Origin of the sequence: Butyrivibrio sp. MC2013 (assembly GCF_000424585.1) — a bacterium.
Lineage (GTDB): Bacteria > Bacillota > Clostridia > Lachnospirales > Lachnospiraceae > Butyrivibrio.
The window spans coordinates 57,672-109,691 of record NZ_AUKE01000015.1 but is presented as its reverse complement, the minus strand read 5'-3'; the positions used below and the strand labels follow the sequence as shown (position 1 = coordinate 109,691).

Genomic DNA, 52,020 nt, shown 5'->3' with positions numbered 1-52,020 from the left:
GGGTCCATCTCGTACCGATAAATCTTTTCACACTGTTTCATGCGAAACCGTGCGCTTATGCGGTATTATCAGTCGTTTCCAACTGCTATCCCCCAGTACGAGGCAGGTTACCCACGCGTTACTCACCCGTCCGCCACTAAGTTACTCAAGATTCTGCCGAAGCTTCATCAGCGAGCAACTCCGTTCGACTTGCATGTGTTAGGCACGCCGCCAGCGTTCATCCTGAGCCAGGATCGAACTCTCACTTTAAAATTCGATTCGGTTCAGAATTACACTAGCTGTAATTCTGCTTTCCGTTTACTTTTGGTTTGGTTCTCTGAAAATAACTTTGCTTCTTATTAGAAGCTTGGAATCTTCAGGGTTGCATTGCTGTTCAGTTGTCAAAGTTCATTCTGTTAAGCTTTGTCTTGGCTCTTGTTTCTCGTGAGCCGCAACGTATTTTATCTTAACTCATTTCGTTCTTGTTGTCAAGAACTTTTTTAATCATTTTTTGTTCTTTTTTGAAGAACAATCGCTCTGAAATCCAGCACGGATGCGGCCTCAAAGGGTCCTGCGTCGTTGCCGTTTCATCAGCAGCGAAAATGATTATATCTCGGTGTGAACTTCATGTCAACACCTTTTTTAAATTTTTTCGATCTCCCTGTTTTATCGGGATAAAAAAGAGAATCTTGTATTCTCAAGATTCCCTTTCCAGCTATACGCCATGATCGAAAAACGGAGAAAGCGGGATTTGAACCCGCGCGCCGGTTGCCCGGCCTACACCCTTAGCAGGGGCGCCTCTTCAGCCACTTGAGTATTTCTCCATGCCTGAATAACCACTACCAAACGGTATATTCATTTATAACCATACGCTACGATCAAGTGCTCATCACTTGTCCGTGACGCAAAAATTATTATACAGAAGCCTCTCCCGCTTTGTCAATCCATTTTCTGCATATTATTAAGATATTAACTGTTTTTACAAGTTTTCCCTCAGAACTTTAGTCTTGCACACAGGTTCCTGAGCTGTTCATCATCCGGTTCTGTAGGTTTCCAGAGAATCCTCTGATCATCACTCTCATATCTGGGGATCACATGAAGATGGAAATGCATAACTGTCTGACCTGCAACGCTTCCATTATTCTGGACCAGATTAAGACCATCGCAGCCAAGCACATCTTTCATTCTCTGAGCCAGCTTCTTGGCCAGGGGGAGCACCTTTGCAGCCGTTTCATCAGGAAGATCCAAAAGGTTCCTGCTGTGATCCTTGGGCAGTATAAGTGCATGTCCTGCTGTGGCAGGTCCATTATCAAGTATAACCTTAAAGTCATCATCTTCATAGATTGCATTGGTAGGAATATCTCCCCCGGCCAGCTTACAGAAAATACAATTTGCGTCTTTCATAACAGTATACATCCTCCTCGATCAATTAGATTCACCCTTAAATACAAAGATCTGATCAAGCCCTCTAAGAAGCTTGAAATCGCCCTTCATTTTCATATTACCTGCCATAAAGGCTCTCTGAAAGGTCATCCTGCCGGATACTATATCATCAAGCGTGTCTCTTGTCATCTGCATCGCAACATCCAGCTCAGCATCCCCTGCCGCTGCTTGTATGCCAAGAGCGGTTCCTGCTGCTTTTATTATTATGGTTTTCATACCGGGTCTGTCGCTTACGGTAATACCATAGCTGCCATGTACATCCTTGTTTGGACTGAAGGCTTCCTTAAACAGATTTATATAGTTTTCTTCCTTGCCCAGATTCTCATCTTCCTTGAGCTTGTCCCTGAAAATAGACGACAGCTCCCTGATATCCGCTTTCTGCGTCTCTACATATTTCTCATCAGATACATAATGCGAAAGCTGTTCGGATTCCTGAGGAGTAAGGTCCTGACTCCTTGTGAGGGATACCTTCTGCTTGACAACCTGATTACTTGTAGGAAGGCCGGGCATCTTCTGGGATATTGTCCTATAGAAGTTTTCAGCCTTCTTTTCAAGCAGGCGCTTGTACTCCGCATTCTTATCAAATATAGACGTATCTGCTATATATCCGCATATCCCATCGCACAAAAGACCTCCAAGGATCTCCCAGGCAGTTTCAAGAGAAGTGACTCCATCTCGCTCACCATAGGTAGTGGACATGACAACAGGCATCATATAGAGGCTTGCTATCTTAGCCTTGTCCGTATACAGCCAGCACGCATCCAGAAACTGCATCATATATCCGCCTATACCATACCACTCAACTGTTGAAGCCAGTATGATACCGTCGGCATCCTTTATAGTATTGGAAAGCGTGGTGATATTCTGCTCGAAAAGCTTGTATGTTGTTACCTGAACATTCAGTTCTTTAAGAACCTCTGCCATCCTGTCTACAACATAGAGAGACGGATCGTCTACTATCCCGCGACCGCCATAATATATGTTTATCTTCATGAGCTGCTCCCCCGGATCATTCCCATAACTCACGAGTAACCGTCTTCACCAATCTCATAGATAGACATTGATCCTATAAAACGCATAGATCCTGTCCACTAATATCATATCATATTTTATGCCATACTCGAAAGATATGTTAGCTATGCTTCCCGTCCGCTCCAAAAGATAATTCTGTCACATTCCCTGTCCCTATCAAAATACTTGTATGCCATGCTTTATCCCAGTTCAAATGCAATATCAGCTATGCGTATCTCGTCACCGGGTACAATACGCGCGGCCTCCTGCACCTGCAGCCTCTTGCCATTCCTATAGCTGCCATTTGTAGAGCCAAGGTCAGTGATATTCAGCTCCCCTTTGGAATCCCTGCTGATCCTGGCATGGATCCTGCTCACCTGGCCAAAAGGCAGGCAATAATCCACTCCCCCTTCCATCTTGCCAATAGTAAGCGGCAATCTGTCCAAGTTTATTCGGATACAGCGGTCAAGCCCCTTGCTATATAGGCAGCCCTGTTGTACAGGAGCAATATTCAAGCAGGTAGTAGCAGCATCCTCTTCTTCAACAGAGCCGGCAGGCCGCCCTGTATCCATAGCAGGCTGCAGATCCATAGAGGTCATACGCACGGCTGCAGGGTGACTAGCAATGTGATCTGCAGAAGCCGCCTGCATTGCAGGCACATTTACCGGAGAAAGAGACGGTTGAGGTCCTTTTCTCCTGATGCCTGCAGGGATCCTCTCCTTTTTGGCTTCAGGATCTTTACCGGAAACTGCTGCCCTTATACCCATAGCCAGCATCAAAGCAGAAGCTATGGCTGTAGCCCCCATAACCACCAGAGACAAAATGTTTTCCCTCTGAGATAAAATATAATTTGTTCTTATATAAAAGCCTGCAGCGGATATGAGCAGGGCACAAAGAGAATATATAAACCAGCTTGTCGGCCTTAGGTCTCCCGTATCCTCCTCATCCATTTCATATATGGACCTTCGTGCAGCGGCATTATTGTCTTTTTTTGAGGCTGCCCTCAGCTGCTCATCTGCCGCTTCTCTGCCAGATAAACCAGGCTCTCTAAGGTGCGACGCTTCAGAAATATCTATTTTATCCAGCTGCGATCCTTTACCATTTAATGCTTTAGCGGGAGTTGCAGAAGGAAAAGCCCCACGCACAGGTTCAACCACCATGTCGGAAGGAGCTTCTTCCATACCCATTTGAAGCTTCTTTCTGATATGCTCTGCAAGAGCTGACAGCTGCCAGCCGCCCTCACACAAGAGCTGGTCAAATTCATAGAGCAGATTGACCAGTTCTCTATCCTCTCTGTCTGCAAGATCTATAAGGAGCTCGCCAAAAGAAGCCATATCAGCATCCTCATCAGCATCCGGGCAGCAAATAAATCTATATCTGCCATCCATAAGGCTTATAAGCACATTCTCCCTTGTAAGGATGAGCCAGTCTTCTTCCAGCAGGTACTGCCTCATATCTTTGCAGGTATCAGCCAGATCTCCCAAAAAGGCTATATAATCCTCCCTCTTCATCTTACCGGGATAATATCTGTCATAAATGCTCCTACAGGAATCTGCCTTGTAATAAAGATATGAAAGCCCATTTATCTGTCTGATACTGCAAGGCATAAGTCCGGGAGCGTTTTGTGCTTCCAGCATCCGGTACCTGTAGTCCGAAGCCTTTATATCTTCTTTTTCCAATACTATATAATTATGCGAAAGATCTTTTTCATAACGAATCTGCATTTGTAGCCTCCAATGCCATTCTGGCTATATCAACAATCCTGGTTGTCATACGTATGCGCCTTTTGGGATCAAGATATGAAGCTTCCCAGGAAGCAGATGATCCCCAGCTTCCAAAATATCCAACATCTCCGTGCCTGTACCAGCCATGAAAGGCAGATGTGGACAAGGTCACTCTCACTGTCTTTGCTGAGCTGTCCACTGTCACATCTTCCACAGATGGCTTTCTGTTTCCCATATACTGACTGCCAAACTGTTCGTCGGCCCGCTCTCTAGCATATGCACCGGGATCCTCCTCTGACAGGATGACTCCCCTGTATGCGAGAAGGTATGCATCCTGAGAGAGCAAAGCCCTTCCATAGAGCATAAAGGCAAAATGAGCGATCAAAGAGATAGTCACGAATATGATGGGCATAAGGAGGGACAGCTCCACTGTATAATAGGCTCCCAGCCTTCTGTCAGAAGATAGTAAAAACATAGATACCTCCCATTCCTGCTGCCAGAAAAGGCAAAAAAGGCAACCTGGTATTCCTGCCAGCCTTTCTAAGCAGCAGCAATACTGCAGAAAAGGCACCTGCCAGAAAAAAGCCTGCGCAGCTTCCCAGCGCAACATTCATAAGACCAAAGACAGGCCCGCAAAAGAGTATCATCCATCCGTCGCCATATCCTATTTTCTGTCCTGTGACAAAGGCCACAAACAAAATGGCAAGTCCCGGCAAGAGCTCAAAGAAGACCATGGGAAGGGGTAGTCCTGCCGCAATCCTTACAAGAGCCGATACAGCTGCTATCGCAGCTCCCATCCCAAGATACAGCCCTGTAACAGAGCGCTTTTTTATATCTATCACCGCTCCCGCAACAAGATAGACCAGCATGATCATCGATATGACCGTTATGGCATTTTGGATCGATATACTCATTTCATTACCTCCAGATAATTATTCATTGATTCATCCTCCGCATTTAGAGCAGGGGCCTCTCATAGACTCCATAGCCTGACTGATGGGTATAGCAGTAACATTTCTGTATAGAGCAGAGCATCTGACAGAGGAATGGTACCTGGTACCGTAGCTCGTATAATACACTACGCTCCCTCCGCCGCCGCACCTGTCACATGGATAGTATTTATGGCCATCTGCGCTTCTCATATTCTCTATCTGATCCTTGCTGCAGGAGGCCGTCTCATGGTATAGATGTGTGCAATACTTGTCCCCATGATATACATGCTCCTCATCCTCTCCGCATATGTAGACCATACGCTCTGCATCTTCTCTTCCATCAAGGCCGCTGTCCATATCAAAGCCGGTCCAGTCATGGCCCATATAGGGGATCTGATTATTGAAATGAAAGCTACCCCAGGATGGAGCAAAGTAGGGTCTTGTCCTATATGCGATCTTAAAAGAGATCAGCCCTCCCACAGCTGCATCCGAAGGATATACAATAAATCCGTTTTCCAAGAGAGGCGATTCCAATATCCCGGAGCCGCTAAGGTATTGTCTGATCATGCCATTTATGGCAGTGACAGACAATAGATTAGTAAAGTACTCTTCTGACGAGCCCTCACCAGCGGGGAGATCTATGCCTGTAATATCCGTGCCTTCATCTATAGCCAGCCCTGCTTCATATCTTAAAAGAGCGATCCTTTGCCCTTCCTGGTGCGCAGCTATCTCAAAAGCGTTCTGGATCCTGAGCATGTCGAATACCGACAATATAATGGCAAAAAATATCAGAAAGAAGGGAAGGACAAGAGCTGCTTCAAGAGTAATTGCCGCCTTGCATGATGATTGTCTTTTATCCATACAAACTTCCTACTCCTTAACAAAAGTAAAATCTCTTACCACCGTTGTATCCAAACCGGATCCCCCCGCAAAGACCACCTGCAGACCAAAGCTTTCTATACAGTCATCAAGTCTGAACTTCTCATAGCCTGCTTTCCTGATATCCAGCTCCATGATATCCATAGCCCTCTTTATAAGTGCACTGGTCCCAAGGGTCTGCCTGAGACTGATCATGACCCTTAGATAGCCCTTGTAATCAAGACCCGCAGCATTACTGCCCATGCTCCCTGATGCGATGGAGTCTATATCCGTTTTCCAGGATGATGGATCCTTGAGAACGGGCACCTTGCCGCCACTCATCAGTATGGACACATCATTTCTGGCTTCTATAAAGCCCCATATTATAGCAAGGACTCCTACTATTACTTCATACAAGGGAAGTGCCACGGGGAATATCCCGCATATGGATTCTGCGATACTGTTGACAACAGTGTTGGGCTCTGTGCCAACCTGCAGGACATATAGAAAATCTATGACCATCCTCATAGTGAGCAGCCACATTACAACCTTTGAGAGATTCTTAATATCCGAGTTTTTTTGCCCTATAAGATATTCAATCTCATAGGCCATATGAGAATTATCCTTCTCATCTCCATAGCAGCCCAGCTTCTCAAATATATATTCATTCAAAAGAAGCTTTTCTCCCCAGCTGACATTTATGGAAGGGTCCACTCCCAGGCCCTTTCTGTTGTCTCGTCCACTGTATACGGAAGACTCGTCAAAGCTGGCCCTGGACAAGGACGAGGTATCAGATACTACCATACTCAGTATGATCCCCGCCTTTTCTTCCTTGCTCTTGCCCTTTAAACCTTCAAGACTGCCCAGGCCATCGCCCGGGAGCTGATCTCTGACATCTCCTGCTCCCAGGCCGCCTGTATCTACATCGGAGTGGCTGTCAAACACTTCAGACACTCTTCCAAAATTATCTATGGCAAAATCCAATATGGGATTATCTTCGCTTGTAGCATCAAAACCATCTGCGACCTGACCTGCCAGAATCCCTTCAGCTTCTGCTGTCTGCGCTCCCATAGAAGAAACTGCCGCTTCCAAAGGCTCTGATTCCATATATTCCAGGATCTGCCTCTGCATGACTTGTGTATTGCAATCCGTTGCCAGAGTGTAATGAGTAAGAAGATTCTCTGTAACAGACAGCTCTGAATAATTAGTCATATTCAGGAGGCTCCCTGCCAGGTCAGAGCCGGTATTACCCTCTAAATAATAGGATATGCGGTCTTCCAGATTACCTGCTCCGCCATAACCCAGATTATAGGCAGTATCTACAAACAACAGCCCGTACTGCTTTCTCAGCTCTTTATTGTATTCACCAAGGACCGCATTACCTGCTATGTCAGTGACAAGCTCTGCCTTCATTCGTTCGGCATGAACCCTGGCGCCCCAAAAGAGCGCCAGTACAAAAGATAACAAAAGGGGCAATATCAGTGCCAGATATACGGTAAGGACCGCTTTTCGTCTGTTATTCATGCCACCCACCAAAAGATCATTCTACAGTGATCTTGTCAGCGCCGCTGGAGATGGTATTCATAACAGAGCTCAGGACAGCCTTGATACCGCTTCTGAAGATCACTACCAGTGAGATCAGGACCACGATGAGAAGCACCATCTCGATAGTTCCCATACCTGCGTTATCATCCTTTAAGTCTGCGCATCCGTTCATCCACAGAGCCAGCTTGTTTTCTGCTCCGATCCTGATTCCGTTCACTTTCTTTGCAACCTTGCTCATTGTGTTTCTCATTTTTTCTTCTCCTTTTTTGTGTAAAATATTGTTTTATTTGATAATCAGATACTGCTTTAGAAACTACTAAATGCAGGTATCATGATTATTACCATGATCAGTGCCAGCATCAGCATCATGGGCGGAAGGAGCCTTGTGGCCATCTTCTCACCTGCTTTTCTGGCTATACTCATTCTTTCTTCCTCTGCTTTGACGGATTCTGACCGCAAAAGAACCAGAAGACTACTGTTACCTTTTCTAAGATTCTGTGTTAAGAGGCTTACCAGCCTTGTATATGGAACGCATCTGCATCTGAGGCCGAACATATCATATGCAGCCTCCTCCGCCGATCCGGTTTTTATCTGATTGACCATTATCCTGATCTCATCCATGGCATAGGATTTTCTCCCGCCTTTCTTTAATGATTCATCATATTCAGCTGCCAGCTTTTCAAATATGGCTCTCACAGTCATCCCTGCCCCGAGGTAAAGGACCAGCTTGGATACTATCTGAGGGTAGGCAGCTATCATCTCCTCTTCCCTCTTTTTGACGCTCTCCTTAAGCTGCTCATCCTTGACATAATAGAGGCATATCCCAGCCATAAAGAGCAGTATAAATACTACTGGACTGTTATCTGTGACCTGCCTTTGCCAGCTGATCCTGCTGCCCTTGTAATAACGGGGAAGCTCCTGGTATTCATCAGTCCTGCTCTCATCCCCGGCCTGGCTTATAAGCTCCTTCATCTCCCTGTCTGTCAATTCAGCCTCAGAGAGCTCTGGTGATAGGACCATGACAGGGATCTCCTGCTCCCAGACCATATCCTGGGCAGAATATCTCGCTGTAAGGATCACGCTGCCTTGCATTCCCTCCATATCATCGTTGTGCACATGGCCGTCGCTATCAAGAAGCTCATAATCACTGCTGTTCCAACTTATGCTAAAGGGATATCCCTCTGCTCTTGTTATAAGCTTCAAATCCTGCCTGACCTTGTCAAGGCTCTCATTTGATCCCAGGATCAGTTCGCTTATCTCCCCGGCCAGCTTCTCCTGCATGCTGCCAAGCTCCTCATCGGTGTAGAGCCTGGCATCCACGGTGATTTCATAGCTTCCTATGATCCTTCCGTTTTCGTCACTGGCTTCAAGCTTCTCATGTCCGGAGCTCCCTCCATATCCACTTCTCATGATGCGGTCCTCTTCTTCAAGTCTCCCGGCACTCTGATTGGAAAATGATGCCAAGATGGCCAGGAATGCCGCAGCCATTATGACAATGAGGCTGACAGCAGTCTTTCTGATGTAGTACTCTGCTGCCTGCTCTTCGCCCCTGCCCTGAGGCCTTATGGTAGTCAGGTCATTTTGGATCCCTGCTATCTCAAGAGCCTTTCTCTTCCTGAGAACCTTTCTGTAGAAGAGGCCTCCAATCCTCCAAAAGAATCTCTCTATAGCAGAGCCCTCCATGCCTTCAGGCAAGACTTCCCTAACAGACACAAGGCCTGCTGCCAGGACCAGGATGAGGACTCCTGCATATATGTATATTCCTCTCATCTCTCCTCCCTTATATATCAAGCTGTATGATCTTCTCGATCCAGACATAGCCTGTTATGTACACTCCAAGGCAGGCAGTCATCACCGCGATGCCAAAGAGATTATGATACAGAGGATCAAAGAAACCCGGATTGGAGATACTGACGTAAAAGAGTATAGCCATGGGTATGACTTCCATGATCCTGGCCTCCATCTTGCCTGCAGATGTGATGATATCTATCTCCCTTTCCACTTCCGTCCTGTTACCGATCTGGCTGACCGTGGCTTCCAGCATGGCAGTCATATTGCCGCCGCTTTTCTTTGCAACTGCAAATACAGATGCAAATTCCTCGATATGCTTGTTCATGGTCCTCTCTCCCATATCAGCAAGGAGCTTTTCAATCACAATATTATTTCTAAGTCCCTTCTCTATCCTCCTAAGCTCCCTGCATATAGGAGACTGTTCACCGTAGAGCCTTGTCATGTCTCCATATGCTGATACAAAAGAATTTTCAATGGAATAGCCTGCTTTCTGGCTGGTAGATACGGATATAAGCGCATCTCTGAACTGCCTTCCTATCTCATGGTTCTCCCTTAAGATCCTCTCCCTGCGCATCTTTTCGTGAAAAGGGATGACAAGAGGTAATAGCAGGACAGCCACCATGACATTCCTGTAAAAGAGCCAGGACAAGGCAAGGACGATACCAAGTCCCAAAAATATATGGGGCAGATCTTCCCTTACAGGCATATGAAAATCAAAGTTTTTGAAGGATTTCCAAATGAATGATCCTTCTTTTTCTTTCTTCTTACTTTTAGCTTTCTCATGGGACAAGCCAGCCCCTGTTAGCCATTTACCTGTATTCATACAGTCTCCTCCGACGGAAGCCTAAGACCGGCAGCAATGAGCTTGTCCCTGCTAATAAGGCTCCCGGTCCTTCTCCAGCTTCCAATGACTCTTCCCTGCTCCTCACCTTCTTCCTCAAATCTGTATAGGGGATTGAGAATGATCTCCCCGCTATCCCGGTCTATATCCCCCGTAACTTCACATACTTCCAAAAGCTTCCTTGAGCGGTCTCTGAGTCTTCCAAGATGTACTATGAGGTCAATACCCGAAGACAGCTGTCTCCTGATAGCAGGCAGCGGCAGGTCCATAGCCATAAGGATCATGGTCTCAAGTCTGGAGAGCATATCCCTGGCGCTGTTTGCATGACCTGTGGACATGGAACCGTCATGTCCTGTATTCATAGCCTGTATCATATCGAGAGCCTCTCCCCCTCTGACTTCACCTACTACGATCCTGTCAGGCCTCATACGAAGAGATGACTTTATAAGATCTCTGATACTGATCTCATTGCAGCCCTCCACATTGGCATTTCTTGACTCCATTTTGACTATGTTGGGAATATGCAGGATCTGAAGCTCTGCATTGTCTTCGATGGTGATGACGCGCTCTGAACCCGGTATATAATCGGACAGCGCATTTAGAAAAGTAGTCTTCCCTGACCCGGTTCCCCCGCTTATAAAAATGTTGTAGCCTGCCTCCACCAGGGCCGCAAGGTCCCTGACTATCTCCTCCGGCACAGAACCAAAGCTCATAAGCTTTCGCATATTTATAGGTTCATCCGGAAAGCGTCTGATGGTCACTATGGGTCCATTAAGAGCAATAGGCGGAAGCACGATGTTAACTCTGGCTCCGTTTGCCAATCTGGCATCCACTATGGGAGATGCTTCATTTACTACCCTGTTGCAGCCTGCGCAGATCTTCTGGACTATATCCTGGAGCTTTGCCTCTGATTCAAACTTCATATCATACTTCATAAGGCGTCCTGCCCTTTCTATGAAGATATCATCCGGGCCGTTTATCATGATCTCCGTAACAGTTTTGTCATCCACCAGCTCCTGGAGTATGTCCAGCTTTCTCATAGAATGAAAGAGGTCCAGGCGGAGCTTTTGTCTGTCAGAAAGAGAATACACAGCATCCCTGTCAGAGATTATCTCATTGTCTATCATCTCAAGGATCTGTTCATCGCTGTAATCCACAGTAAGATCCATCTTCAGCATGAGCTTTTCTTTTATGCTTTTCTTCTTATCTTCAAGAGCTGAGTGCATCTTTGCTCATCCTTTCCCCGGACATATTCCAAACGGCTGCCGCAAAGGCTTCACCCCCTGCTGCCGGATCAGATAGGGGATACTCATATACCATAGTCTTGTCAATTACCTCTCCGTGTCCTGTCAGCCTCATGGCCCTGGTATATGCAGACATCTTGGCAGTCTGTACAGGGTCATCTATATTTGCTGTAAAGACATGGTCTGCTCTGTCCAGGATCAGGGTAAAAGCTTCTGTGATCTCAGACAGATCTATTATCAGGTTGTCATAATCCGTATCCTTGTCTATGGCTTCTATCAGCCTTATCCACTCCTCCGGGGCCACGCCCTTAACAGCCAGAAAAGATCTTGCAGGAAGCAGATAGTCATAGCTTCCCATGTGCTTTACAGCTCTCTGTAGATAGAGACCCAGCCTTCCGGGATCATTTTCAAAAAAATACAATATATCCTGCAGATCCCTGTCGGTATTATCTACTTCCAGATCCCCTGCAAATGTTTCAAGGCTCATGACCAGCGTCTTCTTCTCCCTTCCAAGATGAGCTGCAAGGCCGTGTACAAATGAGCTCTGTCCGCTCCTCTTCACCGGCGAATAAGCACATATGAGCTCCAGCCTTCCGTCCCTTGCAGCCCCGCCGCATATTGTATCTGTATGCTCAAGAGATATGGCCAGGATCTTTCTGACCAGGGCGTCCATGGACTGATACTTTCCAGTCCCTGTCATATACACACCTTCCGTGCATATATCATACTTTCCGCTGTCGTCTCCATCCTCCTCAAGGATCAGTATCCTGTCAAAAGGACATCTTGTGCAGTTTTTATAAGCAGACTCGCTTATTATCAAAAGCGCGGCATTATTTACCAGCTCATCCGGAGCCTCCTGCAAGTTGTCTGTATCTGTATAGTCACAGATAGTAAATGGGATAGTTAAATTATTCCTAAGGTACTCATCCAGACGAAAAATATATTTTTCATCCGTGTCGCAGAGAACCAGGGTGTTTCTTTGATCCATCACAAAACCTATTTGAATCCTTTCATTGCAATCACGATCATTTTGCATCTTTATGCATAATAAAAGGGCATAAGGGCGCAAAAAATAAACTTATGTCATTCAATTAACTCACATTGGAATCAACTGGCAAAGAACTTTGTCAGTCCACACAACTGAAGGTTGTGCGTCGGTATCCTGCCGACGAAAAGAATCATATCAGACAATATGATATTTGGCAAGCACGAATATATGATTAATTACTAACGTTAATACGAAAATGTCTATTCATGCATAAAACTTGATATAATGCATATTTTCTGGAAGAGCTCATCTATTAACATCAAAAAGAGCTTCCCTAGACAAGTAATTGTCTCAGAAAGCTCTGTTATTTCGCATAATATCACAGCCTGGCACAATATTGTCTGACTATAATACATACATGCCGGCATTCCGGCCATGGTCCTGCGCAGATAGGCCAGGTTCTATGCGTTATAGCCCCTGCTCAGGTATGGATCCTGCACAGACTCATTAAGGCTCCCCGGCCCATAGGTAAGGCCCGCATATACTTCCTGGGCACCACTTACAAGAGGCGGCTCATCTGTCCTTTGCTCCAGTTCCCTGTAGCAGTCCCTCATCTTAAGGAATATGCCGCGGATAGAATCCAGGGATTCACGCTTGCCCCTGATATCAACCTTGATCAGTTCTCTTTTGGCAAAGATATAGAGCTGCAGGAAATTATCTGCTACCTCCACCTTTCTGTTAAGGGAACGCATCAGCTCATCAATGCATTTCTGGACTCTCTTAAGAGCCAGACTCAGTGCCTCTTTGTCATCTCTGTCAAGGGCATCTGACGCTTCATCCAAATAGCTCAGTGCTATGTCATATATGATAGTGATCATCTGTGTGGAATTCGCCATTGATATCCTGCGGGTGTATTCCTGCTTTTGTTCCCGTGTCATAGGTCGCCTCCTTTATCACTGTAACAGCTGCAATACCTCACTGGGTCTGTCATTTGCCTGCGCCAGCATCTGAATGCCTGCCTGGGACAGAACCTGCTGGGTAGAATATACAGTCATCTCTTCTGCCATATCTACATCCATGATACGTGAATAAGCAGAAGTCATATTCTCAATAGTCACATCAAGGCTCTTATTGGTATGCTCAAGGCGGTTCTGATAGGCGCCAAGACGTGCCCTGCTTTCAGAAATATAATTGATACCGCTCTTAAGTCTGGCCAAAGCCACTCTTGCCCCTTCTTCTGTGGAAACATCCACATTCTGTATACCGATACTGCTCAGATCAGTCTTGGGAATCCTGATATCCAGGTACTGGCCCTCATTGGCACCTATCTGTACAGCCATGGCGCCTTTGCCTGTAAGTTCCAGATTCACTGCTGCAAAAGCATCCAGATCGCTCTCAGGATAACGGATCTTGGTAATACCCTTATTGATATCTGATGGCAGGCTCTCTATTTTGAGCTTGATCTCCCTTCCGTCATTCCAGGAGCTCTTGAAGGTGAGTATATTGTCTATGGGCGGAAGCTCCAACTCATATATCCTGCCTTCGCTGTCCTTCATGGTACCTGTGGGAACATTACCGCCTGTCATATCACACTCTATGCTGTTGGTGGCTACGTCATATACACAGGAGAAATCCACCATGGAAATAGGCGACTTTGCAGTTGAAACAGGGACATCATCCGAGTAGGACAGCACTGATAGATGCTGATCTGTCTGGTACTTGCCCGTATTAGAATCAAGTACCGTCGCATATCCCTTGAGATCAAAGGTTCCATCCAAAAGAGTCTGACCGTTAAACTCTGTTGTCTGAGTCACCCTTTCAATCTCGTCCTTGAGCTGCTGAACTTCATCCTGCAAAGTTGCTCTGTCGTCATCTGTAAGAGTACCGGTAGCGGCTCTGGTTGCCAGCTCGCTCATTCTCTGGAGCATATCCTGGATCTCAGCCAGCACGCCGTCTGTAGTCTCCACTATGGAGATACCGTCTGCATCGGAATCATCAGCAGTACTTAGCGATTTGATCTGGGCGTCCATCCTTCTGGCCATGGCAAGTCCCGAGGGATTGTCCTTGGCATTGACTATTTTCAGACCACTGGATAGTCGTTCCAACGAGTCTGTAAGCTTGTTGTCTGTTGTGTGGAGCGCATTGTTGGCCACAAGCGCGGATACATTATAATTGATCTTCATTTCAAACCTCCATACTGACAAAAAGCATTTAAAACGCAGATGCGGCCGCTGTTATAAATCGTCTGGCAAGTTTTACCGCTTCTGAATTATATGCGCCGCTGTCAGCCCGCGACTCACTATATATATCGGCGCTTACTTTGGCGTCGTACAATATGGCCAGGGACATATTGTCCTTATCTTCCTCTCCGGACAAAAGTCTCTGCCTTATCTTCTCCATAAAATCCCTGACTTTGGAACTTGCAGAAAGACTTGTGGTGAGCATACCTTGGATGCTCCCTCGTGCAAGCTCTATATCTGCACCTATGGTGCCATAGTCTTCGCTCTCTAGCCTGGCCTTCAGGCCGGATGCTTCTCCTCCTGCATGCTTCAGGCTGATATGCATTGACACAGTTCCGCTTTCTGTCTCAACAGGTATCTCAAAGCTGCCCAGCTCAGCTCCCTTTAGCATTAGACCAAACTGCCTTCCCATAAGGGAAAGAGCTGTAACATCAAGATAAGAATCCCTGCTGTCTGCTGCCAAAAGAGCTTCCTCCCGGGCCATTTGAGCAGTCTCCTCATAGCTTTCGATATCGGAAAGACCCGCTGATATTTTCTCTGCAATGTCCATAGGAAGCTTTTCCTTCATCTCCTTCCAGATGGAATCAGCTTTTCTGCTGCTCTTTCTGGATCTGAGGATCCCTTCCATGGCTTCCATATCTGCTACGGTCATCTCCTGACGAAGCTCCTTCAAGACAGCTTTACTCTCAGCAGCATCCTCATTCTCCAGGATCTCTCTGACCCTTGCAGCTTCCATCCTGTTATAGGCAAGCTCCAGGTCATCCGAGCCACCTGCCTCTTCATAAGGCTTTTCCATAGCATCGGCAAAATCAGTAAGAAGGCTCTCTTCAATAGGTCCTTTTGCCTGTGCAAAAGCCTCCATCTTGGCAGGATCCATATGCCTGTAGGCGCTGTCTGCCCTGGAAGAATAATAGATAAATGCACTCTCTATCTGGGCATCTATCCTGATCCCTCTCTCTTCACCTTTCTCCAGGCCTCCAAAATCATCATCCACCTTGTAGTCCATCTTCCTGCCGGACCTCCTGAGGGTCCTGTCCGCAGTCAAAAGATTGGAGATAGTCATGGAGCCTCCGGACGAAAGGACTGCTCCAATGGCCGCATTATCATATTTCTTTAGATTTTCAAAGAGCCTGTATATACCGATAAAGGATTCTTTTTCCTCAGGGCTGATATCTCCCGATCTCTCCATCTTGTAGAGGAATCTTGCAAACTGATCCTTCTTTTGCTGATCTTCCCCTTTATGGTCATCAAGAAAATCTCCCAGCTCATCAAGGGTCATAGAGAGGGGATTCTTGCCCTCTCTTATCATTTCAAGGACAGCTCCGGGTTTTAATCTCTCCACTGTAGAGGTGAGCTTGCGGTCCCAGGCCTTTACCAGGTCCAGATTCTCTTTATTGACCTCAGTGTGACTGTAAGATAGTATCCTGACAGCTCTTCTGGCATCATCTGTGAGCTCATAGCCTTCTGCCTTTAAGATATCATCGATGCCTGCAAAAGCCTTTTTGATACTGTCTCCCAGATCCGCTCTGACAGTGGTTCCTACCGCTTCATAAGTGGCAAGAGCCTTGACAGCAGCACTATCTGCGACTTTAGTGCTAATATCAGCAATGACAGGCTCAGAATTTATCTCTTTTTCAAATTCCCGGCGCAGGATCGTGCCTCTTTGGTATATTGCATCCAAGGTGGCTACTTTAAACTCGTCCTTCATTGCGCCTATAAGAGCTGCAGGAGATTCCATAATCCCCACCGCCCTGACATTTGTCCTCTCAAGAAGTTCAAGTTTTTGATCAAAGCCGCTTATCATATCCGTAAGATCAATACTGACACCCCTTGTCAAAAGACGCAGATTGACCGTAGCAGACATTTCAAGCCTGGCAGCATTAATTGACAGCGATCCCTGAGATGCCTTAAGCCCCATGGCAATAGCCCTTGCGCCTGCCATAGCCATTTCTCGCTCAGCTACAGGTATCTGTACATCACGTATATCTGCTGCCCTTTGGATATTCTCTTCATCTATTCCAAGGCCGTTCTCCATCAGGGTATGGGCAAGCTTTATATTCTCTTTGTCCGTAGGGTCAAGTCCTGCCTTGTCCAGAGTCACCGATATCCTGTCTTTGACATATTCTTCTTTATAGAATTCTTCATCTCCGGAGGCACTTACTCCCAGGTAGCCGTCCTCTATCACCCATTTGCCGTGTCGCCTATCCCCATCTCCTACTGCATGCTCTGCCATATAAATGTTGTCCACAGAAGGGTCCATGCGGTTTTCAACCATATATACGAGAGTCTTGTCATCAATTTCTTCAAGCCCGGCAGCTTTTTGATAAGCTGCATTTATATCTTCCACATTGGAATCAGTCATGGGCAGATCATTGGCAGACAGGGCATCTGCGATCTCTCTGGCCATAGATGCGCTTCCTGTGATCTCTTCCAGCCTTCCCAGGTCCATATCATCATTAAAGCCCGCTGTAACATTGCCGGATGCAGCCACAGCCGCTTTGATATGATCAAGGATTGTGACCACATCTTCAGGCTCCAGCTCGCTCATATCATAGCCATCTTTTCTGGCCCTGATATAATCTTCGTCTGACAGAGTATGGCTCATGACTATATCAAAGTTTTCCGAGGCCTTTAAGCTGCCAGCGCTCTGAACCTTGCCACGATCCATGGCAGCAGCCCCTGACGGGATATCTGCCAGATCAAATCTGTCATCTCCAATGCTGGTCTTTGCTACAGGCAGGGTATCTATTAAATTATTATCTGAATATGGATTTACAAAGACTGATTCTTTTCCTCGTCCTGTTTTGGACGACTCCTCGGTCGAAGGGCCGATCAGATTTAAGGCTTGTATATTTGCCATAAAAAACCTCACAAAAGCTTATAAAACCATTTCCGCTTCCGTGCGGTCAAACTAGCTTAAAAATCTCCAAATAAAAACAAAATAAGAGTGTGTCTGCAGTTCCTTCTGCAGTCACACTCTATTTCGGCAATTCGTATCAAATTCTTTAATGCTTTTGTAATAAGCCGTCTATTGGCTGATTATTATCATTACTTTGTTTTCTTCTTTGAAGCAGTATTCTTGCCGGCAGAAGCCTTAGCAGCTGTTTGTGCCTTGCCACTTACACCGGTCTTTGCCGTAGGCTTTGTTTTGGAAGCGCTTTTTGCCGTTTCTTTTTTGGCTTCGGGCTTTTTGCCCAGAGCACCGCTCTCCCACAGGAATGCTACTGCGCCATAGCTTGGCAGGTCAAAGCTGATGGACTGATCCTTGTAATCACACAGTCCGGGGCTTGTCACAAGCTTATCCGGGATACCGGTTCCAAAGCCGCCATATTTGCTGTCAGCGCTGTCTATGAGCTTGGTATATGTTCCTTCCCAAGGCACTCCCAGCTTAAAGCCTTCCCTGTTCATAGGAGTAAAGTTGATCACAAATACAATTGCATTTTTGCCGTCCTCAGACATCCTGGCAAAGCTGTATATGCTCCTGTCGGAATCATCTGCATTGATCCAGGAAAAGCCTCCCCAGTTGTTGTCAATCTCATACAGGCAGGGATTATTCTGATAGATCTCATAAAGATCTGCCACATAATTCTTCATACCCATATGCAGAGGCTCCTGCAGAAGGTACCAGTCCAGTTCCCTCTTCTCGCTCCACTCTCTCTTTTGACCAAATTCCTGGCCCATAAAGAGAAGCTTCTTGCCTGAATGCCCCAGCATAAAGGTATATCCCGCGCGAAGATTGGCAAACTTGTCAACTTCATATCCGGGCATCTTCTCCAGCATTGAGCACTTAAGATGTACCACTTCGTCATGGGACAGGGGCAAAATATAATTCTCTGCCTCATTATAGCTCATGGCAAAGGTCAGCATATTATGGGCTCCCCTCCTGAAATAGGGGTCAAGCTTCATATATTCGCAGAAATCATGCATCCATCCCATATTCCACTTAAAAGTAAAGCCCAGGCCGCCATCATCCAGCTTGCCTGTGATCTTGGGCCATGCTGTAGATTCCTCGGCGATGATCATGACTCCGGGGAAATGAGATGCAGCTATGCTGTTGAGATGCTTGAAAAATTCAATAGCATCAAGATTTTCATTGCCGCCATGCACATTGGGAACCCACTGACCATCTTTTTTGCCGTAGTCCAGATAGAGCATGGAAGCCACTGCATCCACTCTTAGTCCGTCAACATGAAAGCGCCTTACCCAGAACAGAGCATTGGCAATGAGGAAGTTCCTGACTTCGTTTTTGGCCAGATTAAAAATCTTGGTACCCCAGTCAGGATGCTCGCCCTTTCTGGGATCGGGATCTTCATAGATGCATCTGCCGTCAAATCTGCCAAGACCATGAGCATCAGGACAGAAATGTGCAGGAACCCAGTCCAATATGACGCCGATGTCATTCTTATGCAGAAGGTCCACCAGATACATGAAATCCGAAGGCTCACCATAACGTGATGTGGGAGCATAATAGCCTGTCACCTGATATCCCCAGGAACCGTCAAAGGGATGCTCTGCGATACCTATGAGCTCTATGCAGTTAAAATGCATCTCCTTGAGATAAGGGACAATACGATCTGCAAACTGCCTGTAAGTATAAAAGCCGTCTTCTGTACCGTCAGGATGCTTCATCCATGAACCTATATGACATTCATATATTGCGAGGGGCTCTTTATTGGGATCCTTAGCCGCTCTTGCCTTCACCCACTTGTCATCGCCCCACTTGTAACCAGCAAGGTCTGCAGTCCTTGAAGCAGTCCCGGGACGCAGCTCAGCGCTGTTGGCATAGGGATCTGCCTTATAGAGCTTTTCTCCATCAGGTCCTGTTATAAGGTATTTATAGAGCTCACCCACTCCCACTCCGGGAATGAAGAGCTGCCAGATACCGCTGTTAGCCAGTCGCTGCATGGGATGTCTGTTCTCATCCCAGCCATTAAAAGTTCCTATCACATGAACGTCTACTGCATTTGGAGCCCATACTGCAAAAAAGATACCGTTTCTGCCATTTTCCTTAGAAGGATGTGCTCCCAGCTTGTCGTAAATCTCATAATGAGTACCAAGGCCAAAGAGATATTCATCCGCCTCGGATATGAAAACCTTTCCCTGCATAAAGCCGCCCTCGCTTTTTATTATTTTAGTCAGTTCTTTTGTTCAAAATCCTTCTCCGTAAGGATGACCATGTCCTCCTTGTCATATCTCTTTCTAAATACTACATCAAAGAAATGCCCTACAGTCTTCTTCCTGCTTCTGTCTATAGCTTCGTCCACAATATCCCTGACTTCGGAAATAGTCACATCATGATCGATGGTCTGCATGCCCTCGATCCTAGAGTGCAGTGACAAAAGGCCAAGATTATCAATGGCATATTCTTTTTCAAGTGCATACTGCTTGGCATATGCAACCAGTGAAGCGTCATCCAGAGCTTCAACATCCACTCTTACATTAAAGCAATGCGCCAGATCCTTTCTCCTCTTCAGGAGCCTGTTCATATCTGAGCGGTTATCTTCCATGACAACGATGAGACCTCTGTGCTCATCTTTAAGAGCAGCGCACAAAGAATCGATGGTATCGCTCTTCATATCTGCAGCTCTCTGGATGATCAAAGCTCCGCCGTCCAGCTTCTCGACAATGGCAGTGATGCTCTTTCTGTTCATAGCCTGAGCAGTGATCTTGGCAACCTTACCTGAGAAATCAGGGTGAGCCGCCTGCACAGACTTGATCAGTCCCTTGGCCAGGTTAATGGTACCTGTTCCCTCTTCGCCGGTCACAATTGCATTATTGGTACCGGGAGCAGTATTCAGGCTGTCGATAGCCTGTATGATCTGCTTTCTGGACTTGGTATGGTGGATATAGGGGCCAAAAAGCTCCTTTTCCTCAGGAGTCATCACGCGGACTCTGGTATCCAGTTCCCTGTCTTCCTTCTCAGGATCAGTCTCCTCCCCTGCTTCTTCTATTCCGTCTTCCGCTTCACCCTCAGCTTCATCTTCCGGTTCTTCTTCAATGGAAGCAGCATCAATAGGATCCTCGTCTGATGATCCTTCATCCTCCGCTTTTGAAAGCTCAGCTGTTGATCCGGCTTCTTTGTCATCAGAAAGCTCTTCTTTGGGAACTGCTTCTTCAGCTAGTGCTTCTTCAGAAAGCTCATCCTCGGTACTGTCCTTAGAAGCTGCTTTGACATCTGTCTTACCTGCAGCGTCCTCAATTATCGCAGCCTTATTGTCAAGACTGTCATTAACATCTCCTGTAGCTGCAGGGATATCGTTATCCGCTGCGCTATCTGTGATATCGGATACCTCTTCAACAGTCTCTGCAGCGATCTCCCTGATATTATTATCAGCGATAGTATCCTTCATCAGCTCCCGCGCTGCTTCTTTGTCTATAAAGCCACTGGCAAGCTCTATACCTGTCAGTTTGGCTGCAGAAGGCACAGGCGGCCTGGTCATGGCAGAGCGGTGTCTCTTCTTCCTTAGCTCCTCCTCATGACTTCTCTTTTTGGCCAGCTCTTTGGCCTTTTGCTCTACTGCTTCTCTTACTTCATCAGCTCTGATCCTGGCAGTCTCTTCCTCGTCCTCTGCCCTGCGGATACCCTCTTCGCCTGCGCGGATATATGGCACAGAGCTGGGATGGACTATACTGCCATGGCGTCTCTGATTGTCAGCTCCGGATCTGTCAAGGGAGGAAGACTGCTCCCTGTGGGATCTGATGATATCCCTCTTGACCTCTGTCTCCATCTCCTTTTGGAGATCGTACTGACGATCCTCTTCGTACTGGCTGAGCATATCGCTGATGCGATCCTTGACCATGCGGTCCACCTGCTGAGCCTGGCGCTGTTGCTGCTGAGCCTTGAGGCTGTTCATGATATCAGTGATACTGATCTGTCCTGTGATCTGCTCTTCATCAGCTTCTGCATCGGGTACCAGCATACTGATCTGACCATCTCTCTCCTCAGTGAGGATATCATCATAATGACTGGGAGCCACTCTTCTGGTGGGTCTGATAGTCACGCCTCTCTCTTCAGCCTGATTCTCTGATTCACCGGTGCTCTCCCAGAGCATTTTCCTGGGCCTGGTATCGGCCAGGTTATCTACGCGTCCCGTAAACTGCCTGGTGTCAGACATATTACCGGTACTTTGTCTGACTCTGTCTATACCTGTACTCACATTACGAGGCGGAGCCTCATGCGGCTGAGTCTCAGATCCCCAGATATTAGCTGCTGCACCGGCTTCCTCCTTAGTATCCTCGCTGTCCATGATCTGCTGCATGCCTTCTGCGATCACTCGCTGAAGATTGACAGTGTCATATCCCACAGGCTTTGGAGGAGTGACATACTGACTGCCCGCCGCCGGGTCTATCATCTCAAGATTCTCAAGGGTCCCGGGATCTGCCGAAGGAGTATAGCTATATCCCGGATACTGATTGTATCCGGCTTCGGAGCTGTAGGGATCATCCTGATTAAAGCCCGGATTCTCATAGCCATAAGCAGAAGGCTGGGAATAATATTCCTGCATCTCCTGCTCCGATGGCATACCAGCCCTTGCTGCTGCCATTTCTACAGCTGCTTTTTCTTCGCTGTTGTTATAAAAAGGCTTGGTAGGCTGCTTGCTGCTGGGAACAGCTGCCGGAATGGCTCCTGTATTTTCTCCCAGACTGTCATTTTCCTTATTTCTGATGGCATCAAGGTCAATGCTGCCGTCCAGCCCATTCTTATATGCGTCATAACGCCTCTGCTGCTCTTCGCTCAAAGGCTCATGAAGGGCCTTGAGCTCCAGGCCTTTCATCACATATTTGCCGTCAGCAAACATAATGAACATCTCGTCTACTTCTTCTACACACTCAGTGGCAAGACCCACCCTGTGGTATAGGAAAGCAAGCTCGTATGCCCACTTCTCTCTGTAATCGTGCTTCTTGAATTCCTCAAGGACTGCTATCCTCTCTTCAAGGCTCACTTCCTGAGCCTCATAGAGCCTGTACTGCAGGATATATCTGCCCGTATCCCTGGGAGCTACACGAACAAATTCCTTATAGTACTCCACAGCCTGAACGAATTCGCCGACCTTAATAGACAGCTCACACAACGAATATACGATTCTTCTGTTTCCCGGGTACCTGTTATATGCCAGGAGTAGAATCTCCTTGGCTTCATCAAAACGTCTGTTGATTTTATATAGATCACTTATGGTGCAGAGCATGGATATGTTTCTGACATGCTTCCAGTCTATGGTATCTGCGATCTTCACCGCTTCCGAATACCTTCCTGCAGATATCAGAGAATGTATCTCCTCCGCCCGTATTTTATATTCATACTTATCCAAGATTTCCGCCCTCTTTCGGATTAGTAATATCCCATAAAAGTTTAACATACTCTATAGCATGGGGTCAAAACCTGCATACTATAAAGCCAAAATTTTTTCAGCATAGTTAAACTCGCAAACGCTTCGCTTTTTGCTCGTTATAAAATCACTGCTGACGCAGTTCTACGGGTACGGGGCTTATAACCCCGCACCCGTAATCAAGATATTCCCACCACCTAAAGGTGGTGGGTTATCTTGATTATTTTATATATACGAACTATCATTTATAAAAACGGGTAATATCGATAGAATCATCAAAAAAAGTACCGCCCCCTGAGATATACCCAAGAAACAGTACTCGGCGTGCGCTGCCAGGGTCTCGAACCCTGGACAACCTGATTAAGAGTCAGGTGCTCTACCAACTGAGCTAGCAGCGCTTAGAAGCTGTATTCCAGCGCATTTCCTGCGCTGAAATATAATTTACTACAAGATTATCACCTTTGCAAGTCTTTTTTACAAAAGATTACAAAAATGTGAAAACTGACAAGAATTCCGCAGCTTCTTATGGTTTTCTTTGTTCAAGTGCACAAGAAAAATAGTCAGCCAAAGCAGCAAATTCCTTGACGGAGAGCTTCTCTCCTCTCTCAGTCCTTGATCTGCCTATGGCTTCAAGGCCTTCTCCCGCCAGTTCCTTGGATATTCCCAGGTCCTGAGCATTGGAGAGTGAATTGACCATAGTCTTGCGCCTTTGTGAAAAGCAGGCCTTCACTATGGCAAAGAACAAGGCTTCATCCCTGGCTACTACAGGCTTTGTACTATAAGGCGTCAGCTTGATCACCGTAGAGTCAACGCCGGGCTGAGGGATAAAGGATGAGGGAGGAGCTATACATATCACCTCGGGCTCTGCATAATACTGGACTGCCACAGACAAAGCACCATATTCCCTGGAGCCCTCTCTTTCCTGCATCCTGTCTGCCACTTCCTTTTGGACCATGACTGTAATGGAATCAATAGGCACGCCTGATTCCAGAAGCTTCATGACTATAGGCGTAGTGATGTAATAAGGAAGATTAGCCGCTATCTTGAGAGGCCTGCCCTCATTATACTTATCTGCCAGAGCCTTGATATCCTGATCTAGGATATCTCCTGATATCACTGTTACATTATCATATTCAGAAAGGGTATCTTCCAGAACCGGGATCAGCTTTCTGTCTATCTCAACAGCCAATACCCTCCCTGCAGCCTCGGCCAGGTACTGTGTAAGCGTACCTATTCCGGGTCCTATCTCCAGAACGCAGTCGTTTTTAGTTATAGCAGCAGCATCTACTATGCTATCCAGCACATTTGAATCTATAAGGAAATTCTGTCCGAATTTCTTCTGAGCACTAAGGTGATATTTATTTATGACCTCTTTGGTCCTGGCAGGATTTGCTAAATACGCCATATATTCCTCCGCCTACTTTTCTATCCTGTAAAAGTCACAGGCATTATCATATGTTACCCTTATCACTTCTTCTTTGTCTACTCCCTTTATTGCAGCTATCTCTTCTGCTACATAGGATAAGAGCTCCGAGCTGTTCCTACTGCCCCTAAAGGGTACAGGTGCCATATAAGGACAGTCAGTCTCCAGTAGTATCCTCTGCAAGGGAATCTGGCGGACCGTCTCCTTTAGCTTCTTGGAATTCTTAAAGGTCACTACTCCGCCCACTCCTATATAGAAGCCCATCTTGACATATTCAAGAGCCTGCTCGGGGCTATAGGAATAGCAATGAACATCGCAGATAAGTCCTTTTGTATATGCGTCCTTTAATATATCCATAGTATCGGCCGCTGCATCTCTTGAATGTATCACCACGGGCATATCCATTTCCAAGGCCAGATCAAGCTGAGCCCTGAAGCATTCCAGCTGTATATCTTTGGAAGGATTATCATCAAAATGGTAATCGAGGCCTATCTCGCCTATAGCCAGGACCTCCCTCTCTTTTGCCAGCTCTCTTAGGACATCTATGGAGCCTTTATCATATTCATCAGCATTCTCAGGATGTATTCCCACAGCTGCCCTGATAAAAGGATAGCGCCGGGCGAGCCCTATGCTCTCCTTTGACGAAGCTATATTGTAAGAGTTATTGACAAGCATTCCCACGCCTTTGTCTTTTAGGGCGGTCAAAAGCTCATCTCTGTCCTCGTCATACTGTTTATCATCATAATGAGTATGGGTATCAAATATCAATTCTCTTTCCTTCTTCCATATCATATAGCATTTTCCACTGTCATGATCAGTCCATGTTAAGGGTTATCTTGATTATTTTATATATGCTCAGGCTGCAAACTCATTGGCATATATACGTTTAAAGCCCCAAAAATAATATGCACCGAATAACACGCACAGCATCAGGTTATGGCCTATCATGCAGCCCCAGGCTTCCACAAGGCCGCCTCCCAGGGCTCTGGTAAAGACAAAGGTGCCAGCGATTCGGATCCCCCACATACAGCATATATTAAATACAAAAGGTATAGTAGTCCTGCCAAGGCCCTGCATCATGCCTTCTATTACTATTGGTATACCATAAAAAGGTTCTGACAAGGCAACCATTCTCAGCACTGTTACAGACAGACCGCCTACCACAGGATCCTTGGTAAAAATAGCTACAAGCCACGGCGCAAAAGCAAAGAGCATAGATCCCGAGATGATCATAAGACCGATCTCCAGAGGAATGATGGTACGTGACAGGCTCTCAAATCGCTTTTTGTCTCCAGCCCCATATGCATTGCCTGCCAGAGTGGCTGCAGCTGTCTGCATGCCAAAGCCCGGGATATAAAAAGCCGATTCCACAGTATTGGCTATGGTATGGGCCGCTGTGGCATCTTCGCCCAAGGCATTGATAAGGGATGCAAATACCACATATCCCAGGGACGTTCCAAATCTCTGCAGCATGTTGGGGAAAGCCACTCTCCCACATTCTGCCAGTATCTTAAGGTCCGGAGAGAGGCTCCTGCCCTTTGGAGATAAGACAGGATGTCTCCAGAGTGCTATGGTGATAGCCACTCCTCCAAATACAAAGGCTGCCGCGCTGGCAAGAGCCGCACCCTTAATGCCAAGGCCTGCCTTGTAGATCAGGATGTAATTCAGGCATACATTGATCAGGTTCATGACCAGGCTGATGCGCATAGGTGTCCTGGTATCTCCTGCGCTCCTGAGCACTGTTCCGAATATGATAAGGGCAGTGCGAAAGAGCATGGGACTATAGAGTATGAGAAAATACTCTGAAGCCATCCCTCTGATATTCTCATCCACCCTCATCCAGACAGGCACCCTGGAGCTTAATGCAACTGTGATGATAGTAGATAATATACCTACCACTATCACAGCCAGCACAGACTGGCTGGCAGCCCTTTTCGCATCCTCATTTCTCCCTGCTCCAAGAGCTCTTGCTATATAGGATAGAAAGCCTACCGCAAATGCTGAGATAGTAGAGCCTATCATCCAGTTGACCGTAGCGGTAGCTCCTACAGAGGCTGTGGCATCGGTACCAAGACTACCTACCATAGCGGTATCCACATACTGGACGGCAGTCTGAAGAAACTGTTCCAGCATAGTGGGCCAGGCCAGGGTAAATATGATCAGGAGCTGCTCGCGCCTGTTATGTCCCGATAAATTACTAAATCTATTACTATTATTCATATTGCTATATTCCATATGCGAAGCAAAGGCTGCGCATTAATAAAGCCGGGGGCAGCTACCCCCGACTCCTATTATACTGCATAAACTTTATAACGGCTCTTAGTCGTTATCTCCATTCAGCATCTTTTCCATAGTGTGCCAGCCAAGGACTGCGCACTTTACTCTTGCAGGCATATGAGCCACGTCCCTGAGAGCAGCAGCTTCATCCAGACTCTCTATTTCTTCTTCATCTGTGACTTCGCCTTTGATCATGCCCATAAAGGTTGATGCCATCTTTAGAGCTTCCTCTTTGGTCATACCCACTATCTGGCCTGCCATTATATCCACACTGGCCTGGGATATAGCACAGCCGGAGCCTTCAAACATAGCATCTTCGATGATGCCCTTATCAGATACCTTAAGTGAGAGTGTGATATCATCACCGCAGGAAGGGTTTACACCCCTGAGGACTATGGTAGGATCCTCCATCTTGCCCTTGTGCTCGGGATTTAGATTGTGCTCATTTACTATTTCGCGATATAACTGCTTAATATCCATAACCCATGACCTTTCTAACGCCATCAAGAGACTTTAAGAATCTCTCTACTTCTTCTTCCGTGTTGTAGAAATACACGCTGGCTCTGGCTGTAGAGCCAGCTCCTATGAACTGCATAAGGGGCTGTGCACAGTGATGACCCGCCCTGATGCAAATATGATCTTCGTTAAGTATAGATGCTGTATCATGAGGATGTACTCCGTCTATGACAAAAGTCACTATTCCGCAATGATCTGCAGGATCCTCAGGTCCATAGAGCTTTACATGACCATTTGCCTTCATACCTTCCATGATCCTGGAGGTCAGCGCTATCTCACGCTCTCTTATAAAGTCAAAGCCTACCTTCTCGAAATAATGGATAGCTTCTTCAAGTCCCACTGCATCCGCTGCATTGACTGTACCTGCCTCAAACTTGTGAGGAAGCTCAGCCCAGGTGGCACTGTCTCTTGTAACATACTCGATCATCTCGCCGCCTGTAAGGAAGGGATCCATCTTATCCAGAAGCTTCTCCTTGCCATAGAGCACGCCTATGCCCATGGGCCCCATAAGCTTGTGACCTGAGAATGCATAGAAATCCGCATCTATATCTCTGACATCTACCTTCATATGAGGCGCTGCCTGGGCTCCGTCCACAACCATCACAGCTCCTACCTTATGAGCCAGAGCTGCTATCTCTTTCACAGGATTGGTGACGCCCATCACATTGGACACGTGGCCCACTGATACGATCCTGGTCCTCTCTGTTATCTTGGATTCGTATTCCTCACGGCTGATATAGCCCTCTTCATCAGGCTCCATAAATACCAGCTTGGCACCTGTCTTATTGCATACACTCTGCCAGGGCAGGATATTGGAATGATGCTCCATGACCGTGATCACCACTTCATCCCCTGCTCTGAGATTGGCCATGCCGTAGCTGTATGCTACAAGGTTCATGGATTCTGTAGTATTACGGGTAAATACGATCTCAGTCTCTGATGCCGCTCCTATAAAGGATGCTACCACTTTCCTGGCATGCTCATACCTGTCTGTGGCATCCACGCTCCAGTCATAAAGTCCTCTTAAGGGATTGGCATTGGATCTCTTATAGAAATCACTTACAGCATCTATGACCTGCAAAGGCCTCTGGCTGGTTGCCGCATTATCAAAATACACATAATCATTTCCCTGAAAAATGGGAAAATCCTGTCTGAAGTCTTCTGCTGTCATCTAAAACTCCCTGCCTTTGTAATATCAAATGGCTTCATCTAAATATCTGCTCACATGGTTCCTGAGCTTACCCTCAGGGATCATACGGGCTATACTGTCAAGGCGGGCCCTGATCATGATCTTCCTGGCTTCTTCCTTGTCTATGCCCCTGGATTCCATATAAAAGAGCATGTCATCTGAGAGCTGGCCAATGCTGGCTCCGTGATGACCATCCACATCCTCTTCACCGCAAAGGATCAGAGGTATGGTCCTGTTAATAACTTCAGGAGAAAGGAGCAGTGTATCTTCCTGTTCATCTCCCACGCTCTTTTTGCTGCCTTTTCTAAAGTCCAGACTGCCTCTCCAGTTCTTGGTAGCCTTATCTGTGAGCACTCCACGGAAAACAGCCTCTGAATCTGTCTTCACGCCTCTTTGCTCTGCGATATAGTTAAAATCATAGAACTGCTTGCCTGAAGCCATATATCCTGTATTAACAAGACTGCTGGAGTGGTCTCCCATGAGATTTACGCAGATACCGCTGTAGCTCTTTGATGCTCCCAGCTCCATTTCCACCATCTCGAATCTTCCGCCGTCAAGCACCATGCCGCCCAGATCAGACAAATAGGTCACCTGCCTGCCAAGCATCTGGACCTTGACCAGCTTAAGAAAGGCATCCTTTTCAACCAGGAATCTGGTAGATACCGCTTCCAGCGCCTGATCTTCAGACTGGGAATACATATCCATGATCACTGTCATGGAAGCTCCCTTGGGCACTCTGATCAGCTGAGAGCTTACGCCGCTCCCGTCGCCTCCGCCTGAAAGTACCACAGGCTCAGCGATCTCGCAGCCTTCGCCGCAGCTGATATATGTAACGCCGCACTCTGAAGCCTCTATAAGCCTGTCCATATCAGAACCCATACCGGTCCTTACCAGCTGAGATTTGCCGGCATGATCATTATCTCCATTGGGAAGGGCTTCATCTGCATCCCTGCTCTCACAGATCTTGTGCAGATCCTCAAAGAACTCATCTGACTCTTCAAGGCTCATACCTTCAACAAGGGTCACGCCTGTGGGAATATTGCTCACTCTAAGGCTCGTCCTGTCAAAGCTTGCATCCTTGACAGCAACCTTCTCCCCATTTAATTTCAACCACCTGTAGGTTCTGGCAGGCAGCTTGTTAACTTGCATATCTATGTTCATAACAGTCCTTTTTAACCATTTCCGCTCATTTCAAGCTTGATAAGGTTGTTCATCTCTACTGCATACTCAAGAGGCAGCTCCTTGGATACGGGATCTGCAAAGCCCGATACGATCATGGCTCTGGCATCCTCTTCCTTGATACCTCTACTCATCAGATAGAATACAGCATCATCGCTGATCCTGCCGATCTTGGCCTCGTGTCCCACATCTGCATCATTGGTCCTGATGTCCATTCCGGGGATCGTATCAGACCTGGATATGGAATCCAGCATCAGGGAATCGCAGGAAATGGAAGACTTGGCATGCTGCGCCGAAGCATTGATGGTAACTGAGCTTCTGTATGTACCTATACCGCCGTCCTTACTGATGGACTTGGTATTGATGATGGATGATGTGTACTTGCCATTATGTACGACCTTGGCTCCGGTATCCAGATTCTGTCCGCCGCCGGCAAAGGTGATACCGGTATATTCCATCCTGGATCTGTCGCCCTGGAGGATAGTCATGGGATAGAGATATGAAGTATGGGAACCAAAGGAACCGGATACCCATTCCATCACACCGCCCTCTTCAACATATGCTCTCTTGGTATTGAGATTGTACATATTCTTGGACCAGTTCTCTATGGTGGAATAGCGCAGTCTGGCATTCTTTCTGACATAGAGCTCTACGCAGCCGGCATGGAGATTGGCCACATTGTACTTGGGGGCGGAGCAACCCTCTATGAAATGAAGATCAGCGCCTTCATCCACGATGATGAGTGTATGCTCAAACTGGCCTGCTCCTGCAGCGTTGAGTCTGAAGTATGACTGCAGGGGAATCTCCACCTTAACGCCCTTTGGTACATATACAAATGATCCGCCTGACCACACAGCTCCATGAAGAGCAGCATACTTGTGATCTGTGGGAGGCACCAGCTTCATGAAATGCTCCCTGACCATATCTGCATATTCACCTGTAACAGCGCTTTCAAAATCCGTATATACAACGCCCTGAGCTGCTACCTCATCCTTGACATTGTGATATACCAGCTCCGAATCATACTGAGCTCCCACACCTGCAAGAGATTCTCTCTCTGCCTGGGGAATACCCAGCTTCTCAAAAGTATTCTTGATATCTTCGGGCACTTCGTCCCATTTGCCCTTCATATCGGACTTGGATCTGACATAAGAAGAGATCAGGTCCATATCCAGGCCATCTGTATCAGGGCCCCAGTCAGGCATGTCCATCTTGTTATAAAGGTCCAGACACTTTAATCTGAACTCTCTCATCCAGTCGGGATCCTTCTTTTCCCTGGAGATATTCTCTATGATCTCCCTGGTAAAGCCTGCCTTCTCCCTATAAAAATCCTGTTCATTTTCTTCATCTTTAAAGTCGTACATGGACTGGTTGATGTCCGATACCGACTTCTTTAAATCCTCTGACATACACTAAGCCTTTCAGATCACTTCTGTATGTAATCTTAAATGATATTTCATAAACACGCATTTACTGCGTGTTTCGCGAGATCATTAGTGGATTTTCAATCCACTAATGTATATTTCTCAAAACCGTGCTCATTGATCTCATCTACAAGAGAACCGTCTCCGGAAGCCACAAGCCTTCCCTTCACGATGACATGAGTATGGTCTACGTGGAGAGACTCCAGGATCCTGGTAGAATGAGTGATGATGATAAGTGCACCGTTCTCTCTCTTCTGATATTCCTCTATACCTCTTGATACAGTACGTACTGCATCTACATCAAGGCCCGAATCTGTCTCATCCAGGATAGCCAGCTTGGGGCTGAGCATAAGGAGCTGCAGAATCTCTGCCTTCTTTTTCTCACCGCCGGAGAAGCCCACATTCAGATCTCTGTCTGCATAGGAAGGATCCATATTGAGGATCTCCATGGTGGACTCCAGTAGCTTCTTGTATGCAAGGAGCTTAATGGGCTTACCTGTCTGTGCATGGATAGCGCTCCTGATAAATGCGCTGAGGGATATGCCGGGCACTTCCAGAGGATTCTGGAAGGACATGAACATGCCTGCTGCCGCTCTCTTGTCGGTAGACAGTCCTGTGATATCCTGTCCGTCAAAGAGGATCCTTCCATCAGTGACCTTGTATCCGGGATTACCCATCAGTGTGTTGCCCAGCGTAGACTTGCCGGCACCGTTAGGTCCCATGAGAACATGGGTCTCTCCCTCCTTAACATTCAGATTCAGGCCCTTCAAGATCTGCATATCTTCAACAGATACGGACAGATTCTCAACCTGAAGTAAGCTTTCCATAGACATTGCAAGTAATCCTTTCTATATTACGCTATATTCCTGTTTTGCCATGTGGTGCTTGTACAGTTCCATCGCAGGCACGCTTTCGCTGCTCGATGCACGCAGCGGTACTAAATTCGCAGTAAACTGCTCATCAAGTACCGGCGGCATCAAAGCGCCTGCTTGTGGAATCTGTACAAGCTGCGCATGGCATTTCACTTTATCATTGAGTTTCTCAATTAGCTATTACTCTATATTCCCGAAAAAATTCAAGGAATGAATATAAAATAACCAAGTTTAGTTGAACAGAGTTTATTGTAAACAATTTATATTCAAAACGCAACTTATAATACCTTAATTGCAAGATTTATAAGGACAATGTAGCACTCAGCTAGGGGTTATCGAAATTTCGATGTATCAAAAGCCACAACTTGCGTGATCATGGGCGTATGGGGGGGATTACTGGTACAATGACATAGAAGTGCATCCCATAAAAAATAAGGAAAGGCATATTAATTATATGAAGAAAAAAAGGATCGCCGCAGCAGCCGTACTGGCAGCTATTCTGGCAGGAATAACACTGCTCGCCCATTACGAAGGGCAGAGCGAGAGCAAAAGCCCATCAACAGATAAAGTGCAGGAATATGAAGGAGCGATAAATACTGCCACGGAAATCATAGACAAGAATATATCCGGCTATATCCGTGATACAGGGTCAGATCTTAGCTTATCCTTTAGCAGCAAAGCTGCCGACCCGGATCGCCCCACTTTCCCCGGAGATATGGATATAGATTATTCAAGAAAAGGAGAAGCATCCAGGATAGAGCTAAGCTTTGGAAGCGGCCCGGCCTATGAATTTATCAGCTACGCTAAAGATAACGAGATCACGCTCTACAGTAATGACCATACAGGCACAGAAGGCAGCGAGAAAAAGTGTATATACAATGCAGAAGCCTTTAAAAATGCTCTATACGATTCACTGTCCCAGGGCATGGGAGTGCCAATGGGGACGTCTGATAATAGCGGCGGCAATGATATTACGGCACAAAGCAATATAGACCACGATAAATTAAACGCCGCAGTAGTGAGCAGGCTCTTTAACAGTTGTCTGGATAACAGAAACATTAATATAGAAAGAAATGTTCCCATATCCGGCTCCGACGAAGAGACCAAATACGGTGACAGCTATATATTCACTCCTGATAAAAAAGATATCAAAAGGCTCCTTAATGAGCTGTCTGAATATGCAGGCGAAAGCAAGGAAAATGCTGCACTCCTCAAAAACACTGTGTCTATGCTATCTCTCATCTCCCCCAGAGCTTCCAGTCTTTTGCATCCTCTCACCGGCGGAAGTGAAATGATAGCAGATTCCGCCGATACATTGTCTGCCAAAATCGCAAATGCATCTCCTTCAGTTACGGTCTCCATCAGCGAAGGAGAAGATAGCGCCATGATAGACATATCACTCAAGGGATCTGACGAGCTGCCATCTGCCTCCATCTCCATTTACAGCTCTGCAGATGCCAGTCATATCGATTACAACACCCCTAAAAGCAGCATAAAGCTAAATATAAGTGGAAAAGCAGGCGACATCATACAGCCATCTATTAAAGCCAATGACATGACCTCTATTACAGAAGAAGAACTCGCCTCTGAGATATCTTCCTATATGATGAGCATCATATTGACTATGCTAAGCGGGATCTGACATAACCCTCATCCAGGCAGCGATACATATTGATCCTATGATCAAAAAATTTTATAAAAAAGCTCTTGACATGTTAGCCTTGCCTAACTATAATCATATACAGTTAGACGGAACTAACACCAATAAAACTATATTTCTTGCCAAATATGAAGCCCCATAGGCTAGCCGGCCTATGGGGCAATCATCATTTACTTTTGAAGCAGGGATATCAGATCTTTAAGAGAACCGGAATATATCTCATATTGCACTCCCTCATAAGCAATAGTGCTGTCAGAAATACCGCATTCAAATGATCCATTATCTCTTTCTATACTGATCGAATACAAACCTTCTACATATTCATCTTCAGGCAGTTCCCTATATGAACATGATTTCAGCGCTTTTATAATATCTTCAATATCCTCCGCAGAATCAAAGCAGCACTCTTCCTCATCAAATGAATAATAGACTATCCTTTGAATATCTGAAGATATAAGCTCTAAGAACAGGTCTTCACCCGAATATACGCTTGCTTGTTTTCCCTTATCCCCACTACATCCATCCAGGGCACATACAGCAGCTGCGAATAAGATCAGCATTGATAAAATTGCAAAAAGTTTTTTAGACATATTCATTCCTCCTTACTATATCGATGAAAAATATATTTCAACTATATAACAACCAGAGGAGATGAAATGTTGCAGAGAAATGCATAGTATTATTTTCTTTACGCCACATCCTGCATTTTGCCGGTATTGTCGCCTGCATCCTCATTACTGAGCCTTATCTTAGCAATTCCCATAAGCACAAAGACTATTATGCAGACAGCAGCCGACACCCTAAACAAAACTGCTACCGGGAGAAATCCTGCCATGACACTCACCACAGCTGATGCTATGGGAGTTGCTGCACTGGAAGATGCATTCATGATAGATGACGCCCTGGCTATATACTGAGCTTCCACACAATTCATAAACTGAATAGTAAATATCTGCGAAATAATACTAGCTGATATACCCATGATCCCTGTACACAGCATACACAAAGCATACGCAGCTACTATGCTTTCTCTGGTATAGCTGCCAAGTGTGATCACTCCGTACATTGTCCCCATGACAATTCCAAAGAAAACCACCAATGGCCTTACCTTAAATCTGCTCATTAGTCTTGGCGTCAAAATAGAGCCAGATGCCATGCCAACAATGAACGCTATACCAAATGCACTTAAGAGTCCGCTACCCTGATGAAAGATTTCTACTGCCATAGGTGACTGTAATGAGTTGATCGGTACAAAAAAAGCATTTATGATCATAGCTAAAATGCAGAAATTCATTATTACTCTTCTTGCAACAACATAGCTAAAACCAGCTTTCAAATCATCAAAATAAGCTGCTACTCCCAAGCTGCCATTATTCACCAGGCTATCATTGCTTTCATTCACGTTGATACTGGTCAGAATAATACTTGAAATAAAGAAAGTCGCAGCATCCACAAACATTGCCGCCTCAATACCGCCAAATCCGATAATGATACCGGCGCATGCCATTCCCACAAGCTGCATTGCCTGTGAGATTGTAGCACTCAATGAGAGACCATGACTATAGTATTTCTTATCGAGAATCATAGGAATAAGTGCAGATCCTGCCGGCAAACTAAATGCTTCTACAGATGAGATCATCAGCGTCATAGCCGCAAGAAGCCATGGACTTACACTTCCGGAAGTCATATACAGATAGGCTACAGCAGCGATAACAATTCCTCTGATAAGATCAGCTGTAACCATTATTTTCTTTTTGTTCATTCGCTCAACCAATGCGCCCGCAAATGGCTGCAGCAAAACAGATGGCAGTTGATTCAAGGCAAAAATAATAGCACTCCAAGAAGCACTGCCTGTCACCGCATATACCAGCCAGGTAAAAGCGATAGCATCTACAGAGTCTCCAAAACGATTTACAATGTTAGATGCAATGAGTTTTCTGTACTCCTTAAGTTTAAGAATATCTCTGTAACTAACTTTTTCCATTCCCCCCCCTATTTCAAGTTACTAATAATCAGACATCAGCAGCATGGATATATTCTAGCATCCCCCGGCCATCGCAGCAATATACATACATTCACATTACTATTTATAATACCTTCTCCAGCATTTCCTTTGCCCAGTCATATTGGCCTTTGTCTTCGTACTCACGATAATACACTTCTATCATCATTGTGAGATAGAGAATAATATCATACCAGCGAAGTCTCTTTTTTTCTGTCTCTGAAAAAGAGCTTTTACCAAAGCCTTTTAAAAAATCATGGTTCATGTTATGAAAGCGGAACCTGTCATCCATAAATGCTTCACCCCACATTGCTCTCTCCCAATCGATCACCCCGGATACATGTCCATTTTCTACAAAGACGTTTCCTTCCCACATATCCCAATGAACAAGAGAAGCAGTCTGGACTTCATCAAATATCATCTTTTCATTTTCCAATTGTTTCATCAGGGCATTAGGATCACACGCGGGATCAATCTGCCTTCTCTGCGCATCCGAGATCAGATTTGTCAGCATAAAATATACAAATTCATAAAGATTATCAAATCTCCTGTTATCACCCATAAATCCAAACTGATCATTTCTAATATGAGAAAGCTCCAGGGCAATAGCGCCCATTTCCTCACTGATCTGGCGATTTACTTCCTCTGATAACCTGTCTTTTATGAAGATATAGTTTTCACCCCGAAGCTTCTCCATAAAGAAATAATCACCATCACAGATTTCTCTGGAGCAGTCATAATACTGGACATTTGCTAGTTTAACAGAAGATTTTTCAGACACCTCTTTCATTGCCAATACTTCTGCCTTCATTAGATCGATCTCATTAGAAGTATTTCCGCTTCTATCCTTTGCTGCAATTTTCAAAATGCTTTCACTTCCATCCGCAAAAGCAATGTCATAAGTCACATTGCACATTCCTTCTGTCAGTTCTTTTATCTTTATTATTTCCTTTTGGGGAAATGCTTTTTTTGCAATGAGTATGATTGTCTCGTCTGATTGTCTGTTTTTGGTTATATTAGCCATTATTCGCCCTTTCTGATGCACTGTAATGATCGAGCCCGGCATCATCTGCTTTCTCTGAATAGATCCTCCATCGTCACAGTGTTTGTAAATATACCGCTATACTCATTCCTCTTTAGTCCGTTTGTCGTTATCAACGTATTATGAACCACCATTTTACGCGAAACCTCTCTTGCCAAGGTTTCCTGTCTCTGCAAAATAGTATTATAGTAACTCTTATTCACGGTAAATTCGCCAGGATAAAACTTGATCTCGCACATATTAATTACATTATCGTTTCTGCAAAGAAGCAAGTCTATTTGCAATCCATTTTTATCATCCTCACGCTTTGACCACGCAGAACTTGTTGTGATTACACCTGCAATCCCAAGCGCATCCTTTATCTGCTCAATATGATTAAAGCAAACATTTTCAAAAGCATATCCTCTCCACGTTACAACTGTTTGTTCTGTTGTATTCTGTTGCCAAAACTTGTGATTAGTTTGTAACTGTGGTCCGATAAAATGCAGATAAAACTGACAGAACGGATCTATGAGTTTATAATGCTCCTCTCTCTTGCTCATACCAAACGGAACATACTTTGTTATAAAGTCACTGGCTATCAGGGCATTGAGATTGCGTGACAGCCTCCCACCATCGGATATCCCAAGTTTTTCCGTTATCTCACGTCTGGTATATCCTGCATTTTTCGTGTACAACAGCCGAACAATTGACTTTACAGCTTCCGGATTAACAAAAACTGCATCAAAGAGCCTATCAAATTCATTTTGTAGCCGAGGCTTTTTGGCAAAGAAAACTTCATCTACGTTCTGAGCAAAGCTCTTACCGGCATCCACATAACCCATATAGTACGGGATCCCCCCAAATATCATATAACTTTGCACAATATCATACCTTGAGATAACAACATCGTTTTCTTTGTAGTATTCTTCGCACTCATGCAAGTTGAACGGAGAGAGTTTGATTTCTCTTGTCACTCTGCCATATAAGCCACCATGATTATTGATCAGATTATCCAGGATCCAGGAATTTGCGCTTCCGCATACAATAACCATGAGGTTCTTTCTATGACATCCCCAGTTATTCCAAAAACCTTCAAACGCTCTCATAAATCCTGATTGAGGCGTATCAAGCCAAGGCAGCTCATCCAAGAAAACAACCTGTCTCGAACCATCATCTATCTTTTGAAGGAATTTCTCCAATAAAAGAAATGCATCAAGCCAATTTTTAGGCTTTTCAGCTTTTGCCATTCCATATAATTCCAAGGAATTATAAAAATGTTCAAGTTGTGCATGTAACAATCCTCTAGCCTCTTCATCTGCCGGAGATAGTGCAGCATGTCTGAATGTTATTCGTCCAGCAAATGTTTCATCCACCAAATACGTCTTTCCCACTCGACGTCTCCCGTAAATTGCCACAAGTTCAGCCTTATTTTTCTCATATAAATTATTTAGTTCTCTTATTTCACGTTCTCTGCCTATCATATTACCATCCTCACAGCAATGCTCTTTGCGGCGGTCAAATATATATAATTACAATTCACCGCCGCTTGGTTCAATATGATAATACCCCTATAACAAAGCGGCGGTCAAGCATGAATTTTGACCATTCACAGCCCAGTTGTTTCCTTTTCATATATTCCAATGAATTTTTCAGTATTATATATAGGCACAAAAAAACCGCAAATAAAATATTTGCGGTTTAAAAAAGCAGGTGATGGGAATCGAACCCACCTATCCAGCTTGGAAGGCTGGTGTTCTACCAATGAACTACACCTGCAAACAAGAGCTATTGTACCCAAATACAGCAGCCTTGTCAAGATAATATTTATAATAGCACCTTCACCGGATCTCTGATCACCATGTTGTCTGCCGTAACATCGCAGTCATATGCCAGCACATGTACGCCGGCCTCTGCTGCCGTTTTGAGAGCGTCTGCAAAATCACTATGGATCTGCCTGTCTGCTTCAAAATATAACACATCCTTCATCTGTATCACAAAGAGAATGTAGGCTTCATAGCCGTTTTTTGCCGCAGCTGCAAGCTCATTAAGATGTTTGATCCCCCTTTTGGTAGGCGCATCAGGAAAGCGTACCACCCCGTTATCCTCAAGGGTCACTCCCTTGACTTCCATAAAAGCCTTCCTGACTATACCATCTTCCATATATTCCAGATATAGGTCAAATCTGGAATCGCCATATACCACTTCTCTTTTCAGGTAGACTATCTCGTCTTTAAAAGCACCGGACCTGATCCATTCTTCGGCAGCTGCATTTGGAATCTGGGAGTCCATATTGATCATACGGCTGCCCTTCTTAACGGCCACCAGGTCATAGGCGGTCTTCCTGGCAGGATTATCAGACTTTTCCAGATATACTCTCGCCCCGGGAACAAGAAGCTCTCTGCATCTGCCGGTATTCTTGACATGTACAGTCTCTTCCTTGCCATCTATCAGTACTTTGGCAATAAAGCGGTTGGGGCGTGAAATAAACTCTCCCCGAATGATATTACTATACCTCATAAATACTAACCTTTCGAGTGCAGGGCTCTATATCTGCCACAATGCAGCACACAGCGCCCGCCTGATCCACAGCTATCACTGCGCACAAGCAGGGCAATAGCCATAGATCTCAATCTGATGGCCGGTGATCTCAAAACCGTCCATATCTGCAGGCAGCATCTGCCTAAGGTCTCCCAGAAAGCAGGTGCGAAGAGGAAATCTCTCATGACAGGAAAGGCATATAGCATAGTGCCTGTGCTGCTCCATCCTAAGCTCATACATGGCATTCTCATCTGTGACCGCTATAGACCTGATCAGCATGCCTGCTGCCTCAAAAGTCTGCAGACACCTGTATATGGTACTAAAGGCGTAAGGCTTACCCTCCCTTGATTCATTGATAAGCCTGTATATCTCAGTAGCCGTCAGGGGCTTGCCTGCTGCCGCCAGTATCTGGAATATCTCGGTCCTTTGCCTGGTCTTCTTGACACCGGATGGCCAGTTGCGCTCCATTTGCCTCTCTATTGTTTCTGCGTGTATCTTACACTTCATTATAGCCTCCATACTATTCATGCCTCAGTCAGTATAGCACTGCCACCTTGGATAAGCTTATCCCAGTATCCTGCTGATGATATCTATAAAGCCGCCTGCTGTCACACCGCAGAAATAGAGGATAGCCGTAATATGGATATTCCTCTTCACTTCAGGATTGACCCTGAATAAAACGAGGAGTCCTATTCCTGCTCCTACCAGGAGCCCTGACATCATGGTACCCAGACTGATCATACCCTCCATGTATATCTCTGTGATAATGATGGAAGCTGCACAGTTGGGAATAAGGCCTATGAGGCCCGCTATCAGGTGACCGGCCAGAGGATAAGCCATTATGACGCTCTTTATCACATCTTCGCCCATAAACTCTATAACAGCATTAAGAATAAGTGTCAGTACCAGCACGTATATAAATATGTGAAGAGTGTGGATAAAAGCTGACTTTAACACGCTCTCTTCTTCATCATCACAGTGGCAATGCTCTCTCTCGCAAAGCTCCTCTATACGAAAGTCCTCTCTCATCTGGTGTCTGATGGCCCTGGTCTTGTCAGCAGCGATATCCACGATAAATCCGTATATCATACCTATCAGCGCCTTAAGGCCCAGAATAGGCAGGATCTTACTCGCAGGATAATGCTCCGAGATCATAAGAGGCAGCATCTCATCAGAGGTGGATAGGAATATGGCAATAATAGTACCTACAGAAATAACCCTTCCTGCATAAAGGTTGGAAGCCGCTGCCGAGAAGCCGCACTGAGGCACCGCGCCAAGTATAGCACCCCAAAGGGGGCCCAGCTTACCCGCCTTCCTTACTATATCTCCCACTCTGTCCTTGGTATGCTTCTCTAACAGCTCCATAAGAAGGTAGGTCACAAAGAGAAAAGGCAGGATCTTTATCCCGTCAGTAATCGTATCCAGTAATATATCTATGATAGTCTCCATCATTTTCCTCCGGTCATATATCTACTCATATAATTGTTTTAACTATTTTGGATTGACTATTTATCCAAGAATATATAATTTGCGACCTAGACATAGTAGCATAATACAAACGCAAATGCAACTCATTTGCATTTAAACTTTATGACACACTATAAGTAACTGTTCACTCGCCTACAATGATCAAAATGGCGCTGCTACAGAAGATTATTTTCCGCAGCAATCATTCACTTCAAATGGTAGTTTTTGCTTATTCTTAGATCACAGCCTTTAAGCGCCCACGAGAAAGTTGTTTGAAGTGTGTGAGCGAGGAAAAATCTTCTGCAGCAGCGCCATATAAACACCTTTGGCGAGTGAACTGCTACTCTCAGTACCTGTCATATGCAAAAAACGGGATACCTCCGGCAAAGGAGATATCCCGTTTATATTATTTATTATCAGTTTTTCTTGCTAAGCTTTCTGCCTGCGAAGATCACAGCGCAGAGAAGTACAATGGAAGATGCCATGATCACAATGGCTCTTACCAGGCTGAAGCTGTCTCCTGTAAGTCTGCTTCGAGCAGCTCCAAGCACGCCTGCAGCCAGAGGCACTTCCTCGTCGCTAAGGACTCTGAGAGCTCCCAGCACGCCGTTGTCATTAGTTACGGTCGTAGTAGTAGTTCCGGTTCCCGGATTCTCAGAATTGCCACCGGGAGGATTACTGCCGGGATTCTGGGGATCTGTAGGATTCTTAGGATCGGTGGGTTTCTTTGGATCCTTAGGATCTTTAGGATCCTTGGGATCCTTAGGCTCATCTTCCTCGCCGGATGTCTTGTTAGTAGACTTCTTGACGTTGGTGAATGTAGCCTTTTCCTCATTTCCGATCTTCAGAGTATATGAGCTGCCATCCTCTGAAGGTGTAACTACTGCGTCATAGCTGTTGCCTGCCTGATCTGTAACTGTTACAGATGCAATAGAGAGTCTGCTTACTGTATATACACCGTTGTTATATGCTTCTTCTGTTGTTGTCTTCGATACTGTAACTGTGATGGTATAGATAGTCTCATCCTTGATGATAGTCTCATCATCACAGTCATCCTCGCCCAGGAAGTATGTAAAGGTCTGTCCATCCTCTACTTCATCAACATCATATGAGAGGATATCTGAGAAGCTGATGGCACCGCTTTCATCAGAAACTCCCTTTGCTACCTCATTGCCTTCTGCATCGATCAGTGTAAATGAGAAGCTGTAACCTTCAAGTGAAAGCTCTTCAAATGCTTCATCTGTAGGCTCCTTGTCATTGGTCAGCTTCTTAACAGCATCAAGTGTTACTGATGTGCTCTCGTTAAGGCTGCCAAGGAGGTTGGAGAAAGATGCATTGTCAGCGCTGCCAAGCCTTAAAACAGCTGCATGCTGCTCATCAGACTTGTCAAATGTATATGCAACTTCGCTTCCATCAGATGCTGTTACAGTAACCGCATCATCTTCAAAATATACTCTTGTAAGAGTAACAGTAGCAGATCCGATAGTCTCCTGAGTTGTTACCTCAGATACCTTAACTGCGATAGTATAGGAAGTCTCATCATTTGTAACCGAAGTATCAGATGAAGCCTTCTCTGTAAGTGTGAAGGTTACGATCTGTCCGTCTGACACATCTGCTGCATTAAATGCCAGTCTTCTGTCAAATACGATAGTTCCGTCGCCCTTTGTAGTACCCTCAGATACGACTTCACCCTGCTCGTTCTTTACTTCAAAGGAGAAGCTGTGGCCTTCAAGGCCCTGCTTTGCACCTTCGAGATTTACCAGTTCCTTGATCGCAGAGAGCTCAAGAGACTTATTCTGCTCCAGCTCTGTGGATGATCCAAGGATAGTCTTACCGTTATTAAGGATTCCGCCACCGTGTGTATTTGCCATATTGCCATAGATCATAACGCTTGCTGACTCAGGTCTTACGCTGGGATGAGCATTCAGTCCCATTACATATGCGGAATTGATAGTCTGATCCTGATTGCTGTCTGCTGTAAAGGGCTCTCCGTCTATACTACCTGTCCAGTTCTCAAAGCCACCCAGCATCTGGTTGGTAACCATTGAGGAGAGGAAGCAGGAATAGTCATTGGAGCCACCGTTTATAAATACAGGGCTCTGCTGACCATAGGTATGGTCCTCACTCTTAGTGGAAGTCTCACCTGAGAAATTCTGCTGATAAGCTACGTTATCAAAAAGAGCTGCACCTGTGCCTTCAGCACCTACCAGGAAAAGTCGTCCTGTAGCACAACCTGCTACACCGCCGCCTGTTCCGTATGCTGTATTTTCCTTAACAATAGATGAACCGGGAATATTAAGTGTTGCACTATCGGCTACGAAGATTCCGCCGCCGCCCCAGTCATGATAATTATTGTTCATGGAGCCGTCTTCATTAAAGCCGGTCTTGTTGCCTGTGATCACAGCGCCGTTAATAGTAGCGTTACATGAGAAGAATGCGATACCGCCGCCCTCATGTCCTACTGCTGTGTTATTGCTGAAAGTGCCGGAGTTAATAGTAACTGCTGATCCCCAGGTGCTGTATCCTCCGCCGGAGCCCAGAGCTACATTGCCTTCGTACTTACTGCCATTTTCTGTAAAGGTACCATACTCGGTCCTGACAGCACCGCCACCATTGCCCCATGCAGTATTGGATGCCTTATTATTGGAGAATGTATTGCCACTTGAGGTCACTTGGCAGTTGTATGTAAATACAGCGCCGCCTTTAGAGCTTGCATTGTTATATGTAAAGATGGAATCTGTGATGTTCAGAGTAGTATTCTCTGTTCTGATCGCACCACCTTCGCCTGCTGAGCAGCCTGTAAAAGTAGAGCCTGTAACATCAAGCTTGCCATTATTTACTACTACTGCACTTGTACTGCCATTACCACAATCAGATATTGTGGAATCCTTGATAGTTACCTGATGAGATGCCTCACCACGGGTATCTACTACTCTTGCAGCTTTGTCACCTGTGATAGACACATTGTCGATCACAACGCTTCCGTTATTGAGCTCGAAAAGCTCGCGGCTGGTAGATGTGATATTAACACTGCCGTTTGTAAGAGTTATGGAGCTTCCGCCCTTAACTACAAATGCAGCATTGCCTGTATTGCTGACATTTAAGCTGTGACCGTCAAGGTCCAGTGTGATATCCAGCTGTTTATCTTCATAATTAGTAAGCTCATATCCGATGTTGTCAAATGTCACATCGCCTGAAAGCTTAAATACTGCAGAACTGTTCTCGCTCTCTACCAGCGCCTTAACAGCAGCCTTAAGCTCTTCATATGAAGATATATATTCGGGAACTGCTTCTGCCGAAAGGGCCATGAAAGCCATTTGCGGCTCAGCTTCCTCTTCAAGGTTGCCATCACTGACACTTTCAGTGATTTCTTCTACTTCTTCAATGATCTCTTCTTCGGGATATTCCTCGCCAGTCTCTCCCTCGCCCGAAAGAACAGCAGCTACTGCTTCCTCTGTTTCTTCAACATTGTCCGCCATAGCAGTAAAGGGATTGGATGCTACCAGAGCTACACCCATGCTGATAGCCAGCATACCCGCTGCCAGTTTCAATTTGATGCCTTTCACTTCTTACCTCCAAACTGCGCTCCTACCTCCCTGCTTAATAGAAGTCATACAAATAGGAGCAAAAAACAAAATAAAACGTAATATCGATAACGTTAGCAGTTTACAACCCCAAAAAACAAAAGTCAATGTATCATATTTTTATTTCAGGTGCATATTTCCTCAGATACTTATGATTATCAAAACGTTTCCACAAACAAAAATCCTTGTTATTGCTGACTTTTACGCATTTTAAAATGACTAGCGTTTTTTATACTGCTAGTCATTTTTCACAAAAGCCCATGAATAATTTCCACCAAAAATCAGCTCATTTACAAAAAAGATTTTTTAAAAGTTACGCGTTAAACCGCATTTGAGGGCATCTGGAATATCCCTCATAGTTATATGCGTTTTATACAAAATATCCGGAGCTCTTAAAGAGCTGTCCCTCAGGAACTATATCAAAGCTAAGCTCTCTGCCGCTCACAGGATGCCTAAAGGTGAGGCTGTATGCACAAAGAGCTATTCCGCTTCTCCTTGGAAGGGGCTCTCCGCCATATTTAACGTCTCCTGTTATGGGGCAGCCCATATACGACATCTCAGCTCTTATCTGGTGAAATCTGCCTGTGAGCAGGTGAACGTCCATAAGGCTCCCGTTTTCTCCCTTTTTAATAAGCTTATATTCCAAAGACGCCTTTTTGGCATCTTTAGGATAGTCGCCCAAAGGCGGGAGCACCAGGGCTTTTCCTTCAGGGAGCCTGCAGATCATATCTTCTATATATACATAGCCATTATCCAGCTCTTTACTATCTATATGGGGTATGCTCTTATCCGGTTCTCCCTTTACCAGTGCGTAATACCGTTTATTAAAGCTGTCTGATGTGGACTTATCTTTCAGATCTCTTGACAGCGCCGCCGCAGCCCTGCTGTTTCTTGCTACGACGAGCAGTCCCTCCACTGGCTGATCCAGCCTATGGACCAGGCCTACAAAGGGCTGCTCCGTACGCTCTTTTCTATTCTTACGTATGATATAGGTCCTGAGGCGGCTGACCAGGTCTTCCTCCCTTATATTGGCAGACTCCGTTGCCAGGCCCGCCTCTTTGTGCACCACCAGGATATCATCATCTTCATAGAGGATCTTCATGCTCTGAACCTATAGCCTACGCCCCATATTGTCTCTATATACTGAGGCTTGGAGCTGTCTGCTTCTACCTTTTCACGTATCTTCTTGATATGTACTGTCACAGTGGCAATATCGCCTATGCTGTCCATGTTCCATATTCTGCGGAAGAGCTCTTCCTTGGAATATACATGATTGGGATTCTCCGCCAGGAAGGTGAGCAGGTCAAATTCCTTTGTGGTAAAGTTTCTCTCTTCTCCGTCCACATATACTCTTCTGGCGGTCTTGTCGATCTTCAGGCCTCTGATCTCTATCATCTCATTTTTTGCTGCACCGGTTCCCACCAGCCTGCTATAGCGGGAAAGATGGGCCTTAACCCTTGCCACCAGCTCTGAAGGGGAGAAGGGCTTAGTGATATAATCATCTGCGCCAAGGCCCAGACCTCTTATCTTGTCTATATCATCCTTCTTTGCGGATACCATCAGGATCAGAACATCCTTCTTTTCTCTGATACGCTTGCACACCTCAAAGCCGTCCATGCCGGGAAGCATCAGGTCCAGAACGATTAGATCAAAGTCCTCTGCCAGTGCCCTCTCCAGCCCTGTATCACCTCTGTTCTCAATCACTACTTCAAAATCCGACAGCTCCAGATAATCCTTCTCAAGATCAGCGATAGCCTCTTCGTCTTCCACAATCAGTATTCTACTCATTATAATCCTCCATCTTTTCTACATATTTTCTCAGGACAAAATGCATTGTAGTCCCTTCGCCTTCATGACTGGTGGCCCAAATGTAGCCTCCATGGTCTTCTATTATCTTCTTTACAATGGACAGGCCTATGCCGGAACCGGAATGCTTGGAGTTCCTTGAAGAATCTGCCCTGTAGAACCTTTCGAATATATTGCCCAGGTCTCTTTGAGGAATACCTCTGCCGTTATCCTCTATCTCCACTCTTATGGAATCTACTTCATCCAGGATCCTGATATCGATCTCTCCCTTGCCGTCAGTCCTGTCCATATACTTCACAGAGTTGGATACTATATTGTTGATGACCCTCTTCATCTGCTCAGGATCTGCCACTACAAGGGTATCCGGGCTGGTCAGATTAGAATAATTGAGCTTGATACCTCTTCCTTCCATGTCCATTCCCAGCTCTTCCACGCAATCTCCAAAATAGTCGCATACATTGATCCTGTGAAAATTATAAGGGATCCTATTGTTATCTATAGAGGAATAAAGAGTAAGCTCATTAATGAGATTATTCATATCATTGGCCTTATTGTAGATGGTCATTAGATATTTGTGCTGCTTCTCAGGCGTAGCAGCCACTCCTTCCATAAGGCCTTCCGCATAGCCCCGTATAGTTGTTATGGGAGTCTTAAGGTCATGGGAGATATTCCTTATAAGCTCCTTGTTTTGATGCTCATGCTCCAGTTTTTCCTCGGCGGATTCTTTGAGCCTGAGCCTCATATCCTCATAGCTCCTGTACATCTCACCGATCTCGCCCTTTTCATGATTATCATTCAGGCGAAAATCAAAATTGCCTTCGGTGATCTTCTGCATACCCTTTGACAGCTCATCAATAGGTCTGAATATCCCCTCTCTGATCCAGCCTGTAAGGAGGAAAGAGGTGACCATCATGATCACCAGTATGGCTATGCACATATATCCCAAAAAAGACGGGGATATGAGCGACTGGATACTCAGTATTATAAATATGGTCCCCGCATCGCCGCCCGGAAAGCGGAAATTGTACCATCTTACTGATCCGCTTTCCGAATCCTTACTATATACTATACTCTTACTGGTGTCACTAAGCTCTGTATACTCAGGCAGCGTGTCAGGAGGATCTATCATATAAGCTTCCTTGCCGCTATATATCAGATCATCACCTCTTCTTACCAAAAGGTATGCACCTGCCCGTCCCAGCTCTTCATTGACCTTATCCAGATACACCGTATCTGAGAGTATATCCGGATCATCCTCCATATCATGGCTTATCCTGGCAAATATCCCCTCAGCCATACGGCCGAATCTCCTGTTATCTGAGGCAATACTGCCGGTCTTACCCTTGTTCATGATACCGCCGATCACCAGAAAGGCAATAGTAAGAAGGAGTATGGGTAATATGACCATGGTAGCAGCTGTCACCTGCAATCTTCTCTTAAGTCGCATTCTTATGTCCTCTGATTCTGATCTGATGCAAAATGGCAGATGCCTGTCAGGCGCCTGCATCATCATATCTATATAAGAAGTATAACACAGACGAAATAATATAAAGACTCTTCCCGATTTTTTAACATAAATGTTACCAATGTTTAAGGATATTGTAGTTGTATCCATGGCTCATATCTTTTAGAATGTCCTATGGGTATCTATTTATTGAATAGTTATTATAAGCTTATATAAACGGGGGAGTTGTATGGCAGAGACCGGCAGAATACTAATGGTCTATTATTCATTTGAGGGCAATGTTGAATATATTTCCCGCATTGTCAGCAAAGAGCTTCCGGCCGATCTGTTCAGGCTTGAACCTGACAGGGAGCCGCCCAAAAAAGGCATAGGCAAGATCCTTCTAGGTGGTATGGATGTGGTACTTGGACGATTACCAAGGATCGTGCCCTGCAAATACAACCTAAGCGATTACAGCCAGATCATAATAGCAACACCTGTGTGGGCAGGCAGCTACGCACCGGCTCTTGGAACTTTTCTTAAGGAGAATCATCTTCAGGGTAAGAGGATATATCTCATAGTAAGTTCTTCCAGCGGCAATGCCGACAAGATGCTGTTAAAGCTGGAGGACAGCCTGACAGGCAACAATGTAGTGGGTACACTATCCGTCAAGGACCCCCTTCGCAATGAAGAAGAGGAACGTCCCAGGATAGAAGCCTTCCTAAGGGGAATACAGATATAGATCGTAGTTTTTAATTCTTTCATGTATAAAACGTAGGGGTTTTAATATACAACGACATAGAAGTGCATCCCTGCACTTCTAAACATGTCGGGTTACTTCCTGTAACTACGATACACGAAAAAAACGTCGACGGGGTAAACATCGACGCTTTTTCCTTCGTTAGGGGTTAAGTGATTGGTGCTGCAAGCCGAAAGGGGTGTTTTTGATGTCCTGGCGAGATGTCAAAATCTTTCGGCTGCACAGGGATGATATACCCGGGCAGTAGGGCTACCCGGTGGTAAACTCCGAACGGGTAAATTCGGAGGATAACCCGATTGTTACGGAAATCTTAAAGCTTCTCTTTCTTCTTTCTCTAAAATTCCCTAAACCAACTTGCTACAGCATTGTATATATCACATACGAGCCGCATCAACTAATAGTATATTACAATATACTTTTGGTTTTGTCCAGTAATTATTGCAAAAATGTTACAAAAAATATATTTATCAGCAAAAAATCTCCCAAAATCGCCTTTCAAAGCATTTTTGGGAGATCTTATAATGTAATATACTATCTCAATACCATATGGTCCTTGAGGATGCGTAACAATTCTCACATATATTATAGGGATAGTTCCATTTAATGGGCTTGCCGCAGCGGCGGCACTTCCTGCCCTGGAGCTCCTGCCTGGAGAGTACCTCCATGATCCTGACTGCCACCACAGAACGCAGCTCACTTACTTCATCATAGTCCTCAGGCTCACCAAACCTGGTCAGATAATAGCATATAAGGTCACATATCTGATAATAGTCTTCCAAAAGGGACAGGTCTCCCGGACCATAGCTGTTCTCCTTCATGGAGACTTCAGGCATGGCCCTTCTGTAATCAAAGACTTCGCCCTCTATCTCGCAGTCCACCATTTCTTCCCATATACCAAATAGGATCACATTGTCTTCATCAAAGGGAACTGTTATAAATTTGTAGATCAGCTCCTTATCATCAGTCTTTTGCTCCAGGAATTTACATAGCTTGATCTCTACGGACAGATCCGCCTTGTCAAACTCATCATTTTCCTCCTGTATAGCACCCCATTTGGCAAATATATCAGAGAGCTTGCCCTCAAGGCCAAGAAGAGACTCGGGGAAGGGCAGGGCTACCCTCTCTATAGGCTCAACTTCAGACACAAAAGCTTTCTTGATAAGGCCCTTACGGAACTCGGCATTGACATAGCCTGTATCAAAAAGGCCGCGTCTGCCGGCCCTTCCACCTATCTGGAGTATCTCCTGAGTAGAAAGGACCCTCTTTACAACACCGTCGAATTTCTCCGACTCCAAAAATACCACTCTTCGAATAGGCAGGTTCATGCCCATTCCTATGGCATCAGTGGCTACTACCACCTTGTTCTCACCTTCTGCAAACTTCCTGACCTCTTCCTTGCGCACATCATAGGGAAGAGCTCCGTATATGATAGAACAGGATATGCCCCGGCTCTGGAGCTCTGCTGCGCAGGCCAGCACATTGCGCTTACTGAATACTATCAAAGCGTCCTTGTCCTGCACATTATCAGGAAATACAAATCTGTCACTTTCCACTATGAGCTTTGTAGCCCTTTCGTGTTGTACCAGCTCATAGCTATCGCCGCAGTCTTCGATAAGGTCGGTCACTATATCAAGAGCCTCCCGGGCACCGCAGAGATGGACTTCGTCTGCGCACACGCCAAGGATAGCTGCAGTCCACATCCTGCCCCTTTGCCTGTCGGCGATCATCTGTATCTCATCTATGACAGCCACATTGTAGTGCCTGGCTGCATCCATCATCTCAATGGTAGAAGCCTGATGCTTTTTGACCTCAGGACAGAGATCCTCTTCGCCGGTCTTCATCCTGCAGGGCACTCCGTCGGCAGTAAGTCTCTCGTACACTTCATGGGCCAGGAGTCTTAAGGGTCCCAGGTATATTCCTTCTTCGGCCCTTTCAAGAGCCTGGATGGCATCATAGGTCTTGCCGGAATTGGTAGGTCCTATATGTATGATAAAATGTCTCTTCATCCTCCTGGCAGCGGGGTATAGATCAGGATAGTGATCTGGTATCTCCCTCAGGATATTGGCAGTCAGGGCTTCTTCCCTGGCATCCCTCTCCTGCCTGGCCTTCTCAGCCTCCATGTACCTGGGATTACGGCCAATATGGAGCCTTACTTCCTCTATGCTCATATCGCTGCAGAGCTGTCTTACCAGAGGATCCATGACCATATTAAAGACTCTGGACTTGATCAGTGTCCTTACTCTCTTGCCCTGCTTTGGGCTTTCACAGGAATCCAGAAATGCCTTCACATCTTCGGAAGAGTTTATGATCTTCTTTTCTATCCTCTGATAAAGAGCTCCCCTCATCGCTCTGCTGAGCATGATCTGAAGGCCTCTCTCAGAAAGCATGGATAGGAATTTGTCGTAAGTCTTTTCGCTTACATCCTCTTCAGCATGAAAATAGGTCACTCTCTGATTTTCCAAAAAAGAGCACAGATCCCCGCGAAGCTCTGATAAAAGCTCCGTATCCTGCATTATCAGGTCATAGGGATTCATGTGCTCCACATAAGACAAGACCATACCGTATGCCCTCTGGCCTCCCGGCATGAACCTCTCTGTACCTTTTCTTTTCCTATGATGATGCCTCTTTTTGGCAGAAGCACCCTTGTTCACCGGGCCTAGCTGCTTATTTATTGCAGACATGCCCTCATTCATTTCATCTGACATATATATTCACCACATAAAGCAGTCCTGTTACAAGCCCTTATCAGGACGCAAACAAATTCGCAACAGTCATGAGCAGGCAGAGAATAGCAAAAACAATAAAGCCCGCATTAAGATACGATGCACGCGCAAGAACCAGGCGACTCACCTGAGCTCTCGCAGGCTTAAAAGTAAACTCTTTTCTTGCCAGATTGACTATGATACATACTATTCCGCCCACTACCAGGATCAGCTGACAAAGGTCAAAGGCCATCAAGGAAACCATTGCGGCCACGCTTACCCCATCTCCCGAACTGATAAACTTCTCAAAAGCAGCAGGATCCGAAAGGGCGCTATCCATGATCTCATCTCCGGCCTTCAGCACTATGGTCGGGACCACCGAACCCCAGAAATTAAAGAACATATGGAAGACCACCGTGATCCATATCCTGCCGGTCCTAATATAAATAAATGCAAATACCAGGCCTATGACAAAGGTATAAAAGGTCTGATAGAGATTCATATGAAAAAGGCTAAAGCACAGCGCTGAGAACAATACTGCAGCAGCTTCACCAAATATGGCTGTCTTGTCTATCATCAGCTTTCTAAAGATCAGCTCCTCCACAAGCGGTCCTATCACAACCACCATTAAAATGGCATAAGGGGAGTCACTGCCTGCGATCTCATCTATAGCATTTACCGCTTTGCCGCCGCTGATGATATCAGCAAGCCAGCTGCTGAATATATTCAGGATAAATGACAGGGGAAATACCATCATATAATATGACAGCAGCTTATAAAATCCCACCTTTTCTTTGGATGGCTTAAAGGAAGGCAGAGAATTGCCTATAAGATATGCTATGGGAAATGCTATGAGATACATGCTTATGAGAATACTGGTATATAGGGATTCATCCTCAGTCCTGAATCCAAGAATGTTCATCTTCTCCAAATACGGCGCAAGTATCAGCAGCACCACCTGTACCACAATACTGATAATAAGATAGGCTACCAGTGTCCAGCCTATGTGATTATAGCTTTTTCTGGCAGCCGGATAATACATATCCGGCCACGCAGTATTAGCTGTATTAGAATTATTATTATTTACTTCCATCAATTGATATGGCTCCTGTCAGACCGGGGCCATATCAAACATCAGGCTCCGATCATTGAATAAATGTATAGATTGTCAGTAACACGCTTACCGCTATGAACAGCAGTACGCCCCTTGAGATAAATGCACTCCTTATA

At 45.6% G+C, this 52,020-nt stretch carries 41 protein-coding genes, 3 tRNA genes and 1 rRNA gene (1 of these 45 cut by a window edge); 2 read left to right on the top strand and 43 right to left on the bottom strand.

Going from position 1 to position 52,020, the window contains the following annotated elements; all coding sequences use genetic code 11:
* The 28 genes from G636_RS0110290 to sufC all read right to left on the bottom strand — a co-directional run.
* Window positions 1–249 (bottom strand): 16S ribosomal RNA (locus tag G636_RS0110290); the annotation flags it as partial.
* Window positions 250–715: 466 nt separating this feature from the next.
* Window positions 716–803: transfer RNA gene (locus G636_RS0110285), tRNA-Ser, on the bottom strand.
* Between the two features lie 169 nt (window positions 804–972).
* Window positions 973–1,383, bottom strand: a complete 411-nt coding sequence (locus G636_RS0110280; RefSeq protein WP_026507986.1) for an HIT family protein — start codon at window positions 1,381–1,383, stop codon at window positions 973–975.
* A gap of 21 nt (window positions 1,384–1,404) precedes the next feature.
* Window positions 1,405–2,415: an SCP2 sterol-binding domain-containing protein gene (locus G636_RS0110275; protein ID WP_026507985.1), complete on the bottom strand. Its 1,011-nt coding sequence runs from the start codon at window positions 2,413–2,415 to the stop codon at window positions 1,405–1,407.
* A gap of 218 nt (window positions 2,416–2,633) precedes the next feature.
* Window positions 2,634–4,157, bottom strand: coding sequence for a DUF6382 domain-containing protein (locus tag G636_RS0110270; protein WP_026507984.1), 1,524 nt, complete (start codon window positions 4,155–4,157; stop codon window positions 2,634–2,636).
* Entirely contained in the window at window positions 4,141–4,632 is a 492-nt protein-coding gene (locus G636_RS0110265) for a hypothetical protein (RefSeq protein ID WP_026507983.1), read from the bottom strand. Before G636_RS0110265 ends, G636_RS0110270 begins: the two co-directional genes overlap by 17 nt.
* The gene (locus tag G636_RS19590; protein ID WP_026507982.1) at window positions 4,613–5,071 is read right to left on the bottom strand and encodes a hypothetical protein; all 459 of its coding nucleotides are present in this window, start codon (window positions 5,069–5,071) and stop codon (window positions 4,613–4,615) included. Before G636_RS19590 ends, G636_RS0110265 begins: the two co-directional genes overlap by 20 nt.
* 30 nt (window positions 5,072–5,101) lie before the next feature.
* The gene (locus tag G636_RS19585) at window positions 5,102–5,950 is read right to left on the bottom strand and encodes a TadE/TadG family type IV pilus assembly protein (RefSeq protein WP_051226876.1); all 849 of its coding nucleotides are present in this window, start codon (window positions 5,948–5,950) and stop codon (window positions 5,102–5,104) included.
* 9 nt (window positions 5,951–5,959) lie between these two features.
* Window positions 5,960–7,471: a DUF5702 domain-containing protein gene (locus G636_RS0110250; protein ID WP_026507981.1), complete on the bottom strand. Its 1,512-nt coding sequence runs from the start codon at window positions 7,469–7,471 to the stop codon at window positions 5,960–5,962.
* A 16-nt stretch (window positions 7,472–7,487) separates the two neighbouring features.
* The gene (locus tag G636_RS18155) at window positions 7,488–7,742 is read right to left on the bottom strand and encodes a Flp1 family type IVb pilin (protein WP_035779451.1); all 255 of its coding nucleotides are present in this window, start codon (window positions 7,740–7,742) and stop codon (window positions 7,488–7,490) included.
* 56 nt (window positions 7,743–7,798) lie between these two features.
* On the bottom strand, window positions 7,799–9,262 hold the full coding sequence (locus tag G636_RS0110240; RefSeq protein WP_026507979.1) for an immunoglobulin-like domain-containing protein: 1,464 nt from the start codon (window positions 9,260–9,262) through the stop codon (window positions 7,799–7,801).
* 10 nt (window positions 9,263–9,272) lie between these two features.
* Window positions 9,273–10,106, bottom strand: coding sequence for a type II secretion system F family protein (locus G636_RS0110235; RefSeq protein ID WP_026507978.1), 834 nt, complete (start codon window positions 10,104–10,106; stop codon window positions 9,273–9,275).
* Complete coding sequence (locus tag G636_RS0110230; RefSeq protein WP_026507977.1) at window positions 10,103–11,350, bottom strand: CpaF family protein; 1,248 nt, start codon at window positions 11,348–11,350, stop codon at window positions 10,103–10,105. Before G636_RS0110230 ends, G636_RS0110235 begins: the two co-directional genes overlap by 4 nt.
* On the bottom strand, window positions 11,334–12,356 hold the full coding sequence (locus G636_RS0110225) for a hypothetical protein (RefSeq protein WP_026507976.1): 1,023 nt from the start codon (window positions 12,354–12,356) through the stop codon (window positions 11,334–11,336). Before G636_RS0110225 ends, G636_RS0110230 begins: the two co-directional genes overlap by 17 nt.
* A 461-nt stretch (window positions 12,357–12,817) precedes the next feature.
* Window positions 12,818–13,294 (bottom strand): flagellar export chaperone FliS, encoded by a 477-nt coding sequence (locus tag G636_RS0110220; protein WP_081668367.1) that lies wholly within the window; start codon window positions 13,292–13,294, stop codon window positions 12,818–12,820.
* A gap of 15 nt (window positions 13,295–13,309) precedes the next feature.
* A complete protein-coding gene (locus G636_RS0110215) occupies window positions 13,310–14,539 on the bottom strand; it encodes a flagellin N-terminal helical domain-containing protein (protein WP_026507974.1) in 1,230 nt (409 codons plus the stop codon).
* Between the two features lie 28 nt (window positions 14,540–14,567).
* On the bottom strand, window positions 14,568–17,456 hold the full coding sequence (locus G636_RS0110210) for a DUF6240 domain-containing protein (protein WP_026507973.1): 2,889 nt from the start codon (window positions 17,454–17,456) through the stop codon (window positions 14,568–14,570).
* Between the two features lie 188 nt (window positions 17,457–17,644).
* Complete coding sequence (gene glgB / locus G636_RS18150; protein WP_081668366.1) at window positions 17,645–19,702, bottom strand: 1,4-alpha-glucan branching protein GlgB; 2,058 nt, start codon at window positions 19,700–19,702, stop codon at window positions 17,645–17,647.
* Window positions 19,703–19,731: 29 nt separating this feature from the next.
* Window positions 19,732–22,905, bottom strand: a complete 3,174-nt coding sequence (locus G636_RS0110200) for a tetratricopeptide repeat protein (protein ID WP_026507972.1) — start codon at window positions 22,903–22,905, stop codon at window positions 19,732–19,734.
* Between the two features lie 343 nt (window positions 22,906–23,248).
* Window positions 23,249–23,321: transfer RNA gene (locus G636_RS0110195), tRNA-Lys, on the bottom strand.
* Between the two features lie 125 nt (window positions 23,322–23,446).
* A complete protein-coding gene (gene rsmA / locus G636_RS0110190) occupies window positions 23,447–24,328 on the bottom strand; it encodes a 16S rRNA (adenine(1518)-N(6)/adenine(1519)-N(6))-dimethyltransferase RsmA (protein WP_026507971.1) in 882 nt (293 codons plus the stop codon).
* A 12-nt stretch (window positions 24,329–24,340) separates the two neighbouring features.
* Window positions 24,341–25,138 (bottom strand): TatD family hydrolase, encoded by a 798-nt coding sequence (locus tag G636_RS0110185; RefSeq protein ID WP_242826955.1) that lies wholly within the window; start codon window positions 25,136–25,138, stop codon window positions 24,341–24,343.
* A 63-nt stretch (window positions 25,139–25,201) separates the two neighbouring features.
* Window positions 25,202–26,566 carry an MATE family efflux transporter gene (locus tag G636_RS18145; RefSeq protein WP_035779477.1) on the bottom strand — a complete coding sequence of 455 codons (1,365 nt, stop codon included), beginning with the start codon at window positions 26,564–26,566 and terminating at the stop codon, window positions 25,202–25,204.
* 99 nt (window positions 26,567–26,665) lie between these two features.
* On the bottom strand, window positions 26,666–27,103 hold the full coding sequence (sufU, locus tag G636_RS0110175) for a Fe-S cluster assembly sulfur transfer protein SufU (RefSeq protein WP_026507969.1): 438 nt from the start codon (window positions 27,101–27,103) through the stop codon (window positions 26,666–26,668).
* Window positions 27,093–28,310 carry an aminotransferase class V-fold PLP-dependent enzyme gene (locus G636_RS0110170; RefSeq protein WP_026507968.1) on the bottom strand — a complete coding sequence of 406 codons (1,218 nt, stop codon included), beginning with the start codon at window positions 28,308–28,310 and terminating at the stop codon, window positions 27,093–27,095. Before G636_RS0110170 ends, sufU begins: the two co-directional genes overlap by 11 nt.
* Before the next feature lie 24 nt (window positions 28,311–28,334).
* Complete coding sequence (locus tag G636_RS18140; protein ID WP_051226870.1) at window positions 28,335–29,489, bottom strand: SufB/SufD family protein; 1,155 nt, start codon at window positions 29,487–29,489, stop codon at window positions 28,335–28,337.
* 11 nt (window positions 29,490–29,500) lie between these two features.
* Window positions 29,501–30,916 (bottom strand): Fe-S cluster assembly protein SufB, encoded by a 1,416-nt coding sequence (gene sufB / locus G636_RS0110160; protein WP_026507967.1) that lies wholly within the window; start codon window positions 30,914–30,916, stop codon window positions 29,501–29,503.
* A 95-nt stretch (window positions 30,917–31,011) separates the two neighbouring features.
* Entirely contained in the window at window positions 31,012–31,758 is a 747-nt protein-coding gene (sufC, locus tag G636_RS0110155) for a Fe-S cluster assembly ATPase SufC (protein ID WP_330363953.1), read from the bottom strand.
* 499 nt (window positions 31,759–32,257) lie between these two features.
* On the opposite strand from sufC, the gene G636_RS0110150 reads away from it, so the two are divergent.
* Complete coding sequence (locus G636_RS0110150) at window positions 32,258–33,445, top strand: hypothetical protein (protein ID WP_155832375.1); 1,188 nt, start codon at window positions 32,258–32,260, stop codon at window positions 33,443–33,445.
* 188 nt (window positions 33,446–33,633) lie between these two features.
* Here G636_RS0110150 and G636_RS0110145 read toward each other — a convergent pair whose 3' ends face one another.
* From G636_RS0110145 to G636_RS0110090, 12 genes are all read right to left on the bottom strand, one after another.
* Entirely contained in the window at window positions 33,634–34,053 is a 420-nt protein-coding gene (locus tag G636_RS0110145; protein WP_026507964.1) for a hypothetical protein, read from the bottom strand.
* 98 nt (window positions 34,054–34,151) lie between these two features.
* Window positions 34,152–35,447: an MFS transporter gene (locus tag G636_RS18135; RefSeq protein WP_051226868.1), complete on the bottom strand. Its 1,296-nt coding sequence runs from the start codon at window positions 35,445–35,447 to the stop codon at window positions 34,152–34,154.
* Window positions 35,448–35,550: 103 nt separating this feature from the next.
* Window positions 35,551–36,489 (bottom strand): aminoglycoside phosphotransferase family protein, encoded by a 939-nt coding sequence (locus G636_RS0110135; RefSeq protein ID WP_026507963.1) that lies wholly within the window; start codon window positions 36,487–36,489, stop codon window positions 35,551–35,553.
* A gap of 41 nt (window positions 36,490–36,530) precedes the next feature.
* Window positions 36,531–37,970, bottom strand: a complete 1,440-nt coding sequence (locus tag G636_RS0110130) for an AAA family ATPase (protein ID WP_026507962.1) — start codon at window positions 37,968–37,970, stop codon at window positions 36,531–36,533.
* Between the two features lie 224 nt (window positions 37,971–38,194).
* A tRNA-Gly gene (locus G636_RS0110125) sits at window positions 38,195–38,265 on the bottom strand.
* A 48-nt stretch (window positions 38,266–38,313) separates the two neighbouring features.
* Complete coding sequence (sfsA, locus tag G636_RS0110120) at window positions 38,314–39,006, bottom strand: DNA/RNA nuclease SfsA (RefSeq protein ID WP_026507961.1); 693 nt, start codon at window positions 39,004–39,006, stop codon at window positions 38,314–38,316.
* Window positions 39,007–39,081: 75 nt separating this feature from the next.
* Window positions 39,082–39,534, bottom strand: a complete 453-nt coding sequence (locus G636_RS0110115; RefSeq protein ID WP_051226866.1) for a Fur family transcriptional regulator — start codon at window positions 39,532–39,534, stop codon at window positions 39,082–39,084.
* Between the two features lie 57 nt (window positions 39,535–39,591).
* The gene (locus G636_RS0110110; protein ID WP_155832376.1) at window positions 39,592–40,476 is read right to left on the bottom strand and encodes a putative manganese transporter; all 885 of its coding nucleotides are present in this window, start codon (window positions 40,474–40,476) and stop codon (window positions 39,592–39,594) included.
* A gap of 434 nt (window positions 40,477–40,910) precedes the next feature.
* Window positions 40,911–44,060 (bottom strand): hypothetical protein, encoded by a 3,150-nt coding sequence (locus G636_RS0110105; protein WP_026507958.1) that lies wholly within the window; start codon window positions 44,058–44,060, stop codon window positions 40,911–40,913.
* Window positions 44,061–44,448: 388 nt separating this feature from the next.
* Window positions 44,449–45,180 carry an RluA family pseudouridine synthase gene (locus tag G636_RS0110100; protein WP_026507957.1) on the bottom strand — a complete coding sequence of 244 codons (732 nt, stop codon included), beginning with the start codon at window positions 45,178–45,180 and terminating at the stop codon, window positions 44,449–44,451.
* On the bottom strand, window positions 45,177–45,866 hold the full coding sequence (locus tag G636_RS0110095; protein ID WP_026507956.1) for a response regulator transcription factor: 690 nt from the start codon (window positions 45,864–45,866) through the stop codon (window positions 45,177–45,179). Before G636_RS0110095 ends, G636_RS0110100 begins: the two co-directional genes overlap by 4 nt.
* Window positions 45,859–47,331, bottom strand: a complete 1,473-nt coding sequence (locus G636_RS0110090) for a sensor histidine kinase (RefSeq protein ID WP_026507955.1) — start codon at window positions 47,329–47,331, stop codon at window positions 45,859–45,861. Before G636_RS0110090 ends, G636_RS0110095 begins: the two co-directional genes overlap by 8 nt.
* 247 nt (window positions 47,332–47,578) lie before the next feature.
* On the opposite strand from G636_RS0110090, the gene G636_RS18130 reads away from it, so the two are divergent.
* Window positions 47,579–48,070 (top strand): flavodoxin family protein, encoded by a 492-nt coding sequence (locus tag G636_RS18130; RefSeq protein ID WP_051226863.1) that lies wholly within the window; start codon window positions 47,579–47,581, stop codon window positions 48,068–48,070.
* Window positions 48,071–48,624: 554 nt separating this feature from the next.
* Here G636_RS18130 and G636_RS18125 read toward each other — a convergent pair.
* The 3 genes in view from G636_RS18125 to G636_RS0110070 are tightly spaced (at most 52 nt apart) and all read right to left on the bottom strand, a layout consistent with a single transcriptional unit that may run on beyond the window.
* A complete protein-coding gene (locus tag G636_RS18125; protein WP_051226861.1) occupies window positions 48,625–50,793 on the bottom strand; it encodes a helicase-related protein in 2,169 nt (722 codons plus the stop codon).
* Window positions 50,794–50,833: 40 nt separating this feature from the next.
* The gene (locus tag G636_RS0110075) at window positions 50,834–51,883 is read right to left on the bottom strand and encodes a CPBP family intramembrane glutamic endopeptidase (RefSeq protein WP_026507954.1); all 1,050 of its coding nucleotides are present in this window, start codon (window positions 51,881–51,883) and stop codon (window positions 50,834–50,836) included.
* Between the two features lie 52 nt (window positions 51,884–51,935).
* A protein-coding gene (locus G636_RS0110070; protein WP_026507953.1) for a CPBP family glutamic-type intramembrane protease crosses the window boundary here: on the bottom strand, window positions 51,936–52,020 show its end. Its footprint extends 2,234 nt past the window's final position; 85 of the gene's 2,319 nt are visible here — the last part of the coding sequence; the start codon falls outside the window, past its right edge; the stop codon is at window positions 51,936–51,938.

Bases quoted from the DNA above. Each gene is read 5' to 3' on its own strand.
- G636_RS0110280 (WP_026507986.1), bottom strand. From the start codon at position 1,383: ATGAAAGACGCAAATTGTATTTTCTGTAAGCTGGCCGGGGGAGATATT.
- G636_RS0110275 (WP_026507985.1), bottom strand. From the start codon at position 2,415: ATGAAGATAAACATATATTATGGCGGTCGCGGGATAGTAGACGATCCG.
- G636_RS0110270 (WP_026507984.1), bottom strand. From the start codon at position 4,157: ATGCAGATTCGTTATGAAAAAGATCTTTCGCATAATTATATAGTATTG.
- G636_RS0110265 (WP_026507983.1), bottom strand. From the start codon at position 4,632: ATGTTTTTACTATCTTCTGACAGAAGGCTGGGAGCCTATTATACAGTG.
- G636_RS19590 (WP_026507982.1), bottom strand. From the start codon at position 5,071: ATGAGTATATCGATCCAAAATGCCATAACGGTCATATCGATGATCATG.
- G636_RS19585 (WP_051226876.1), bottom strand. From the start codon at position 5,950: ATGGATAAAAGACAATCATCATGCAAGGCGGCAATTACTCTTGAAGCA.
- G636_RS0110250 (WP_026507981.1), bottom strand. From the start codon at position 7,471: ATGAATAACAGACGAAAAGCGGTCCTTACCGTATATCTGGCACTGATA.
- G636_RS18155 (WP_035779451.1), bottom strand. From the start codon at position 7,742: ATGAGAAACACAATGAGCAAGGTTGCAAAGAAAGTGAACGGAATCAGG.
- G636_RS0110240 (WP_026507979.1), bottom strand. From the start codon at position 9,262: ATGAGAGGAATATACATATATGCAGGAGTCCTCATCCTGGTCCTGGCA.
- G636_RS0110235 (WP_026507978.1), bottom strand. From the start codon at position 10,106: ATGAATACAGGTAAATGGCTAACAGGGGCTGGCTTGTCCCATGAGAAA.
- G636_RS0110230 (WP_026507977.1), bottom strand. From the start codon at position 11,350: ATGCACTCAGCTCTTGAAGATAAGAAGAAAAGCATAAAAGAAAAGCTC.
- G636_RS0110225 (WP_026507976.1), bottom strand. From the start codon at position 12,356: ATGGATCAAAGAAACACCCTGGTTCTCTGCGACACGGATGAAAAATAT.
- G636_RS0110220 (WP_081668367.1), bottom strand. From the start codon at position 13,294: ATGACACGGGAACAAAAGCAGGAATACACCCGCAGGATATCAATGGCG.
- G636_RS0110215 (WP_026507974.1), bottom strand. From the start codon at position 14,539: ATGAAGATCAATTATAATGTATCCGCGCTTGTGGCCAACAATGCGCTC.
- G636_RS0110210 (WP_026507973.1), bottom strand. From the start codon at position 17,456: ATGGCAAATATACAAGCCTTAAATCTGATCGGCCCTTCGACCGAGGAG.
- glgB (WP_081668366.1), bottom strand. From the start codon at position 19,702: ATGCAGGGAAAGGTTTTCATATCCGAGGCGGATGAATATCTCTTTGGC.
- rsmA (WP_026507971.1), bottom strand. From the start codon at position 24,328: ATGGCGTATTTAGCAAATCCTGCCAGGACCAAAGAGGTCATAAATAAA.
- G636_RS0110185 (WP_242826955.1), bottom strand. From the start codon at position 25,138: ATGATATGGAAGAAGGAAAGAGAATTGATATTTGATACCCATACTCAT.
- G636_RS18145 (WP_035779477.1), bottom strand. From the start codon at position 26,566: ATGAATAATAGTAATAGATTTAGTAATTTATCGGGACATAACAGGCGC.
- sufU (WP_026507969.1), bottom strand. From the start codon at position 27,103: ATGGATATTAAGCAGTTATATCGCGAAATAGTAAATGAGCACAATCTA.
- G636_RS0110170 (WP_026507968.1), bottom strand. From the start codon at position 28,310: ATGACAGCAGAAGACTTCAGACAGGATTTTCCCATTTTTCAGGGAAAT.
- G636_RS18140 (WP_051226870.1), bottom strand. From the start codon at position 29,489: ATGAACATAGATATGCAAGTTAACAAGCTGCCTGCCAGAACCTACAGG.
- sufB (WP_026507967.1), bottom strand. From the start codon at position 30,916: ATGTCAGAGGATTTAAAGAAGTCGGTATCGGACATCAACCAGTCCATG.
- sufC (WP_330363953.1), bottom strand. From the start codon at position 31,758: ATGGAAAGCTTACTTCAGGTTGAGAATCTGTCCGTATCTGTTGAAGAT.
- G636_RS0110150 (WP_155832375.1), top strand. From the start codon at position 32,258: ATGAAGAAAAAAAGGATCGCCGCAGCAGCCGTACTGGCAGCTATTCTG.
- G636_RS0110145 (WP_026507964.1), bottom strand. From the start codon at position 34,053: ATGTCTAAAAAACTTTTTGCAATTTTATCAATGCTGATCTTATTCGCA.
- G636_RS18135 (WP_051226868.1), bottom strand. From the start codon at position 35,447: ATGGAAAAAGTTAGTTACAGAGATATTCTTAAACTTAAGGAGTACAGA.
- G636_RS0110135 (WP_026507963.1), bottom strand. From the start codon at position 36,489: ATGGCTAATATAACCAAAAACAGACAATCAGACGAGACAATCATACTC.
- G636_RS0110130 (WP_026507962.1), bottom strand. From the start codon at position 37,970: ATGATAGGCAGAGAACGTGAAATAAGAGAACTAAATAATTTATATGAG.
- sfsA (WP_026507961.1), bottom strand. From the start codon at position 39,006: ATGAGGTATAGTAATATCATTCGGGGAGAGTTTATTTCACGCCCCAAC.
- G636_RS0110115 (WP_051226866.1), bottom strand. From the start codon at position 39,534: ATGAAGTGTAAGATACACGCAGAAACAATAGAGAGGCAAATGGAGCGC.
- G636_RS0110110 (WP_155832376.1), bottom strand. From the start codon at position 40,476: ATGGAGACTATCATAGATATATTACTGGATACGATTACTGACGGGATA.
- G636_RS0110100 (WP_026507957.1), bottom strand. From the start codon at position 45,180: ATGAAGATCCTCTATGAAGATGATGATATCCTGGTGGTGCACAAAGAG.
- G636_RS0110095 (WP_026507956.1), bottom strand. From the start codon at position 45,866: ATGAGTAGAATACTGATTGTGGAAGACGAAGAGGCTATCGCTGATCTT.
- G636_RS0110090 (WP_026507955.1), bottom strand. From the start codon at position 47,331: ATGCGACTTAAGAGAAGATTGCAGGTGACAGCTGCTACCATGGTCATA.
- G636_RS18130 (WP_051226863.1), top strand. From the start codon at position 47,579: ATGGCAGAGACCGGCAGAATACTAATGGTCTATTATTCATTTGAGGGC.
- G636_RS18125 (WP_051226861.1), bottom strand. From the start codon at position 50,793: ATGTCAGATGAAATGAATGAGGGCATGTCTGCAATAAATAAGCAGCTA.
- G636_RS0110075 (WP_026507954.1), bottom strand. From the start codon at position 51,883: ATGGAAGTAAATAATAATAATTCTAATACAGCTAATACTGCGTGGCCG.